Here is a 44,005-nt window from a genome sequence, read left to right on the forward strand (position 1 = left end):
CGACGCGCGGATCACGCTGGCCTTCGTCGGGCTGCGCCGGCCCGGCGCCGCCGCGGTGCTGGCCGACATGCGCCAACACGGCGGCGTGTCGGGCCACTTCGGGGTCGAGCTGCGGGCGCACTACGGGCTGGGGCTGACCAGGCTGCTGGCCGGTGACCCGGCCGGGGCGGTGGCCGAGTTCGTGGCCGGCGAGGAGCGGGCCGAGCGGACCGGGACCACCTGGAGCGAGTACGGCCTACGGCTGCGGACGGCCCGCGCGGTCGCGCTCTTCCGGGCCGGCGACTGGGCCGGGGCCGGGGCGGCGCTACGGCCGGACCATACCCCTCCATCGGATCTGATTATCCGTCAACTTCATGTGACGGAAACGGTGTTGGTGGCCGCACGCGGCGAGGAGGTCGATGGGTGCGGCCGGGATCCGGTCCCCCCGCACCTCGCACTGCTCGCCGCGCAGGCGCTCGCCGAGGCGGCGCTGTGGCGGGGCCGGCCGGAGGAGGCCGCCGACCTGGTCCGGCGGGCGCTCGACCGGGACCGCGGCGAGGACTCGGCGGCCCGGCGGGCGGAGGAGCTGCCGCTGTGCGCGCTCGGCGCGACCGCGTACGGCCGGCTCGGCGATGCCGGGGCGGTGGCCGCGCTCGCGGCCCGGGCCCGCGCGCGGGCCGAGGACGCGCCGTCCCGGGGCTGGTCGGCCTGGATCGAGGCCGAGCACCGGACCGCGCTCGGCGAGACCACCGCCGAGCAGTGGGCCGCAGTCGCCGAGGCCTTCGCGGCCGGCGACGGCGGCGGTGGAGGCCGTGGAGGCGGCGACCCGTACCGTCGGGCGCAGGCGCTCTGGCGGCGCGCCGAGGTGCTGGTGCGCACCCGCTCGGCGGGCGCCGGCCGCCGAGCCGGCCACGCGACGAGGGCACAGGCGGGCGCAGACCTGGAGCAGGCGGCCCGGATCGCTCGCCGACTCGGCGCGGCGCCGTTGCTGGCGGCCGTCGAGGACCTGGCCGGACGGATCGGGGTCCGGTCGGCGGGGGCGGCGGGTCGGGTCGCGGAAGCCGGGAACGGACCGCTCACCGAGCGGGAACGCTCGGTGCTCGCCCTGGTGGCCCAGGGCCTCACCAACCGGGAGGTGGGCGAGCGGTTGTTCATCAGCGAGAAGACCGTCAGCGTCCACCTGACCCGGGTGATGGCCAAGCTCGGTGCGGGAAGCCGGACCGAGGCGGTGGACGCCGCCCACCGACAGCGCCTGCTCGGGCCGCCGTCGCAGTCGTGAACTGCCACAGCCCTGAACTGCCGCAGTCCTGAACTGCCGCTGCCCCGAACCGTCGCAGCCCTGAGCTGCCGCAGCCCTGAACCGTCGCGCCCGCGAAGGGCCTTCGAGCGGCCCGAACCGTCGCGGCGGGGGCGTGCCCTTACCCGGCCCTTACCCCCACCCGGCGGACACCCGCCGACACGACGTGATCTCCCGATGTGCCGCCCCGCCGTCCGGCCGAGACTGGTCCGCGCCCGCGCATGAGCCCCGCGCGGCCACGCGACTCTCCACAGGGGGAAGGACCCATGAAGGAACTGCTCGCCGACGTCACACCGCTGCGGCGGTCCCCAGGCTTCCGGAGACTGTTCGTCGGCCAGTGCCTGACCATGGTGGGCAGCCAGGTGACCCAGGTCGCGGTGCCCTGGCAGGTGTACTCGGTCTCGCACTCCTCCGTCGCCCTCGGCATGGTCGGCCTTGCCGCGCTGCTGCCGATCGTCGTCTTCGGCATCTACGGCGGGGCGATCGCCGACTCGATGGACCGCCGCCGGCTGATCCTGATCACCTCCTCCGGTTCGGCCGCGGTGAGCGTCGCCCTGGTGGTGCAGGCGGTCGCGCACGCCGACAGCCTCTGGCTCCTCTACACCTGCGTCACCGTCCAGGCCGCGTTCTTCGCGATCGACCTGCCGACCCGGCGGGCGCTGCTGCCCCGGCTGGTCGAGCCGGAGGACCTGCCCGCCGCCAACGCCCTGCTGCTGCTGGTCTTCACCGTCGGCATCGTCGGGGGGCCGCTGGCGGCCGGCGCGACGGTCTCCCTCGGCGGGTACGGTGCCGCGTACGCGGTGGACGTGGCCTGCTTCGTGCTCGCCATCACGTTCATCGCCGGACTGCCGGCCGTCCTGCCCGAGGGCGGCGGGCGGCGCGCCGACCTGTCCTCGGTGCTGGAGGGCATCCGGTACCTCAAGTCCCGTCCGGTGCTGTGGATGTGCTACGTCCTGGACCTCAACTCGACGGTCTTCGCGATGCCCACCGCGCTCTTCCCGATCCTCGCCGTGGAGCGCTTCCACGGCGGCCCGGAGCTGGCCGGCTACCTGTCGGCGGCGCTGGCGAGCGGGGCGTTCCTGGGGTCGATGTTCGGCGGCTGGATGCCGAAGGTCCGTCGGCTCGGACGGGCCGCGCTGCTGGCCGTGCTCGCCTGGGGCATCTCGCTGGGGGCGCTCGGGCTGGCGGGCTCGCTGTGGCTCGCCATGCTGCTGCTCGCGGTCGCCGGGTACGCCGACACGGTCAGCGCGGTCGAGCGGTCGTCGATCCTGCAGCACGAGACCCCGGACGAACTGCGCGGGCGGACCTCCGGGGTGCTCACGGTGGTCGGCGCCGGCGGGCCGCGGCTCGGTGATGTCCGGGCAGGCCTGGTGGCGGCGGCCTGCGGGCCCGCGGTCGCGGCGGTGGCGGGCGGGGTGGCCTGCGTGGTCGGGGCGCTGGCGCTGGCGAAGGCGGTGCCGGAGTTCACCCGCTACCGGATGGCGGAGGAGGCCGCCGGGGCCGGGGAGGCCGCTGCGGGGACGGTGCCCGCGGATCCGGCGGCGCGGACGGCCCCAGCGGATCCGGCGGCGGGGACGGTGCCCGCGACGCCGCCGTCCGCGGCCGCGCAGCCCGGCGGGACGAAGAGGAGTGAACCGGACGGATCGGGGCAGACGACCGCCGCACGGTCGTCGGCCACGCCGTAACCGGAATGCGCCGACGACCGGGCGACCGTCAGACCTCCGGGGCTCCGGCCCCGGGGTGCTGGGCCGGGCTGTCGGCGGACAGTCCGGCCCAGCGGGGCTCCCGCCCCTCCGCGAAGGCGCGGGGGCCCTCGACGGCGTCCCGGCTGCGGCGACGCCGCTCCTCCCAGGTGAAGCGGGTGCCGAAGGCTTCGGCGAGCGGCAGGTCGAGCGAGGCCAGGGCGGCCTCCTTGATCGCGTAGAGGGACAGCGGCGCGCAGCGCAGCACGTCCCGCACCCAGGCCTCGGTGCGGGCGTCGAGCTCCTCGGCCGGCACGACCTCGTTCACCAGGCCGAACCGCAGCGCCGCGGCGGCGTCCATCCGCCGGCCGGTCAGCAGGTGGCCCATCGCGGTCTTCAGCGGCAGCTGGCGGACCAGCCGGAACACGCCGCCCGCGCCCGGCATCAGCCCGAGGCCCGCCTCCGGCAGCGCGAACACCGCGCGGTCGGAGGCGATCACCAGGTCGCAGGCGAGGGCGAGTTCGAAGCCGCCGCCGAGCGCGTAGCCGTCCACCCGGGCGATCACCGGCTTGACCAGGCCGAAGCGCTCGGTCAGCCGGGGGTGGCCGGGCAGGCCGCGACTGCCGAAGGAGGTACGCGGTCCGCCCTCGGCGTCGAGCCGGGCGCGTTCGTGCAGGTCCTGGCCGACCGAGAAGGCCCGGTCGCCCGCGCCGGTGAGCACGGCCAGCCGGATCCGGTCGTCGGCCTGGACGTCGTCCCACACCTCGGCCAGTTCGGCGTGGGTGCGCAGGTCCATCGCGTTGAGGACCTCCGGGCGGTCGATGGTGACCCGGGCGACGTGGCCGTCCTTGACGTAGCGCACGCGCGGACGCCCGTTCGCCGCGGGGCCCTCGACCGCTGAACCGTTCGCCGCATCCCCGCTCACGGTGTCGCCGTCCCCGCGCCCGGCCGCGCCGAGAAGCGCCCGGCCTTCGCGAGGACGTCCGGGTCGAACAGCCGCAGCGCCTGCTGGAGGGCGAACTCGGCCATGTACCGGCGGAACGCGTCCTCCGGCTCCTCCGCGAGGTTGAGCATCCGCCGGTTGGCCAGTACGCCCGGGCCGCGCAGCGACCGCAAGGCCCGTTCGACGGCTGCGTCCACCTCCTCGGGTTCGACCACCTCGTCGGCCAGCAGCCGGGCGTCGGGCTCGGCGGCGCGGATGCGGCGGCCGCCGAGCACCAGGGAGCGGGACCGCCGGGCGCCCATCGCCCGGCCGAGGCGGAAGTTGGCCGCGCCGGGCACGATGCCCTCCTTGGCGGCGGGCAGGCTGAAGAACGCGTCCGCGACGGCGATCACGTGGTCGAACACCAGCAGCAGCTGGGCGCCGCCGCCGATGGCGAAGGTGTCGACGGCCGCGACCCACGGTTTCTCCACCGTCCGGCGGTCCCAGCGCGGACGCTCGTCGGGGTGGGCGGCGGTGCCGCGGCCGGGACCGGCGCCGCCGGCCGCACCGGCGCCGGGTCCGTCGACGGGGAGCACCCCGCGGATCAGCTTGTGGATGTAGCCCAGTTCGCGCCGCAGCAGGAAGTCGACCAGGGGGATGCAGCCGCCGTGCAGGCTCCTGAGGTTGATGCCCGCGCTGAACACCCGCCGGCCGGCGTACCGGGGGTGGCTCATGACGCCACCGCGGAGCAGGCCGACCTCGGTGCCCGGGTCGAGCAGGGCGAGGTCGACGGCGGTCTCCATGTCGTCGACCTGGCGCGGGTCCTCGGCGTTGAGGCAGTCCTCCCGGACCATGGTGAGCCGCGCGGCGCCGTCCGTGCGCTCGATCCGGACCGAGCCGAGGTCGGCGCGGCCGGTGGCGGTGAACTCCGGCAGCAGGGCCAGGGCGCGGCCGGTGGGGCGCAGCATGGCGTCCAGCAGGTGGGGGCCGGCGGTGGGCGAGGCGAGGACGTGCCGGAAGAACAGGCCCTGGTCGATCTCCCGGCCCTCCTTCTCGGCCTGCGGCAGGGCGTGTTCGGCCGCCAGCGCCTCGGCGCCGGGCACCAGTCCGGGGAAGGCGAGGGCGGCGTCGGCGGCGAGTTCGGCGATGCGCGGGTGCCGGGTGCGGCCGGCGGTGAGCTCGTCGTGGACGGCGTCGACGTGGGCCGTCAGGAACAGGTGGCGCAGGCCGCGGGCCTCGTCGTGCGCCCGGGCCGCGGTGGCGCGTTCGGCGGGGGTGCGGTGGCCGGGCGGGGGGAGCGCGGCGAGTCGGCCCTCGCAGCGTTCGGCAGCGAGGGCCAGGGCCTTGCGGGCGGAGGGGAGTCCGCCCCGGACGTCGTGGCGGGCGCTCATGCCGTCCCGCCGGCCGCCGTCGTGCCGTCCGCCGTTGTGCCGTCCGCCGTTGTGCCGTCCGCCGTCGTGCTGTCCGCCGTGCGCCGCAGCACCCGGTCGCAGGCTGCCAGGTGCACGCCGAGGGCCTCCTCGAAGGAGGTGGTGCCCGCGTCGAACATCAGCTGGCGCCGGATGGCCAGTTCGGCTCCGGACAGGGCCGTGGGCCGTGCTCCGGGCAGGGCCCCGGACAGCGTTCCGAGCAGTTCCGCGGCGGTCGCCAGCGCGCCGGTCACGTCGTCGGAGACCTCGTCGACCAGGTGGACCGACCGGGCCCGGAAGGCGTCGACCGGCTCGCCGAACAGCAGGGCCCGGCGGACGGTGGCGATGCCCGCGCCCTGGCGCGCGAGCCGGTAGAGCGCCATCCCCGGCCAGGTGCCGCTCGCGCCGCCGCCGGTCACCGGCACGACCAGCCGGGCGGTGGTGGTGGCGATCCGGTAGTCGGCGGCGAGCAGGACGTCCAGGGCGGTGCCGCCGCAGTCGCCGTCCGCCACGGCCAGGGTGAGAGCGGGCAGCCGCTCCAGCAGGCGCAGTCCGCGCTCCCACTTGCTCACCAGGCCGACCGTCAGCCCGTCGGTCCAGCCCGGCCCGGGCGCGCCCGCGACGCGCAGCACCAGCCGGGCGCCCGGGCCGTGTTGGACCCGGTCGCAGGCCTGGGCGACGGCGGCCACGGAGGCCGCCGACAGCGGTCGGGTGCCGTCGATCGCGAGGGTCACCACGTCGGTCCCGTCCATGTCCGCCCCTGTCCCCGTCCCTGTCGGCGTGCCTGTCGGCGTGCCGGCCCGCGTTCCTGTCCCTGTCCCGTTCGTCACCACTGCACCAGCGCCGTCTCGATCGTCGAACCCGGGCCCATCGTCATCAGCACGCCGTACTCGCCGGGGCGCACGACCCGTTCGCGCAGCAGGCGTTCGTAGGAGAAAAGGAAGGAGCCGCTGGACAGGTTGCCGTAGTCGCGCAGGACGCCGGTGGTGTGGCGGACGTCGTGGCGGGTGAGCCCGAGGTTGAGCCGGACCGCGTCGATGACCTTCTTGCCGCCGGAGTGCACCAGCCACTGGGCGATGTCGCCGCGCCGCAGGCCCGCTCCGGACAGCAGGCCGTCGACGACCCGTTCGGCGTTGGCGCCCACCACGTACGGGATCTCCGGGTCGAGGAAGAAGCTGAACCGAACCTGCTCGTCGTCCCAGTCGTAGCGCATCGCGCCCAAGGCGTCGGTGATGATGCGGCTGGCGAAGGAGAGGATCCGCGGGCCGCGCGGGGCGGCCTCCCCGTCCGGGCCCGCCGCCGGTGCGGCCTCCTCACCCGCGACCACCGCGATCGCGGCCGCGCCGTCGCCGAACAGGCTGTTCACGACGGCTGTGCGCAGGGTGTCGTCGAAGGCGTACGCGGCCGAGCAGGCCTCGGCGCAGACCATCACGGCCACCTGCCCGGGGTGGGCGGCGGCCCACGCGGCGACTGCGTTGAGGGCGTTGAGTCCGGCGTTGCAGCCCATCCCGACGACGTCGACCCGGTGGCAGTCCGGTGCGATTCCGAGCTCGCGGATCAGCAGGGCGGTCAGGCCGGGGGTGAGGTAGCCGGTGGTGGTGACGCAGCACAGGTAGTCGATGTCGCAGAGGCCGAGCCCGGCGTCGGCGAGGCAGTCGAGCAGGGCCCGCGCGCCCATGTCGACGGCCAGCCGGCGGTGCTTGGCGAGCAGTTCGCCCTGGGACTCGGGCAGGCAGCGGCCGCGCTCGTCCCGGGGCGGGAGGGTCAGGTGGCGGCGTTCGATGGCGCTGTTCAGGAAGACCGAGCGGACCTTGGGGTCCTCGATCCCGAAGATGCCGAGCAGTTCGTGCTGGGTGTACGACTCGGGCGTCACCGCGGTGCCGACGCCGGTGATGCGCGGCGCGGTCAGGGCGCGGGCCGGGCCGGGGACGGCGGCGGGGGCGGGTACGGGGCCCGGGCCCGCGTCGGGGCCGGGGGCGCGGGACCAGGTGAGGGAGGAGGGGCGGCTCTGGCGGCGGACGGGGTCGGCGGGCGCCGCCGTGTCGACGGGGGCCCCGACGGTGTCGACGGTGCCCGGGGCGCTGACGGTGCTGAGGGTCATCGGTAGGTCCATCCCCACCGGCGGCGGGTGCCGCGCGGTGTCCGGGGGCTGCGGGTACGGTCCGGGCGTGGTGCGCGGTCACGGTCCGGGCGGGACGTGAGGGAACCGTCCGGGCGGGTCGTGCCGGTGCGGGTCGTGGGGGTCAACGGAGCGGCCTCCCTCCACCGGACGCCTCCGCCTCGACGAAGCGCGCCAGGCGCGCGATCCCCTCGGCGATGTCGTGCTCGGTGAGGTAACTGGTGGACAGGCGGATGCCGTGGGTCCCGCCGCCGTGCGGGTGGAAGTACGACAGCGGCGTCCAGATCACGCCGTACTGCCGGGCCGAGCGGGCCAGCGCCGCGCTGTCGGCGGCGAACGGTACGTCCAGGGCCAGGAAGAACCCGCCCTCGGGGTGGGTCCAGCGCACCCCGAGGGCCTCCCGGCGCGCGGGCGGGAAGCACTCCGCCAGGCGGCGCAGGGTGGCCCGCATGGTGTCGCCGTAGTAGGCGGAGCTCTCGGCGTTGAGCCGGCCGGTGTGCCCGTCGGCGGCGAGCAGCATCCCCGCCACCACGGCCTGGCCGAGCGGGGAGGTGTTCACCGTGACCATGCTCTTGATCTTGGTGAGTTCGGCGGCGAGCAGCCCGGTGCGTCCCGCCCGGTCGGTCACCGGCTGGTCGGCGACGACGTAGCCGACCCGGGCGCCGGGGAACAGCGTCTTGGCGTACGAGCCGAGGTGGACCACCCGGGGGCCGCGGTGACCGGCCCGTCGGAGGTCGAGGGCTTTGAGAGTGGGCAGCTGCGCCCCGGGACTGACCATCCGGTACGGGCTGTCCTCCAGCAGGAGCAGGTCCAACTCGTCGGCCAGGTCGAGGAGTCGGTGCCGGGTCGCGAGCGGCACGGTGGTGCCGCGCGGATTGGCGTGGTCCGGGATCAGGTAGCAGGCCCGCGGCCGGCGGCCCCGGGCGCGCTCGGCGAGCACCGCCTCCCGCAGTGCGGCGCAGTCGAAGCCGCCGTCGCGGTCGTGGACCGGCGCGGTCTCGACGTCGAGCACCCGGGCCGCCCCGGCGATGCCGACGTAGCACGGGCTGGCCACCAGCAGCACGTCCTCCGGCCGGGCGTGCAGCGCGCGCACCGCGAGCAGCATCGCCTCCTGGCAGCCGACCGTCACCACCACGGCCTCCGGGGGGACGTCGATCCCCTCGTCCTTGCGCAGCGAGTCGGCGACCAGCTCCCGGATCCGCCCGGCAGTCGGGCCGTACTGGAACAACGCGTCGCGGACCTGCCCGGGGGAGGCGCCGGTCTCCGCCAAGTGGTCGAGGTAGCGGCGCAGATGGGCGAAGACCTGCTCGACGTCGAAGAAGCCGTCGTACGGCCGGCCGGGGGCGAAGGAGATCGCCTCCGGGTAGCGCGTGGTGATCTCGTTGAGGAAGTTCATCGTGTCCAGCAGCGGGTCCGACACGCTGGCGTGCAGGTCGTCGGTGGTCAACACGTCAGTCGCCTCCCGGAGTTGCCCGGAAGCACGGCGGCGATCCGCTCCAGTACGGCGGCGTCCCCGGCGTACGGGTGGTGCGGCCGGGGCCAGTTGACCACCAGGTCGGTGAACCCGAGGTCGGCGAGGAGGCCCGTCGCGTCCTCGAAGGCGGCCGGGGAGTCGAGGACGCCGCCGACCGTCGCGCCGGTGTGCAGCAGCCGGCGCAGCGTCCCCGGGTCCCGCCCGGCCTCCGCGCAGGCCTCGTCCAGCGCGGTCCGCTGCCGGGCGAGCAGCGGCAGCGCCTCGCGGTACGGCAGGGCGTCGAACCGGCCGGGCGTGCCGTTGGTGATCCAGATGTCGGCGTACCCGGCGGCCAGCCGCATCGCCCGCGGGCCCCCGGCGGCCACCGCGAGGGGGACCCGGGGCCGCCGGACGCAGCCGGGACGCATCCGGGCGCCGTGCGCGCCGTAGTAACGGCCGCTGTGGTCGGTGACCGGCCGGCGCAGCAGCAGGTCGGTGAGGTGGACGAACTCGGAGAAGCGGTCGGCCCGTTCGGCCGCGGGGCGGCCCCGGCCGGTCAGCACGGTGCCGTCGTGGCCGCCCGCGCCCGCGCCGAGCCCGCAGACCATCCGGCCGCCGGAGATGTCGTCGATCGTCATGACCTCCTTGGCGAAGGGGACGGGGTGGCGGAACTCGGGTGTGGCGACCAGCGTGCCCAGCTCGATCCGCGAGGTGACGGCGGCTGCGGCGGCCAGGGTCGGCAGGCAGCCGAACCAGGGTTCGTCGCGCAGCCACCGCCAGCTCAGGTGGTCGTGCGTCCAAGCGTGGTCGAAGCCCAACTCCTCGGCCCGGAGCCATCGTTCGCGGGCCTCGGGCCAGCGGTGCTCGGGGAGGATCACGATGCCGACGCGCATGACCGCCCCTCCCGCGGGCGCACGGTGGCCGCGGACCCGGCCGCGCCGGCGGCCGGGTCGGCGGTCGGACGCACGACCGGACGCACGACCGGGCTCACGGTCGGACGCACGACCGGGCTCACGGCCGGACGCCGGTGACGAGCCCGTGCTCGTACGGGAGGTCCGGGACGGTTCCGACGTCCACGAACCCGGCCCGGCCGAGCCAGCGTTCGTAGTCGTCCGCCGGGTAGGCCATCCCCTGGCCGGTGGCCAGCACGTTGAGGTAGAGCGAGAGCCGTGCGCCGTAGAGGCCGCGCTGCTCGTCGTCGGCCGCGTGGTAGCCGTACACCGCGACCCTCCCGCCGGGCGGCAGGGCGTCGAAGGCCTTGGTCAGCAGGGCCAGGATCTGGTCGCCGTCGAAGACCTCCAGGCAGTGGCTGAAGAGCACGCACTGCGCGTCGCGCGGGAACGGGTCGAGGAAGATGTCGCCGGGGTGCAGCGCGACCCGGTCGGCGAGCGGCTCGGCCATCCGGCGGCTGCCGATCTCGGCGACGCCCGGCACGTCGAAGACGGTGAACCGCACGCCGGGGTGGGCGGCGGCCAGCGCCTTGGCGGTGGTGCCGTCGCCGCCGCCGACGTCCAGGACGTGCTCGACGCCGGCCAGGTCCAGGTGGTCGACGATCCCGCTCATCGACCGCAGGGTGAACGCGGTCATCGAGCGGTGCAGCACCTCCTGCAGCTCGGGGCGGTGCTCCAGCCGCTGGTAGAGGGTGGGTTCGGAGCCGGGGTACGCGGCGAGCGCGGTGTTCTCGCCGCTGCGCAGGGCCTCGGTGAGGTGTGCGAACGCCGGGTAGTAGATCCGCTGCCAGCCGGCCAGGATGTCCCCCCAGTCGTCCTCGCCGCCGGACGCGAAGAAGTCCTCGGCGACCGGGGTGTTCCGGTACGCGCCGCCGTCGCGCCGGATCAGCTCGGTGGTGCACAGCGCGAACAGCAGCACCCGCAGCTGGTGCGCGGGCAGGCCGAGGGCGGCCCGGACCTCGTCGAAGGAGGACTTCGGGTGCCGCGACAGGTGCGTGAAGACGCCCAGCTCCGCGCCGGCGACGACGGCGTTGAACAGTGCGGGGCCGTTGGCGATCAGGTGGAAGCGCTCCAGCACCCGGTCCCGGTCGTGGGTGCCGTGCGCAGCGCAGGTGTCCCGGGCGTCCCCGGTGCCGTGGGGGTCGTGGGGGTCGCGGGTGCCGGTCATCCGAGGTAGTCCTCCGGCCCGCCGTCGCGCACGGTGTCGAGGGTGAAGCAGTGGAACCCGCCGCCGAACAGCCGGCGGTGGCGGTGCACCACCGGGACGACGGTGAAGCGGGCTCGTTCCAGGGTGCGGATCAGCTCCGGGCAGGCGGCGTTGACCAGGACGGTCTCCTCGTCCACCGAGAGCACGTTGAGGTCGATGTACTTGCTGGTGAGGATCAGGTCGTCGTCCTCGTACTGCGGGAAGTTGTTCACCTCCGGCACCGGCGGGACGATCAGGTCCCAGGTGCGCAGCGGCTCGGGCAGCAGCTCGGCGACCTGCTCGTTGCGCACCAGCAGCGTGCCGGGCCGCAGCGCGAGCACCATGCTGTCGATGTGGCTGTCGCTGAGCCGGTGGACGCGGTGGAAGCGGAACCGGCCCTCGAAGTGGCGCTCCAGCCAGTCGACGGCGAGGGCGTGGTTGGCGGTGGAGACGTTGACGACCACGTCGCGGCCGAGCCGCAGGCACTGCGCACCGTCGAACATCATCTCGAAGCCGACGTCGTACGGGGAGGACCGCGGGTTCCGGACCGGCTCGGTCGGGCCGCCGGCCGAGCTGTCGGCGTAGGACGGGTCGAAGGAGGCGTCCGTCATCAGCGGGCGCGGCATGACCGTCCAGCGGGCGCCCGAGGCGAAGTACTCGGCGAACACCGGGGTGAGCAGCTGGGTCTCGAAGTAGCGGGAGCGGATCATCGGCGGCGTCTCGACGATCTCGTCGCCGAGCACCAGGGTGTTGTCCCGCAGGTTGAGCGGCGGTACGACGGCGGCCGACCACGCCGGGGTGCGCACCTCGACGGTGGCCTTGTCCAGCGGCAGCGGGCGCAGCACCTTCACGCCGAGGGAGCGCAGGGTGGCGGCGATGCCCTCGATGTCCTCGGTGAGCTCGTCGACGTAGCGCTGCTTGATCGGCGACTGGCTGGTGCGGCCGCCGGCCCCACCGGCCCCAACGGCCCCATCGGCGCCGTCACCGGCGGGCCGGTCGTCGGATCCCGGGGCGGTGAGCCGGGGGTAGTACCACTCGGAACGGACCAGGTTGTCGTGGTGGAAGAGGTCGAAGGAGAGCTCGCGCTCGTGCGAGGTGTAGTTCTCGGCCGAGCCGACGACCACCTCGCGCAGCCTCGACCACTCGTCGTAGCTGTTCAGCGATGCCATGGTTGATCCTCCGTCGGTGCGGCGTCAGGCCGCGGTGGGCAGGAACAGGGACTCGACCCGCTCGCGGACGGCCTCGGCGGCCTCGAAGTCCTCGGCGATCGCACAGAACCGCACGGTGCCGTCGGCGTGGCTGAACGCCTTCACCAGGACGACGCCGGTGCGCGTGGTCCGGTCGTAGGCGAGGCCGGCCTCGGCGAGCTTGTCGGCGGCGGCCCGGAACGAGGGCACCGGCCACCTGCAGTACTCCACGAGCACCCGGCTGTCGGCGTAGTCCGGGCCGACCAGCTGCCGGCCGATGACGGTGTAGATGTGCGTGGAGCCGGTGATCCGCCCGTTGTACTCGGTGAACATCACCTCGCCGTCGGCGGTCACGATGGCGTCGGCGCAGAACTGGCCGCGGAAGCCCATCATCCGCAGCGTCTCGCACAACCGGCCGCCGGCGGCGACCAGTTCGGGCAGCGCGCGGGGCGGCAGCGCGGGGGAGGGGATGACCTGCGCGTTGGCGACCGGCGCGGAGAGCATCTCGCCGTGCTCGGAGAAGACCGGGCCGTCGTCGGTGATGACGAACTCCACGAAGATGCCGCGGCTGTCGGGGACGTAGCGCTCGACCACGGCCGGGTAGCGGCTGCCGTTGGTGGCCCAGTCCCAGCGCTCGTCCAGGTAGGCGCGGATCGCGGCGCGGTCGGGGAGGACGAGGACCCGCTCGGCACCGACCGGGCGGTAGCCGTCGACGGGGCTGACGATCTCGTTGCCCAGGCCGCCGCAGGAGTAGTCGCGCTTGACCATCGCCGGGTGGCCCTTGGCGAACAGGCCGGCGATGACCTCCTCCGCGTCGACCCTGTTGGTGCAGACCCCGCCCTCCGGCAGCGGCACGCCGGACCCGGCCGCGACGGCGCGGAAGACCGCCTTGCTGTTGAGGAGCATCCCGCCGCCCTGGCCGACGAAGGCGTGGCCCGGGACGGCCTCCAGGAAGCCGAGCGCGCGGCCCAGTTCGACCACCGAGGCCTCCGGCGTCAGCGGGACGACGGCCGCCACCGGCCGGTCGGCGATGGCCTTGGCGAGGTCCTCGCGGAACCCGGGGTTCGCGAGTCGGTCGGCGGTGAGCAGGTCGGTCCCGGCGGCGCCGGGGGGCGGCACCAGCACCTGGAAGGCGGAGCGCGGGGTGCCGGTCAGGGCGGTGATGTAGTCGACCAGCTCCTCCTCCGGATCCTGCGGCAGGACGACGATGTCGTCCGGCTGCGCGAACCAGATGAGCAGTTGGGCGGAGGCGGCGGCCGTCTTCAGGTGCGCCTGCGGCAGCAGCACCGGGTCGCCGGCGAGTTCGTCGGTGAAGCAGTTGCCGATCAGCAGCCGGGGCATGGCGGTCTTCCTTCCGGGGAGGTACGTGCGGGACGTGTGCGGGCGGGAGAGAGACGCGGGCGGGACGCGGGCGGGAGGAGCGGTGCGGGGCGCTGTGCTTCCGGAAGAGACGGGCCGTGGGCCCGGGGGACTACGGCCGGACGTAGACGCCCTGCTCCTCGTACGCCCGGATCCGGGCGCGGTCGCGGTCGACCGTGGCGAGCGACGGCGCGGCGAGGTAGACGTAGCCGGGGACGGTGGCCAGGTCGACGGTCTGCGGTACGGGCTGCCCGGCGGCGAGCGGCGCGCTGAGTTCCACGAAGGACTCCAGTGCGCGGTAGTGCTCCTGCCAGGCGTCCGAACCGGCCACTCCGGCCCGGTGGTTGGACAGGTAGACCTGGCGCAGCTCGTGCGACCAGCGCAGGTCCTCGTCCGGGAAGGCCGCGAAGGCCGCCGGGTCGGTCAGGGCGAGGGCGTACAAGTGGACGTGGGACGTGCCGAGGTACTTCTCGTGCACCCAGGGGTGGATGGAGCCCATCAGCCGGGCGCCGGTCTCGATCAGCACCGGTCCGGCCGGGGTGAGCATCACCTCGCTGTGCGCGGCGCCGTGGGCGATGCCGAGCGCGGTGACGGCCTCCTTGGTGTACGCCACCACCTCCTCGCCCCGCGGGTCGGAGCGCGGGACCGGCTCGTGGTAGTCGTACACCGGCGAGCCGTGCGGGCCCTTGTCCTTGGCACACCTGAGGATCTCGGCGACCTTGTGCACGCCGTCCCGGGAGACGGTGTTGACGATGTACTCGTCGCCCTCCAGGTAGTCCTGGACGAGCACCGCCCGGTTGGGCGCGCCGATGAAGTTCGGCCGGCCGAGGACGTCCCCGGCGGCCTCGCGGACCTCCGTCGCGGTGCCGCAGATCCGCACGCCGTCGGTCGCGGCGCTGGCGAGCGGCTTGACCACGACGGTCGTGCCGCCGTTGGCCGTGAACCAGGCCGCCGCACCGTCGGCGGTGGTGGCGAGCGTGCCGGAGGGGGCGGCCAGCCCGGCCGCGCGCAGCAGTTCCGCCATCCGCGCCTTGTCCCGCCTGGCGGGCGCGGTGCGGACGTCGTTGCCGGGCAGGCCGAGCCGGTGGCCCAGGGTGTCGGCGAGGACCACCCCGGACTCGCCGCCCGCGATCACCCGGTCCACCGCCAGCCGGCGCAGCGCCGCCACCGCCTCGTCCTCCGGCAGGTGGCCGAGGTCGACGGCGTAGGCGCCGGGGTCGAAGCCGCGGGTGTAGGAGTCCCGGAACGCCGGCTGGGTGCGCAGGTGGACGCAGTCCACGGCGTGCTCGGCGAGCTGCCGCACCAGGATCCGGGAGGTGGAGAAGCCGTCCACTACGGCGACGCGCATGCGGGCTCCTCCTACGCGGGCGGTGCGGGGCGGTCCGCCGTCACCGGGCGGATGTTCTGGTTGTGGTGCAGCACGTTGTGCGGGTCGTACGTCTCCTTCACGGCGGCCAGCCGCCGGTAGCGGGCGTCCCCGTAGACCTCCCGCACCTTGTCGGCGGGCTCGTCCACCAGGTAGTTGACGTAGCCGCCGGTGTGGCTCCACGGGTCGAGCCGTTCCACGGAGCGCCTGGTCCACGCGATGTTCCCGGCGTCCTCCTGCGGCCCGGTCCACTGCGCGGAGACGGTGTGGATGAACGGCGCGTCCCGGTTGGGGAAGGCGCTGTCCTCGTCGGGGACGTCGGCGATCGCGCCGCGCAGGTACTCGAAGTTGATCGAGGACAGCGGGGAGGGCATCGCGGCCAGCGAGTCGGCCATTTCGACGTTGGCCTGCGGCGGGATGTCGGTGAGGTAGCGGGTCTTGGTGAAGTAGCGGTTGCCGTCCGGCCGTTCGTGGTCGCCGCCGCTCTGCAGCCGCCGGTGGGAGAGCTCTCCGCCGGTCGAGGCGGCGGGGCGCAGCGCGGCGAACAGCGGCTCGGAGGCGGCCTCGGCGCGCCCGGGCGCGCCGAACCACACCGCCGTCAGGTAGAGGGCGGGCCGGCCGCGCAGCTCATCGGGCAGCCAGGTCTCGTGACCTCCGTACTGGCCCGCGACCTTGAGCGCGCCGGCCACGTGCAGGTCCGCCGAGAGCTCGCCCGAGAACGCCCGATAGTGGGCCAACGCCGTTTCGGCGTCCGCGAGTTCGTACACCGCGGTGCGGCGGTGCACCGGGACGGCCGGCCGCAGCCGCAGCGTGAACCGGGTGACGATGCCGAAGTTCCCGCCGCCGCCGCGCAGTGCCCACAGCAGCTCGTGGTGGTCCCGCTCGGTCGCCTCGACCACCGAGCCGTCGGCCAGCACGACCTGGGCGGCCAGCAGGTGGTCGCAGGTCAGGCCCCAGCGGCGGCTGAGCCAGCCGTACCCGCCGCCGAGCGTGAGCCCGGCCAGGCCGGTGCGCGAGATGATGCCGGTGGGGCAGACCAGCCCGTGCGGCTCGGTCGCCACGTCGAGGTCGCCGAGCAGGCAGCCGCCCTGCGCCCGGGCGATCCGGGCGGCCGGGTCGACCTCGACGCCGCGCATCGGGGACAGGTCGATCAGCATGGCGTCGTCGGCCACCGCCGTCCCGGCCACGTTGTGCCCGCCGCCGCGCACCGTCACCGGGAGGCCCGCCTCGGCGGCGAAGCGCAGGCCCCGGCGGACGTCGGCGACCGAGCGGCAGCGGACGATGTGCGCCGGACGGCGGTCGTGCATGCCGTTCCAGACCCGTCGGGCCTGCTCGTAGCCGGGGTTGCCGGGGCGCAGCCAGGTGCCGTCCAGGGCGGGCACGCTGCGGCGCGGGCGCGTGGCGCGTCCGGTGTGCGCGGTCATCGCAGGGTCACCCCGCCCCAGTCGAAGTCGATCTCGTCCAGCGCGCCCAGATCGGTGCAGAGGCGGTGCAGCGCGCTGTAGTCCTGGACGAGCATGGTGCGTCCCTGGTCCTGTTCGACGTCGCGCATCATCTGCTCGCCGCCCGCCACGCCGACCAGCCGGACCACCCGGCGCCAGGTGGTGAAGTCGTTGGCGCCGAACGCGCGCATGCCGTCGCCCACGGCGTCCATGAAGTAGGCCCGGCGTTCGGCGTCCAGTCCTGCGCACACCTCCTTGGCGACCTCCGCGGAGATCGAGGAGTGGCAGTACTCGTCGCGGTTGTGCAGGGTCGCGGTGACCCGGTTCACCGGCTGCACGCGGGGGTCGTCGGCGATGAGGCCGAGGTAGGCGTTGATGGACAGCTCCGACACGGTGGCGAAGGCCAGCGTGGTCAGTTCCCGCTGCCAGCGGTGCCCGGCGCCGGTCAGCCGTTCGGCGTGCCGGCGCGCCTTGCGCGCCAACGGCAGTTCGGCCTCCGGGAGGTGCCAGCCGCGCCGGCGCCTGGTCACCGCACTGGCGTTGAGGTGCATGAGGGTGTGGTACTGCTCGTCCACCATGGCCTGGGTCGCGGCCAGGACGGAGGTCTCGGACAGCCCGGTGCCGAAGGCGTCCCGGGCGATCAGCTCGAAGCCCGGGTTCACCACCCGCTGCTCGTTGTCCATCACGTTCTTGTTGAACGCCACCCAGGCCCAGGCGAGCAGCCGGGCCCGCTGCTCCTCGTCGAGCGCGAGGTAGGCGGGGTGGTCGTGGAAGGGCAGCAGGTGTTCGGGGTAGTCCGGCCGCGCGGGCTCGAACAGCTCGTCCAGGTCGGGCTCGTCGCGCTTGACGGTGGCCCGCCGGGCCCAGTTGCCGGCCAGCCGGGCGATGACGGCGTTCTCGACGGGGTCGGCCGGGTCGTGCTCCGGCAGGTGCGGGGCCGGGCCCGGGTGCGGGTGCCGTGGCGGGTGCGCGTACGGCTGTGGCTGTCGGTGGCCGGGGTCGGCGGCCGGAAGGTGGGCCATGGCGTGCGTCCTCTCGGGGAGCCTCCTGGGGGACCGCTGGCGTACCGCGAACCCGTCACCAGGTGCCGGCGAGTACGGCCTTCTCGTACGCCTCGCCGTAACGCCGGTCGGGCCAGGCGTTGTAGGCGAGCAGGAAGAGGTCCCGGTGCCCCTCCTGGCCGCGCGGCGCGGCGATGTCGGTGGCGTAGTGCCGCATCCTCCGGTCGTCGAGGACGACGGCCTCCCCGGGCTGCAGTACCGTCCGCGCGAAGGGCTCGTCGTCGTCCATCGGCATCAACTGGGTCTCGCCGCCGGTGATGTTGGCCCGGCCGATCACGGCGATCACGCTGAAGGTGTGTCCGTCCTGATGCGGTCCTTCCGGCACCGAGACGCCGCGGGTGCTGTCGTCCGAGACGATGCGCCACTGGTGCACGTCGACCTGCCAGGCGGTGGCGGTGTCCAGCGGCACCTCCTCCGCGCCGGCCCGCACCAGGGGGGCGGGGTCGATCCGCAGCGGTTCGAAGTCGCGCAGCTGTCCGCCGGTGACGCCGTTGAACCGGGTCGCCTGGCAGAACGGGCGGTGCGGCAGCAGCTCCAGCTGCCAGCCGCCGCCGCTGTCGTGGGCGATCCGGTACTGGGAGAACCGGCGGTGGCGGAACTTGCCGTCGCAGTAACGGTCGAGAGGGAGGGTCGGGAACTCCCGGAGGACGGAGGCGTCCAGGTCCGGGACGGAGAAGAACTGGTAGTGCCGATCGTTGAGCGCCATGCGAAAGCCAGCCATTCTGTGGGGTGTCAGTCGACGCAATGGAGGCCACGAGGGGAGACGCAGGCACACCGGACCCCGAACCGGGCACCGGCCCGGTCGGACGGATCGCTCCTGCGATGACCATCGTCATTCGCGGTGACCGCGGCGTTCAAGCGATCCGGGCTTCCGGATCCGGCATGACGTGATCCGGACACGCCGGGTACGAAGAAGTGGGTGCCCGGCCCGGGGCGACCCGGGGCGGGGCGGGGCGCCGCCCGATGGGGACGTCCCGGAGGGGGCCGACGTCGGACCGGCCCGCATCCCGCGCCTGCATTCCGCCTGCATTCCGCCTGCATTCCGCCTGCATTCCGCGCCCGCATTCCGCGCCCGCATTCCGCGCCTGCGTGAAACGACGTCAGCGGCGCCCACGGGACATCCGGGAGCACCGGAAGGGGCTTGCGGCCCCTGCCCGCGGGCGGTTGACTGGAGGGAGACACATCATCTGCTGTCCACACCCGATGCCTCCCGGGAAATCGCCGGTCGAGGTGAACGCGCAAGCCCTCATCCGAACGCGATGTCACGTGCGGTGAGCGGAATCCCGACGAGATGTGCTCTCGGTCATGATGCGGGGTCCGCGTTCGGCGGTCCGGCACCCGCGAGGCGGCGGCTGATGAGGGAGGTCATGTCATGGCTTGGCAATTTCCGCCGCCCGGAGCGACCCGATGGTTCCTCGCCCACGGGCAGGCGGCGCAGTTCGGGTACTCCTTCGGCGGTACCTACCAGGGGCCCCAGTACGTCGAGGCGAAGCTCGACAGCAGTAGCGGCGCTGCGGATCCGCGCGACCTCGTCGTCCAGTGGCACGGCATCGAGAACCGCGCCGTGTTCGGCGGAGCCCAGGACAACTACATCCTCGGAATCTGGAACCCGTCGACCACCGACATCTGGTTTCACCTGGACGGAGGCGGCGTGACATGACGCACCACGAGAGCGGCGGTCCGGCCAGGCTGCTCGTGCTGGCGGACGAGCAGGGGAACATCATCGCGGCGAGCGCCGCACCCGAGGCCGGAGCGGTGGGCGCGGACGCGCCGTCGACGGGCGGCGTGCGCGTCTCGGAGGGCAGGGTGCTGCACGAGGTCGCGCTGCCCGAGGGGCGGCTGCGCGCCGAAGCGGCGGAATCCCTCGGCGACTTCTACGTGGCCGTGGACGGTGGTGAGCCGAGGCTGGTGAAGCGGTCCCAGGGCAGCGCGGGGGCCTGACGTCCGCGGCGTCGCCCGCAGGACGGGCGGCGGCCCCGTCGAACCGGGCGGGTGCCCGTGCCTCGGCGCCCGCCCGCTGCGCGCTGCCCGCCCGCTCCTCGGCGATGTGCTCCTCGACGACGTCCGCTCCTCGACGACGTCCGCTCCTCGACGACGTCCGCTCCTCGACGACGTCCGCTCCTCGACGACGTCCGCTCCTCGGCGACGTTGCTACTCGGCCACGTCCGGTGCGTCGCTGAGCCCCAGGCGCAGGTGCTCGATGTGGTAGACGGCCTGGTCGAGCAGCGCGGCGACGTGGTTGTCGTAGAGCGCGTAGACGACCGAGCGGCCATGGCGGTGCCCGACCACCAGGCCGAGGTTGCGGAGCAGGCGCAGCTGGTGGGAGCAGGCGGACTGCTCCATGCCGACCTCGGTGGCGAGTTCGGTGGCGGCGCAGGGGCCTTCGCGCAGGCGGGAGAGGATCAGCAGGCGGGAGGGGGTGGCCAGGGCCTGGAGGGTGGTGGCCACCCGGGCAGCGCTGACGGCGTCCAGGCGCGTGTGCGGGACGGCGGTGGTGGGGGCGGCTCCATGACCCATGGCGCCAATACTACAACTCGTACATGAAGGAGCGTTCATATGTTCATGTATGGTGGATGGGTCGTTGGCCGCGCCCTGCCCTGAAGGTCCTCTCCGCCATGTCCTCCACCACCCTGACCGAACGCCCCGCGCTCCCGGCCGCCCCGCGTCCGGACACCGCGCCCCGGCGGCGCACCCGAGTGCTCTCGCTGCCCGAGGCCCGCTGGGCCGCCGCCGCGACGGTGCTGTTCCTGATCGCCCTGCCGCTCCAACTGGCCGGTGCCCCCGCCTGGGCCTGGGGCCCGCTGTACGCGTCGGCGTACGCGACCGGCGGCTGGGAGCCCGCCTGGGCGGGCCTTCGGGCGTTGCGTGAGAAGACCCTCGACGTCGACCTGCTGATGATCGTCGCCGCGCTCGGCGCCGCCGCCGTCGGGCAGGTCATGGACGGCGCGCTGCTGATCGTCATCTTCGCCACCTCCGGCGCCCTGGAGGCCGTGGCCACCGCCCGGACCGCCGACTCGGTGCGCGGGCTGCTCGACCTCGCCCCCACCACGGCGACCCGGCTGCTGGATGGGGGCACCTCCCGGCCGGAGGCTGGGGGAGGAACCGAGGAGACCGTGCCGACCGGGCAACTGGCCGTCGGCGACACCGTCCTCGTGCGGCCGGGCGAGCGGATCGGTGCCGACGGACGGGTCCTGGACGGGGCGAGCGACGTCGACCAGGCCACCATCACCGGAGAGCCCCTCCCGGTCGCCAAGGCGGCCGGCGACGAGGTGTTCGCCGGCACCCTCAACGGCACCGGCGTGCTGCGAGTGAAGGTCGAACGCGACGCCTCCGACTTCGTGATCGCGCGGATCGTGACGATGGTCGAGGAGGCCTCCGAGACCAAGGCGCCCACCCAGCTGTTCATCGAGAAGGTCGAACAGCGCTACTCGATCGGCATGGTGGCCGCGACCCTCGCCGTCTTCGCCGTGCCGCTCGCCCTCGGCGCCGCGTTCACCGGCTCGCTGCTGCGGGCGATGACCTTCATGATCGTCGCCTCCCCGTGCGCCGTCGTCCTGGCCACCATGCCGCCGCTGCTCTCCGCGATCGCCAACGCCGGACGGCACGGCGTGCTGGTCAAGTCCGCCGTCGTGATGGAGCGCCTCGGGCAGACCGACGCCGTCGCCCTCGACAAGACCGGCACCCTGACCGAGGGCACACCCCGGGTCAGCGAGATCCACGCGCTGAGCGGCTCGGGCCTCTCCGGTGACGGGCTGCTCGCGCTCGCGGCCGCCGCCGAGCACGCCAGTGAGCACCCGCTCGCCCGCGCCGTCGTGGACGCTGCCCGCAGCCGGGCCCTCACCCCGGCCCCCGCCGAGGACTTCGCCTCCGTTCCCGGGGCCGGTGTCACCGCCACCGTCGGCGGCCGGGTCGTCGCCGTCGGCGCGCCCGTGCGGCTGATCAACGGCCGGACGGACGCCGCCTCGGCCGAAGCGGCCGGGCTGGCTGCCGCCCTGGAGGAGGCCGGACGCACCGCCGCCCTGGTCGAGGTGGACGGCGTGCCGGTCGGCGTGCTCGGCCTCGCCGACCGGCTGCGCCCGGACGCCGCCGCCACCGTCGCCGCCCTGACCCGGCTCACCGGCCGCGCGCCGGTGCTGCTCACCGGCGACAACCCGGGTGCCGCCGCCCGGGTGGCCGCCGAGGTCGGCATCGCCGAGGTGCGTGCCGGACTGCTGCCGAGGGAGAAGGTCGCCGCCGTCCGGGAGCAGGAGACGGCCGGACGAAAGGTGCTGGTGGTCGGCGACGGCGTCAACGACGCGCCCGCGCTGGCCGCCGCGCACACCGGCGTCGCGATGGGGAGGGCCGGCTCCGACCTGGCCCTGGAGACCGCCGACGCGGTCGTGGTGCGCGACGAACTCGCCACCGTCCCGGCCGTGGTGGCGCTCTCCCGGCGGGCGCGCTCCCTCGTCGTGCAGAACCTGGTGATCGCCTCGGTGTTCATCTCGGTCCTCGTCGTCTGGGACCTGGCGGCCGCTCTGCCGCTGCCGCTCGGCGTGCTCGGCCATGAGGGCTCGACCGTCCTCGTCGGCCTCAACGGGCTGCGGCTGCTGCGCGAGGCGGCGTGGACCGACGCCCGTGCGGCGGGCGGGAGCTGAGCGGCCGGCTCATGGAGGAGTCGCCTCCCCCCCCGACGAGGGTTACTCGTTCTCGGCGGAGGCGGAGGCGGACGCGGAGGCCGAGCCGGTGCCCGCGGCGGAGGAGGGCGCGGCAGCTGTGGCCTCCGGGGCGCCGGTGGCCGGTTCCTGGGCCTGGTCCGGGTCCTGGGCCTGGTCCTGGGCCGGGGACTCCATCGCGGTCATCCGCGGGAGCAGGAACAGCACGGCGACGAGGAGGACGAGCAGCAGGGTACCGCCGACGACGAGCGGGGTCCGGATGTTGGTGACGGAGGCGATCCAGCCGCTGAGGGCGGCGCCGGTCATGATGCCGAGTCGGCTCAGCAGCATGTAACAGCTGTTGACCCGGCCGAGCAGGTCCTTCGGGACGGCCTGCTGGCGCAGCGAGACCGCCTGGATGTTCCAGGTGACGATGCCGAAGCCGATGACGCCGTACAGCGCGGCGACCTCGAACACCGAGGTGCTGAACGCCATCAGGATCAGCGAGACGCCCATCAGCAGGAAGGAGAGGGCGATCCGGGTGCCGCGGCTGAGCAGCCGGCTGAGCCGGCCGGCCAGGGTGCTCGCGGCGGTGCCGCCGATCGCACCGGCGGCGAGGACGATGCCGTAGGAGGCGGCGGGGGCCTTCACGACCTTGGTGACCATCAGGACCATCATGGTGGTGCCCATGAAGCAGGTCAGCGCGCCGAGGGTGGAGAGGACGGCGAGCATCCGCACCTCGCGGTGGCGGAACAGCCAGTTGACGCCCTCGCGGATCTCGGTGAGCACCGGGCGGCCGGCCCGGGTGCGGGCGGCGGTGGAGCGGCCGGTCGCGGCGACCAGGACGGCGGCGAGCGCGAAGGAGACGCCGTCGACGGTGAACGGGAACCCGGCGGCCACGGCGAACAGGGCCGATCCGAGCAGCGGGCCGATGAGGTTCCCGCCGACGAGCATGTTGGCCTGCATTCGGCCGTTGGCCGCGTCGAGCTGGTCGGGGCGGACCAGCTCGGGGACGGCCGAGGTGGCGGCGTTGGAGAAGACCGTCTCGCCGCAGCCGAGCAGGAAGGCCAGGGCGGCGAGCGCGAGCAGTGGCGGGTCGGCGAAGAAGACCCAGCAGGCGAAGCCCAGGACGACGACGGCACGAAGGGCGTCGATGGTCCACATCAGCCGTCGCCGGTCGGACCGGTCGGCGAGCACGCCGCCGTAGAGCGACATCACCAGGAATGGCAGCGAGGCGGCGACCGAGACCACCGAGACCGCGCTCGGCGACTCCGAGACCGCCACCGCGAGCAGCGGCAGGGCCGAGTCCCGCATGCCGTCGCCGACCGAGGAGATCGCCGAGGCGGACCACAACAAGGTGAACTTCCGGCCCAGTTGCGGACGGCTCTTGGGTGGCTTCTCGGCCAGGTCTGCTGCGGTCACCGACGCAGTATGTCATGTCCGCGGAGGAACGTTCGGGCGGAATCCGAACTGCCCTGGCTGTCCCGAACTGGGCGTGTCGGCAAGGAAGTCGGGGTCGTCCCGAGCTGTCCGGACTGTCCTGCGGGTTTGCGAACTCTTGACGGTTTCCCGGCCGGCCGAGCCCGGAGGCGCCCTTGACCGGCGTGGTCGGACCGCCCGCCGGAACAAGGCCGGGGAACCACCGGCCGGGCCCGCTCCTCGGGCACCCGTCCGGCGAGCAGCCGGCCGGCCACCGCGCCGCCCGCGAGCGCGCGCCCACCGGGCACCGGGTGGACGCGCCCGGCAGCGCTCTCAGGGCGCGGCCGGTCCGGGCCTCGGGACGGCGGCGACGGACTCGGGGAGCGGGTAGGCGGCGGGGTCGACCGGCCCCGGGAGGTCGGTGGCGGGGCGGGCGGGGGCGTTCGGGTCGGGCAGCGACGGCTGGGCGGGCGGGGCCGGGACCTGGCTGAAGGGGACACCGGGCGGTGCCTGGACCGCGGTGGTGCGGCCGGCGGGCACCGGGCCGCGGGCCTGGATCCCGCAGCCGGCGGCGGCCTCCAGGTTCTCCGGGCTCTGCACGGTGGGCTGGTTGCCGCTGAAGCAGTTGTTCGGGTCGACGGAGGCCATGGCGAGGTCGGTGCCGTTGCCGGTGACGCGGTTGCCCTCGACGCGGTTGCCGCTCGCCGGATGGCCGGGCGGGTCGGTGATGACGATGCCGACGGCGCGGTTGCCCTGCACGAGGTTGCGCTGCACCTGGTTCGCCGTGCCGCCGCCGATGCCGATGCCGATGCCGAAACCGCCGTCGGCCTGTTCGGGGGTGTCGGCGGCGTTGTTGTCGGTGACGGCGTTGCCCGCGATGACGGCGCCGTGCTGCGGGGCGAGGGCCTCCAGGTCGTTGGAGTTGACGGTGACGCCGACCCGGTTGCCGGTGACGCGGTTGCCGACGATCGTCAACCCGTCGGAGGCGTTGGTGAGTTCGATGCCGACGGCGTTGCGCTCGACGGTGTTGCCGCGCACCAGGGTGTCGCAGGGCTTGCACTGGCCGACGTAGATGCCGGAGTCGGCCTGCCCGGAGGCGTACGAGTCCTCGATGACGCCGCCGCGCGCGTCGAAGGCGTAGATGCCGTACAGGCCGTTGTCGTAGGCGGTGACACTGCTCGCGCGGAAGCCCTGGACGACGGGGAAACGGGCGGTGTCCAGCGGGTCGTAGGCGGAGCCGCCGGCGCCGTGCTGCTGCAGCTTCTCGTCGGTGACGCCGGTGAACAGCACGCCGTTGGCCAGGTAGCCGTGGACGGTGAGGTTCTCGACCACCGAGCCGGGGCCGGTGACGGTGATGCCGTTGACGAGGCGCACGCCGCCGTCGAGGACGACGGTGTTGCGGTCGGTGCCGCGCAGCACGATCCGGGCCTTGGTGACCCGGACGCTCTCCCGGTAGATGCCCGGGGCGACCAGCACCGTGTCGCCCTCGCGGGCCACATCCACGGCCTGCTGGACGGTCGGGAAGTCCTGGGGGACTCGAACGACCGTGCCGTCCGGGTGTTTCGCGTCGGACGAGGTCGAACCGGTGGACGAACAGCCGGAGACGACGAGCGCGGCGGCGGTGAGCAGGGCGGGGACGAAGTCCCGGAACGCCTTTCCCGGTGACGGTGGTGTGGCGGTGTCGAATTGACGTGTCATCAAAAGTTGCATAAGGCGTGTTCTATCGTCTCCAATGTCGCCCATGCATGCCGAAACCGCAAAGGCGCAGGACCGGCCACGAACTGTCGCGAGCGGTCCGGACCGGAGGGCCCTGCTCGCGGGCGGCGCGGTGCTGGCCGCCGGCGTCGGCGCCGGGATCACCGCGCTGGCCCGCGGCGGTGACGGCCGCCGGGCCGCGGCGCCGCCGCCCGAGCCGTCGGTCCCCTTCCGCGGCGAACGGCAGGCCGGGGTGACGGCCCCGCAGCAGCCGGCCACCCAGCTCGTCGCCCTCGACCTGGCGCCGGCCGTCATCTCCGACGGCCGGACCACACTGCGCGGCCTGCTCGGGGAGTTGACCCGGGTGCTCGCCGCCGCGGCCGGCGGCACGTCGGCGGACGGGCGGCTGCAGGGTGGCGAACCGGCCCGGCTCACCGGCCTGGTGGGGGTCGGTCCGGGGCTCGCGGGCCGGCTGGGGCTGGACGTTCCGGCGCCGGTCCTGGCGGAGCTGCCGGCCTTCCCGGGGGACCGGCTCGACCCGGCGCGCGGCGGCGGCGACCTGCTGGTGCAGCTGTGCGCGGCGGACCGCTGGCCGCTGTCCGTCGTCGCCGAACAGGTCGGTGCGGCGGCCGTCGCCGCGGGCGCGTCGGTGCGGTGGACGCAGTCCGGCTTCCTGCCCCGGACGGCCGCGGGCGTCACCCCGAGGAACCTGTTCGGCTTCAAGGACGGTACGGCGAACCCGGACGAGGAGGCCGCCCGGCAGTGGGTCTGGGGCCCGCCAGGACCGCACGAGCACGGCACGGTCCTGGTCTACCGGCGGATCCGGATGGACACCGGCGCCTTCACCGCCCTCCCCGCCGACCGCAGAAACCTTGCCATGGGGCGTCGGGAGGGCGACGGCGCCCCGCTCACCGGCACGGCGGAGCACGACGAACCGGACATCTATGCGAAGAACCACGACGGCTCGTACGTCATCCCGGCCACCGCCCACGTCCGGCTCTCCAGCCCCCGGTTGGACGGCGGTGCCCGGATGCTGCGCCGCGGCTACAGCTACGACGACGGGCCGGGGGACCGGGGCCTGCTGTTCTGCGCCTTCATGCGGGACCCGGCGCTGTTCACCCGGGTGCAGAACCGGCTGGCCGCGCGGGACGCGCTGAACCCGTTCCTGGAACACACGGCGTCGGCGGTGGTGTACGTCCTGCCGGGGGTGGGGGAGGGCGGGGTGCTGGGGGAGGGCTTGTTCGGGTGACGGCACGGCACGCCGTCGGGGCGTGCCGGTGTCCGGGCGAAACCGCTCTCCGGGGCGTGTCGGTGTCCGGGGCGTGTCGGTGTCCGGGGCGTGCCGGGGCGTGCCGGTTCGGGCCGTGCCGCCGCGGCGGGTGCGGCGGCGGTACGGCCCGGCGGTCACCAGTCGACGGGGATGCGGGCCGGGCTGCGGGTGGTGCCGCCGAGCTGCCAGGCGACGTCCGCGACCGGGGTGGTGAGGCGGAGGCCGGGCAGGGCGGTGGCGAGGCGGTGCAGGGACTCGCGCATCTCCAGCCGGACGCGCCAGGCACCGATGCAGTAGTGCGGGCCGGCGCTGAAGGCGAGGGTGGGGGCGGCGAGGGGGAGGCCGAGGTCGGCGTCGAGGCCCTCGGGGTAGACCTCGGGGTCGCGGTTGGCGCTGCCCAGGCTGACGGCGACGACGGAACCGGCCGGGATGGTGGCGCCGCCGAGCTCGATCGGCGCGGTGGCGCGGCGGATGGTGGCCTCGTCGTCGCCGAGCGGGATGAAGTGGAGCAGGCGTTCGGCGGTGCGTTCGGCGGTGTCGGGGTCGGCGAGCCGCGGCCAGTGCTCGGCGCGTTCGCCGAGCAGGTAGACGAGGGCGTTGCCGAGGGCGCCGGCGACGCTCTCGTTGCCGCTGGCGGTGAGTCCGGCGACGAGGTAGACGAGCGATTCCTCGGGGATGCCGCCGTCGTGGTCGGCGGCCCGGACGAGCCGGCTGACCAGGTCGTCGCCGGGCTCGCGGCGGCGGCGCTCGATCAACTCCGCGGTGAACGCACCGTATTCGGCGAGGGCGTCGGCGTGGTCGGTGGCGGTGGTGCCTGCGGTGGTGCTCGCGGTGGTGGAGGCGTCGGTGCTCGCGGTCCCGCTGCCGGTCGGGTTCCCGGGGGCGGGGGTGCCGTCGGCGGGCTCGTCGCCCTGGGCGAGCAGCGCGAGGGTCCAGCGCTGCAGCCGCTCCTCGTCCAGGCTGTCCGGCCCGTTCCCGTCGAGCCCCATCAGCCGGGTGGTGACGGCGAAGGGCACCGGCCGGGCGAATGCGGTGACCAGGTCGGCGGGTGGTCCGGCGGCGACCAGCGCGTCGACGGACTGCTGGACGGCGGCCGCCACCCAGGGCTGCCAGCCGGCGATGGCGCGTGGGGTGAAGGCCCGTTGGGCGGTGCCGCGCAGTCGCCGGTGGGCGGGGCCGTCCTGGTTGAACAGGGAGGCCGGGTTGGCGGCCACATCGGCGGTGGCGCCGGCGGTTCCGACGTCGTGCAGGTCGGCGCGGGTGATCCGGGGGTCGCCGAGGACCTGCCGGACGTCCTGGTAGCGGGTGACCAGCCAGGCGGGGGTGCCGTCGGGGAGGGTGGTCGGGTGGGGCGGAAGGGCGGGGGCGACGGGGAGCCGGTGGAGCGGGGGCAGGGCGGTCCGGGTGTCGGCGGCGGAGTCCATGGGTCCCTTCGAGGGTCGGCGGGGCGGCGCGGTGGGCGGGCCGGCTGGTCGACGGGAGGGAGTCCGAGAGTCAAACTGTCATATTTTCATAGGGAATTGGACGCTTGTGACGCTTCTCCCGTTGTGCCCGATGGTATGCCCCGCGCCGGACCGTCGGGCACGAACGGTGCGCCCCGCGCCGGATCGACGGGCACGAACGGTCGGAGTGCGCCCAGGACCGCGCCGATGCAGGCGTCGCGCAGCTCGTCGCGGGTGCAGCTCTCCTCGGTCAGCCAGTCGATGACCAGCACCCGGACGAACACCAGCCAGCTGCGCAGGACCTGCGAGACGGCCCGCCGTGCGGCCTCGTCCGCGAGCGGGAGCACGCCCAGCAGGCGGCCCCGGAGGGCGTCGAGCTCCTCCGAGATGATCGTCTGGATCACCTGGTCCCCGGCCAGGACGCGGTTGGCGGTGAGGACGGCGTGCCGGTTGGCGATGAAGTAGTCCAGGTGGGCGTCCATGCCCTCGACCAACTGCTCGACCAGGGTGTCGGCGGGATCGAACCGGGACTTGGCGAGCAGCTCGTCGGCCGCCTGCCGGTAGACCTCGGCGAACAGGTCGTGCTTGCTCGGGAAGTGACGGTAGAGCAGGGCGCGCGAGACCCCGGCCCGCTCGGCGACCTCCTCCATCAGCACCTCCTCGTACGGGCGGGCGGCGAAGAGCCGGGCGCCGACGGAGAGCAGCTGGGCGCGTCGCTCGGCGGGGGAGAGGCGGCGGCGTCGTTCCTGGACTGGCATGCGCGCCAGGTTACTTGACACGTGTCTACCGGTGGCCGCTAGCTTGGTAGACGCGTGTCAACCAAGGCGTGCGCCATGCGGGCGTACGTGGTGCGGGCGTGCGCTGTGAGCGTGCGCGCGGGTGAGCGTGCGGGTGAACGCGCGCTGCTGAGGGCGTGCTGCTGAGGGCGTGCGTCACACCGACGCGCTCCGACGGGACCGACGACGGGTGGGTAGGGCATGGCCAGGACGCTGCGGGTGCTCGCGTGGACGATGGGGGTCGCCTGCGTGGCGATCGGGTTCCTCCACCTTCTGCTGGGGAACGCCGCGATGCCCGGGGCGGCGGACGCCGGTCCGACGGTCGGTAGCTTCGGCCGCTTCATGGGCGCGGTCTTCGCCGGGTACGGCGTGGCCTGGATCCGGGCCGCCCGGCAGGCGCCGGTGCCCGCCCGGGAGGTGCGGTGGCTGGCGGCGGTGTTCCTGCTGGGCGGCCTCGCGCGGGTGCTGGGCATCGCGGTGGACGGGTGGCCGCACGGCTTCCAGGTGGTGCTGATGGGGATCGAACTCGGGCTGGCGCCGGTCTTCCTGTGGCTCGCCGACGCGGACGAGCGGGCCCGGCCGGACGGGCGGGACGGGCGGGCCCGGCCGGCCGCGTCGGCTCAGGCCACCGGGGCGTAGCCCCCGGGGCGCCCGGCGCCGGCGCCCGGGCCGGTGCCGGTGCCGCTGTCGGGGTGGGTGCCGGTGCCGGTGCCGGTGCCGGGGTGAGTGACGGTGCCCGGGTCGGCGGTGGCGCCGGTGAGCGCGACGTAGCCGTCCGGCCGGACCAGGACGACGGCGTCGCCGCGCAGCCCGTACGCCCGGGCGATGTGACCGTCGGGGTCGAGCACGGCGGCCCGGCGCAGGCCGGTGACGGCGGTCAGGCCCGCCGCCGTGAGCGGGCCGGTGGCGGGCGGGCCCGGGACGGCCCGCGCGCCGGCCTCGGTGGGCAGCCCGGTCAGTGCCGGGTGCTCCCCGATGGTCAGCAGGGTGGAGTGCGGGCCGCGCAGGAGGTCGAACAGCCGGGTCGGCGTGCCGTCGGCGAGGGTGCAGGGCGCGTCGGGGGCGCGGTCGCCGGCCCGGATGCCGGTGGTGTCGTCGAGGTCGCGGCCGAGCGGCCCGCCCCGGTAGCCGACGGAGAGTCCGGTGAAGTCGGAGCCGGTGGCGGCCGGGTTGACGAACTGGGCGGTCAGCGCGCGGGCGCCGTCGGCGCTGAAGAGCGCCTTGTGCTGGGCGGAGGTGGCGGCGAGGACGGCGCGGGCGACGGGCAGCCGTTCGTCCTGGTAGCTGTCGAGCAGGATCCCGGGTGCTCCGCGCAGGACGGCGGCCAGCTTCCAGCTCAGGTTGTGCGCGTCCTGGATACCCGTGTTCATGCCCTGGCCGCCCGCCGCGGAGTGGCAGTGTGCGGCGTCCCCGGCGAGCAGCACCCGGCCGTCACGGTAGCGCTCGACCATGCGGACCGTCGGCCGCCAGACGGTGGACCAGGTCGGCTCGTGCAGCGTGACCCCCGGCAGTCCGGCGCGTTCGGCGAACAGCCGGCGGAAGGTCTCGGCGGTCGGGGCGGGGATCTCGCCGTGCTCGTCCTGGCCGACGGAGGCGTGCACCGCCCAGGTGGCGTCGGCGGCCATGGGGATCATCGCCAGGGCGCCGACGCCGAGCAGGGGGTCGTTCCAGAGGTGCATGGCACCTGTGTCCAGGCCGTCGACCTCCATCGAGGCCATGAGGAACCGCTCCTCCTCCCAGGTCTCGCCGAGGAAGGGGATGCCCGCGAGCTTGCGGACGGCGCTGCGCCCGCCGTCGCAGCCGACCAGGTAGCGGGCGCCGAGCTGCTCGGTCCGGCCGTCGCGCCGGACGGTGGCGAGTACGCCGTCGGCGTCCTGGGTGTGGTCGACGAGTTCGGTGCCGGTCTCGACGGTGACGCCGAAGTCGGCGAGCCGTGCGCGCAGCACCTCCTCGGTGTGGTGCTGGCCGAGCAGCAGCATGCCGGCGTACGGGCGGTCGGGCGTCGGGCGGTTGCCGGGTGCCGCATCGACCTCGCCGAGGAGCCGACTGCCGTCGTACGTACGGACCTTGAGGTCGAGCGTGCCGCGGTCGAGGATCGCGTCCACGACGCCGAGGTCGTCGAATACCTCCAGGGTGCGCGGGTTGACGCCCTTGCCGCGGACTCCGCGGTCGCGGAACCGCGGCTCCCGCTCGATGACGCGGCAGGCCACTCCGGCGCGGGCCAGCCCGATGGCGAGTGCGAGGCCCACCGGGCCGGCGCCGACCACCAGGACCTCGGTCGCGTGGGCGGTTCGGTGGGCGGCGGCCGGGTTGGCGGTCGGCTCGGTAGCGGTTGGGTTGCCGGCGGTTGGGTTGCCGGCGGTTGGGTTGGTGCGGGCGGAGGTGCTGTGAACGGTGCGCATGACGGATCTCCCCCTGGCCATCCGGCCATAAGATACGGTGCGTTTCTTCTCTTCGACTGTAGACTGCCACCAATAAGAAACGCAACGTATCTATGGAGCTGGGTGCGGGACGTGCGGGACTCGATGCAGGGCGCAGCAGGCGGCATGGCGGAGGACGTGGCGGAGGACGCCGCAGTGGGCGGCAAGCCGGTGCGGCGGCGCGGCGGTGAACTGGAGCGGGCGATCCTGGACGCCGTCTGGGCCGAACTCGCCGATCACGGCTACGACCGGCTCACCATGGAGGGCGTCGCCGCCCGCGCCCGGACCAGCAAGCCGGTGCTCTACCGCCGCTGGCCGAACCGTGCCGCGCTCGTCATCGCCGCCCTCGGCCGCAATGCCCCCGACTACCAGGAGCCTCCGGACACCGGCGAGTTGCGTGCCGACCTGGCGCTCTTCCTGGGCAGCCTGCTGCACCGCTTCGACGACCTGCCGACGGATGCCGTCCACGGCGTCCTGGTCGACCTGCTGCGCGATCCCGAGTTGCGCGCCGGCTTCACCGTTGGACTGACCGCCGTGGGTCCGGTGAGCAGCCTCGGCCTGATGATGCGCCGCGCCGCCGACCGGGGAGAGATCAACCCCGCCCGGATCACCCCGCGGACCGTCTCGCTGCCGCTCGACCTCCTGCGGGACGCGTTCCTGGTGGGCGGGGCCGTGCCGTCCGACCGGGTGGTGGCGGAGGTCCTGGACGAGGTCGTGCTGCCGCTGCTGCGGGCACCGTCGGGGAACTGACGGTTCACCGGTTTCGCTCCGCCCGTTCCCGTGTGCCGGCCTCAGGAGTCGGTCTTGATCTTCTTCATGGTCAGGTGGGACTCGACCCGCAGGATGCCCTGACTCCGCCGGCCCCAGGCGCGGCACCCCGGGCGCGTCGGCTCCGAGCCCCGGCGCCCGGGGCCGGCTCCCGTCGGCCCGGCGTCCGGTGTGCGAGGCCTATGCTCGACGCTGATCGAACGTACGTCCGCGAGGAGGGTCCGACACATGACGAGCGGCACCGTGGTGGCGGTCAGCAGCAACGCCGAGTACTCGTTCACCAAGCCGAACCGGGCCGGCATCACGCTGCTCGCCGGGCTCGGCGTGGAGGGCGACGTGCACGCCGGGGTGACGGTCAGGCACCGCTCGCGGATGGCCCAGGACCCGACCGTGCCCAACCTGCGCCAGGTCCACCTGATCCACCGTGAACTCCTCGCCGAGCTCGGCGAGTCCGGCTTCGACGTGCCGCCGGGCGCGCTCGGCGAGAACATCACCACCGAGGGCGTGGACCTGCTCGGCCTGCCGGTCGGCGCGGTGCTGCGGATCGGCGCCGAGGCGGAGGTGGAGGTCACCGGCCTGCGCAATCCGTGCGCGCAGATCGACGACTACCGGCCGGGTCTGCTCAAGCAGGTCGTCGGCCGGGCGGAGGACGGCACGATCGTGCGCCGCGCCGGGATCATGGGCGTCGTCCGCACCGGCGGTGCGATCCGCCCCGGCGACGCGATCGTGGTCGAGCTGCCGGAAGGTCCGCACCGGGCGCTCGACCGGGTCTGATGCAGTCGGGACCGGCCGGGCCCGGTCCGGGCCGTGGCGCCCGTCGGCCCGTTTCGCGTCGGCCCGTTCCGCCGTCGTGCCGTGTCCTCCGGATCAGGAGCGGACGAGGCGGGCGATGGCCTGATTGGCCTCGCGGATCTTGGTGCCCGCTTCCTGGCCGCCTTCGGCGATGGCGTCGCGGACGCAGCATTCGATGTGCTCGTCCAGGAGCTGGAGGGCGAAGGACTGGAGTGCGCGACTGGCGGCGGAGACCTGGGTGAGGACGTCGATGCAGTAGGTGTCCTGCTCGACCATGCGCTGCAGTCCGCGGATCTGGCCCTCGATGCGGCGCAGCCGCTTGAGGAAGTCGTCCTTGTGGGTGCTGTAGCTGGCCATGGCCGTCTCCGGGTCCTGTGCGGTGAGGAGGGCCCTCACTCTACCGGGGCGCGGTGGGAGGGGAGTCGGCCCGGACGGGTGGGGGCGCTGTCCGGGCCGACGTCGGGGGGTCAGCCGTCGAGGCGGCCGACGAGGTCGTAGCCGGCCTCGTCGACGGCGGCGGCCACGTCGGCGTCGACGAGCGGGCGGGTGCTGCCGACGGTGACCGTGCCGGAGGCGAGGTCCACGGCGACGTCGGTGACGCCGTCGAGCTTCTTCAGCTCGGCGGTGACCGAGGTGACGCAGTGGCCGCAGGTCATGCCCTCGACCCGGAAGGCCGAGGTCAGCGCCGACCCGGCGGCGGGGGCCGCGCCGGCGCCGGTGCCGCACGAGCCGCAGCAGGAGGAGGCCTCGGCGGTGGCCGACTCGACGGTGACGGTGCTCTCGCTCATGGGTGTGCTCCTGTCGTCAGTGCCCGGCGCCTCCCGGAGTGGCCCGGGCGGCTGCTTCTTTCGCTTCTGAACATACCATACCCCCCTAGGGTACCTGGAAGGTCGCGGCGACGACTTTCCCCGGCTCGCGCGATGGTCGACGCCGGCCTGTGACGGCCCTGTTGCGGGTGCCCGGGCAGGGTGGGGGGACGCGCGTCCCCGTACCCGGTGGACGACCGACCCCGCCATTCGAGGTGAACCCATGGACCAGACCACCCGCCGCGGCCCGCGCGGTCTGCGTGAGACCCTCGCCGCCGGCGAACGGACGTACTCCTTCGAGTTCTTCCCCGCCAAGGACGACTCCGGCGAGCGAGCCCTGTGGGCCGCGATCCGACGCGTCGAGGCGACCGCGCCGACCTTCGTCTCGGTCACCTACGGCGCCGGCGGCTCCTCGCGCGACCGCACCATCGAGACCACCGAGAGGATCGCCGCGCAGACCACACTGCGCCCGGTGGCCCACCTGACCGCCGTCGGCCACTCCACCGCCGAACTCCAGGCCGTACTGCGGCGGTACGCGGACGTCGGGATCCGCGACGTGCTCGCCCTGCGCGGCGATCCGCCCGGCAACCCCAACGGGGCCTGGGAGCCGCACCCGCAGGGCCTGCGGCACGCCGCCGACCTGGTGCGGCTGGTCAAGGAGTGCGGCGCGTTCACCGTCGGCGTGGCGGCCTTCCCCGAGCGCCACCCGCGCTCCGCGGACTGGGACGACGACATCCGACACTTCGTCGCCAAGTGCCGCGCGGGCGCGGACTACGCCGTCACCCAGATGTTCTTCGAGGTCGAGCACTACCTGCGGCTGCGGGACCGGCTGGCCGCGGCGGGCTGTGACACCCCGGTCATCCCGGAGATCATGCCCGCCACCGACGTCCGCCAGATCGGCCGGTTCGCCGAACTCAGCGGGGCGTCCTTCCCGGCAGGACTCGCGCTGCGCCTGGAAGCGGCCCGCGGCGACCGCGCGGCCGCGCACCGCATCGGCGTCGACCACGCCACCCGGATGGCCGAGCGCCTGCTCCGCGAGGGGGCGCCCGGCCTGCACTACATCACCCTGAACCGCTCCACCGCCGCACTGGAGATCCACCGCAACCTCGGACTCGACCGGCCGGCGGGGGAACCGGTGATCCTGCCCCTGATCGGCGGTCACGTCTGACGGAGGGGGAGCCGCGGTCGGGCCGGGACGGCCGGAGCGGAGCGGGACGGGGGAGTGGTGTCGGCGCGGCGCGAGCTCGTGGTGCCGACCGCGGAGTTCCCGCCGGGCGGGCTGACCGGGCCCGACGGCCCGGTCCGGATCCGGGAGTTCGTCGACCGGGTCGCCGCCGTGATGGGCGCGGACGGCGGGAGCCTCGACGTCCGCCACTTCCGGAGTGCCGCCCCGGAGGGCGTCCGCCGGAGCGGCCGCCGGACGGTCGGCCGTTACCACCGGACCGGCGGACGGGACGTCATCGAGCTCGACCTCGACAGCGCCGACCGGCCCGAGGAGTTCGCCGCGATCATCGCCCACGAACTCGGCCATCTGATCCTGCGTCGCCACCACGGCGACCCGGACCACGAGCAGCTGACCGACCTGGTGACCGTCTTCCTCGGCATGGGCGTCTTCACCGCCAACGCCGCGAACACCTTCACCGCCGCACGGCGCGGCTTCTCCGTCCTGCCGAGCGGCGACCTGACCAGCCGGATGCTCAACGGCGCCGCGCACGGCGACGGCAGCCACCACCTCGGCTACCTCACCCCGGACCAGTTCGGCCACGCCCTGGTCCTCTGCGCCCGGCTCCGCGGTGAGCGCGACCCGTCCTGGGCGCGCCGTCTGGAGCCGGGGATCCGCGCCACCGTCAAGCGCGGACTGGCCGGGGCCGAGCCCGGGCGGTGACCGCGGGGACGCAGCGGGGCCGACTCCGTCGGTGGGATACCCGGATACCCCTCCCTCGTATCCAGGGTCCTCGTGGGCCCCGCCCCGTGCCCCGCCCCCGGTGCCGCTCGTCGGCGCGCCTCGACTCCTGAATACCCCGTATGGGTATAGGGTGGCCGGCGCCCATCGGAGTCCCGCGGCACCACGGGAGGCGGACCGCCATGCACGCGATCCTGCACGCACTGTCCATCGCCGGATCGATGACCTGGGAGATCACCTGGGCCCTGATCCTCGGCTTCCTGCTCTCCGCCGTCGTCCAGGCCGTCGTCCACAAGGCCACCGTGGTCCGGCTGCTCGGCGACGACCGCCCCCGCACCCTCGCCGTCGCCGCCGGCCTCGGGATGGCCTCGTCCTCCTGCTCGTACGCGGCCGTCGCCCTGGCCAGGTCCCTGTTCCGCAAGGGCGCGAACTTCACCTCGGCGATGGCCTTCGAGATCGCCTCGACCAACCTGGTGATCGAACTCGGCATCATCCTGGCGTTGTTGCTCGGCTGGCAGTTCACCGCGGCCGAGTTCGTCGGCGGACCGGTGATGATCCTGCTGCTCGCCCTGCTGTTCCGGCTGTTCCTGCGCGAGCGGCTCGTCCGGGAGGCCCGCGAACAGGCGTCGTACGGGCGGGCGGGCTCGATGGAGGGCCACGCGGCGATGGACATGTCGGTGACGGGGTCGGGTTCCTTTGCCGGACGACTGCTCTCGCCGCGCGGGTTCACCTCGGTCTCGCACGTGTTCGTGATGGAGTGGGCCGCCATTCTGAAGGACCTGGTGATCGGCCTGCTCATCGCCGGGGCCATCGCCGCCTGGGTCCCCGATTCGTTCTGGCAGGCGTTCTTCTTCGTCGACCACCCCCTGGCCGCCAAGCTGTGGGGCCCGCTGGTCGGCCCGCTGGTGGCGATCGCGTCCTTCGTCTGCTCGATCGGCAACGTGCCGCTGGCCGTGGTCCTGTGGAACGGCGGCATCAGCTTCGGCGGCGTGGTCGCGTTCATCTTCGCCGACCTGCTGATCCTGCCGATCCTGAACATCTACCGGAAGTACTACGGCCGCCGGATGGCCCTCTTCCTGCTCGCCACCTTCTACCCCGCGATGGTGCTGGCGGGGTACGCGGTGGAGTTGCTGTTCGGCGCCCTCGGCCTGATCCCGGAGCGGACGGAGTCGGAGATCCCGATGTCGGGCGTGGAGTGGAACTACACCACCTGGCTCAACATCCTGTTCCTGCTGCTGGCGCTGGGACTGGTCACCCGCTTCTTCCGCACCGGCGGCGCCGCGATGCTCCGCATGATGGGCGGCGCCCCGGACGCCGACGGGCACGCGGCCCACGACCACCACTGACTCTCCCGAGGTTGGCGAGAAGTCGGCCCAGTCGACTTCTCGCGTAACCATGCTCAGGCGTTCGGGAGTTCGCCGGTCTTGATGGCGGTGACGAACGCCGTCCACGCGTCGGTGGGGAAGACGAGGGCCGGGCCGCCGGGGTCCTTGGAGTCGCGAACCGGGACGATGCCGGCGAAGCAGTCAGCAACCTCGATGCAGTTGCCCTGGTCGCCGCTGAAGCTGCTCTTTCGCCAAGCGGCCTGGCTCAGGTCCAGGTCGCCCCGATCGGTGTCCATCACTCAAGTTCCTTTGCAATCTGTGCGACAAGTCGCCGCGATGGTCCGGCGTCGAGTGCGGCTGCCCGGAGTCGATCAAACGCCTGATCATGGGCTGTAACGTCGTCATCCCGTTCGAGGTAGAGGCTACTCGTCATGGCCTCGGTGTACACCACGTCGAGATCATTCCGGACTGGGAACTCCAGGATCACGAACGAGCCGAGCACACCGGCATGGGCGCCGGCCTCGAACGGCACGACCTGCAGGGTCACGTTCGGCTCCTTGGATGCGGCGACAAGCTGTTGCAGCTGTTTCGCCATCACGGTCTTGCTGCCGACGACCCGCCGAAGGGCCGCCTCGTCGACGATCGCCCAGAGTTTCAGCGGGTCTTCTCGTCGAAGGGCCGCGTTCTGCCGCGCCAGACGCACATCGACCAGGGCATTGATCACCTCGGAAGTGGCCTCTGGCCGGAGCCCGCGAATCACTGCCCGCGCGTAGTCGGCGGTCTGGAGCAGCCCTGGGACAAGCGATGACTCGAAGTTCCGAATCGAAACGGCCTCTGCCTCGAAGCTGATGAACGAGGCGTACCGCTGAGAGATCACATCCGAGTATGGCTGCCACCACACCCTGCGCTTGCCTTCGCGCGCCAGTGTTGCGAGCGCCTCCCGGGTCTGCGGGTCCGTGACTTCGTAGACGTCGAGCAGTATCCCGACCTCGTTCGCCTTCACGCCGTGGCGGCCGTTCTCCAGTCGGCTGACCTTGGACTGGTGCCAGCCGAGCCGGGCTGCCACGTCATCCACTCGGAGGTTGAGCCCCTCCCTGATCCTTCGAAGTTCCGCACCCAGCATTCGGCGGCGCACCGTCGGCGTTGCGGCCACGCTCCGACCTCCCCTCGTCGCGCTCTGTTGTCGGTCGACAGTCTGGCGCGACGGAAGTGGTTTCGTCACGTCACATCTCAAAGAACATATGTACTTTGCTGGATCTCGTTGCACAAAGCCATCAACGGGCGGCACACTTACGGAGTGTGGTGCACATGGCCACACAGCGTGATCCTGGCGGATCGTCGCTCGGGCATTCCCATGCCTCTCGCCGCCCTTCGGATCGCGATCTTTCCCGTCACCCCCGGAGGAGGCCCCGCCGTGCCCGAAATGCTGGAGAAGCCGCCTGCCCCTGCGAGTGAGTACTCGTCGTGGTTGCCCAGGCACCACAAGTCCGCCGGCTACGCCCGCCGGTTGCTCCGAACCTTCCTCGCCGAACAGCCCGATGGTGAACGGTTCCTCGATGCCGGGGAGTTGGTGCTCGGCGAGCTCGTCGCCAACGCGGTCGTCCACGCCGAGACCCCGCCGGGGCGGCTCATCTTCATCCGGTTCGACCTGCACCCCGACTCGCTCCGCGTCGAGGTGCACGACGCCGACGCCAAGCCGCCCTCGAACCCGCACGCCGCCGCCGAGCACCACGAGAGCGGGCGCGGGCTCTGGCTCGTCTCCCAGCTCTCCGCCGGCTGGGGCTGTCGCCCTCGTACCGGTGGCATCGGCAAGATGGTGTGGGCGCTGATCGACGGGGGTGCGCAGTGAGCGTCGAACTCCCCTTCCCGGTCACCGTCGAGATCAAGGGCATCACGAACGTCGCCACCTTCGCCAGGCTCTCCGACGCCCTCGACGCCATCCGCGCGAGCCTCGCCCGGCTCCCGCTGGATGACGACCAGGCCGGCTACCTCACCGACTACTTCTCCCCGGCCTCCACGGGGCGGATCGCCCACCAGCTGGTGGAGTCCGGCGAGGTGCGCGCGATCGCCTTCATCGGCGTCGAGTCCGCCCATCCGATCCACCTCTGCGCGGCGGCGCCCGAGTGATCCGTCGAGTCACCTGGGCCCGCATCGAGATGTGGTGGTGCCTCGGCGCCCAGTTCTCCCGTCCGGTTCGCTCTGTCAGCCCCCGCCGTCGGGCCGCCCACACCGAGATGCAGCTCTGGGCGGCCACCCCGGGCAACACGGAAGCCCTCCTCCTCGCAGTGTTGCGCCAAGCCGCCCGACACCCGTCCGGGTGAACAGGCGAACAGAGGTGCCGGGCGATCCCGCACGGATCGCCCGGCACCTTCCGTGCGGGCCTGCTCCGCGCTGGTGGTCGCCGGTCGGCTGGGCGGGGGCGACAGCCCTGGCGGTCGGCGGGCGCGGCAATCCGCACGCGGACCACGGCCATGACGGCCACCATCGCCGAGACTCACCCGATTCGCGAACTGCTCCACCACCCGGCCGCGACCACGCGCCGGCTCGATGCCGTCCGTGCACTCCGACTCCGGAGACGCGACGCGGGGGACCTGGTCTTGATGCGCATCGACCGGATGGAGAGCGACGCGGCCGTCGTGGACTTCACCTCCCGCCTGCTCGCGGGGCTGATGCGGGCCGACAACATCGACGCCCTGCGCGAGGCCCTGCCGGAAGCCCTGCCGTGGGTCACCTTCCTGCCCGACGAGGACATCGGCCGTCTTCGAGGGCGTCGGCGAAGGTCAGTATCTCGATGACGTGGAACTCCTTGTGCTGCCATTCCAGTTCGCGCTCGGGAGTGGGTCCGTGCCCGTCGCCCCAGAGGCAGCGGGCGAGGTCGGCTAGGCTGCTGTGCATAGCTGGAGAATGCGTTCGCCAGGTGACGGCCGAGATCGAACGAGGGGGTGCACCCATGCCGTACGAGATCGGCGCGAGGGTGAGGCTGGCCAGGGATGTGCAGGTCACCGCAGACGGCACCGCCGCCAGGGGCGGCCTTCCCGGTCCGCTGTTCCTGGCCGAGGGGTTGCAGGGGATCGTCATGGGTTCGGCGACGGAGGCCGGCGGCGTGGCCCAGGACCACCTCGCGAGTTTCGACCGGCAAGTCCGTGGCCGACAGTTCGATCCCTTCGCGGCCGGCCTGATCGAGAACCTCCGTCAGCAGGTCGTCCAGCACTCGGCGTACGGCGGCGGAGCCGGTGCTCGGACCACGTACCGGGTGCGCTTCGAGAACGGGTTCGTTCTCGACGGTCTTGACGAAGACCGGCTGGCCGGAGCCTGAACCGCCGTCACCGTGCCCCCGCAGGACTGCGGGGGCGCGGTGGTCCGGCCGGAACCCTGCGATCAGCTCGGGTATGTGATCGAGCCCAGCGGCGGGCAGGGGATGAGCATCGTGCCGACGCCGGGGCGTTCGACGAAGGCCCGGGCCGCGGCGGCCTGCTGGCGGCGGGTTTCCAGGTCGTCGGCGTACCAGGCGTCGTGCCTGGCGCGGGTGTAGTCCCAGGTGTCGTCGATGAGACTGAGGCTGGTGTTGCCGGAGCTGCGCTGGAACTCCGCCTTGATGGCGGCCTGCTGGAGTGCGGCCTGGGTCGCGGCGAGGTCGATGCGGGTGATCATGACGCCGAGGGTGTTCGGTTCGCGAGTCGGCAGGGGGGCCTGCGGAAGCAGCGACACTCCGGTGTCTAGGCGGCCGATGTTGTCGACGGTCGCTTGCCGGGCCTCCCTCACCGAGATCTGCATTTCCTGGTGCAGCCAGAAGAACTCGTCGAGGTCGGCGGGGGTGATGCGCATCCGCCGGTACAGGGCCTGGAAGCGGGGATCGTGGTGCAGCGGGCGTGCGGGCGCGATGTGGAGGGCCACGCAGTCGTTGTATCCGCCTGCCACCGCTGCTTCGAGGTGGAGGATCGCCTGGTCCGCCTGCCCGTGGGCGATCGCCGCGTCGGCAAGGCTCGCGTGGCCCGCGGCGGCGAGCCACGTGCCGTCGGGGCCGAGTGCCGTGGCACGCGCGATGACGTCGTGGACGCCCCGGGTACCCGCTCCGGCTGGTCCCTTGGTCAGGAGCTCCACCAGTACTTCGTGAAGACGGGTGGCGAGTGAGTTGACGGTGTCGACCATGGATCTCCTCGGAGCTCGATGCTGGAGAGCGAAAGGGCCGTCGGGTCTGTGCAGCCCCCGTGGAGATGACGTGGGGGCGGGGTGGGCGGTTCCTGCTCGCGCCCGGCCGTGATCACGAGAACTGCCACCTCGGCCAACGGGTTTCAGGGATGGCGGCGGGCCGGGCGATCCGCGGTGGGATGGCCCGGCCCGTGCTGGGTGCTGCTCAGTGCTGGTGGTCGGCCACCGGCTCCTCGGTGGTGGGGGCGGCGGTGCCGTCGGCCGTCACGGTGAAGGCCGCCGTGCGGACGGTGTCCTGGTGCTTGAAGTCCAGGAAGAGGCGGTAACTGCCGGTGCTCGGGGCGGTGGTGGTGAAGCCGATCTCCGGGCCCGGGGTGGTGGTGTCCGGGTGGACGTGCAGGTAGGCGAGGTCGCCGGCGCGCAGGGCGACCAGGTGGCCGTACGCGCCGAGGTAGGGCTGGAGGTCGGTGACCGGCCGGCCGTCCTTGCTGACGCTCAGGGTGAGCCGGCCGCTGCGTCCGGGGGTGAGGTCGCCGCCGAGGGTGACGGTGTAGCCGTCGACGGTGACGGTCCGTCCGGTCTCCGGGAGCGGGACCGGGCGCAGGTCGCCGGCGGCGTGCAGGTCGGCGCCGAGGGTGAGGCCCTCGGTGGCGCCGGCCGGGGTGAAGTCGGCGAGGACCCGGTACTCCCCGGCGGCGGGGACGGCGGTGGGGGCGCTCCAGGTGCCGTCGGCGGCGAGCGTCGGGTGCAGGTGCTGGAAGGTGGACAGGTCGCGCGGGGCGACGATCAGGTGGAGTTCCTTCTCGTGCTGCTGCTGGTAGGCGGTGACCGGCTTGCCGTCGGCGCCGAGGATGCGGAAATGCAGGTCGGTGGGGGAGCCGGCGGTGACGAAGGGCTGCTCGACGTTGAGTGTGTAGCCGCGTTCGGAGATCTGCAGTCCGCCGGGCAGGTGCTCGGCGGCGGTGCCACCCTCGGCGTCCTCGGCGTGTCCGGCGTGCCCGTCGGCCTGCTGTCCCGGGGTCCCGGCGCCGTGGCTCCCGTGTCCGGCGGCGGGACCGGGGGAGGGGGCGCTGCCGGTGGCGTTGCCGACGCCGAGGGCGAGGCCGAAGGCGGCGGCGAGGCCGGCGGTGAAGGCGGTGATGCGCAGCGCGGTGTTCATGGCGGGGTTCTCCTCGGGGCGGGTGGCGTACGGGCGGGTGGGCGCCGTATGGGCGGTGACGTTCGGCGGGTGGTGTGCGGGCGGGGCGGGCCTGCGGCGGGCTCAGGCGCGCATGAGCCGGGCGATGGCCTGGGAGGCCTCGGCGACCTTGGCGTCGGCTTCGGCGCCGCCGCCCGCGATGGCGTCATGGACGCAGTGGGTGAGGTGGGCGTCGAGCAGGTTCAGTGCGACGGACTGGAGGGCCTTGGTGGCGGCCGACACCTGGGTCAGCGTGTCGATGCAGTAGGTGTCGGTGTCGACCATGCGCTGGAGGCCCCGGATCTGGCCCTCGACGCGGCGCAGTCTGCGCAGGAGCTGGTCCTTCTCGGTGCTGTAGCCGGCCATGCGGGCCTCCTCGGAATTCCGGCGCGAGTGCGGGTGTGCGTGAGTGCGGGAGTGCGGGTGTGCGGCGGCACGGGAGTGCGGGGGCGCGGACGTGCGGGACGTGTTCGGGCGCGCCCGTGACGCTTCGGTCCGACGCCTCCGAGTGAATACCCCGAGGGGGTATCGCGTCAAGCGGATCGGCGCCGGGAAAGATACCGGCCTGGGGTATCGGGGAAGGCTTGCCGTCGATACCCCTTGGGGGTATAAATGAACCCGGCACCGCCCGATACCCCACCTGGGTATGAAGGCCCGGCCGTCGAACGCAGCACCACGGCACCACGACAACGCACCACAGGACCGCACCGCAGAGCACGACCGCAGGACGACCGGCAAGACGACTGTCACGAGGAGCGACGATGAGTACGCAGGCACCCGCCTCCGCGGAGGTGGAACTCTCGATCGGCGGCATGACGTGCGCGTCGTGCGCCGCCCGAATCGAGAAGAAGCTCAACCGGATGGACGGGGTCACCGCCAGCGTCAACTACGCCACCGAGAAGGCGAAGGTCTCCTTCGACGGCGGCGTCGAGGTCGCCGACCTGATCGCCACCGTCGAGGCCACCGGTTACACCGCGGCGCTGCCCGAGCCCCCGACCGCCGAGGGCCCGACCGGCGGGCAGGCCGGGCCCTCGGACGGGCTGGCCCCGCTGCGCGCCCGGCTGTTCACCGCGCTGGCGCTCGCCGTGCCCGTGATCGCCATGGCGATGGTGCCGGCCCTGCAGTTCGACAACTGGCAGTGGCTGTCCCTGGCCCTGACCGCGCCGGTCGTCACCTACGCCGCCTGGCCGTTCCACCGGGCCGCCTGGACCAACCTCAAGCACGGCGCCGCGACGATGGACACCCTGGTCTCGCTCGGCACCGGCGCCGCGTTCCTGTGGTCGCTGTGGGCGCTGTTCTTCGGCGACGCCGGGATGCCGGGCATGCGGCACGGCTTCGAGTTCACCATCGCCCGCAGCGACGGCGCGTCCGACATCTACCTGGAGGCGGCGGCCGGCGTCACCGCCTTCATCCTGGCCGGCCGTTACTTCGAGGCCCGCTCCAAGCGGACCGCCGGAGCCGCGCTGAAGGCACTGCTGGAACTGGGCGCCAAGGACGTGACGGTGCTGCGCGGCGGAGCCGAGGTGCGAATCCCGATCGCCGACCTCGCCGTGGGGGACCGCTTCGTGGTCCGGCCGGGCGAGAAGATCGCGACCGACGGTGTGGTGGTCGAGGGTGCCTCGGCGGTGGACGCCTCGATGCTGACCGGCGAATCCGTCCCGGTCGAGGTCGGGGTCGGTGCCACCGTCACCGGCGCCACCGTCAACGCCGGGGGCCGGCTGGTGGTCGAGGCGACCCGGGTCGGTGCGGACACCCAGCTGTCCCGGATGGCCAGGCTGGTCGAGGACGCGCAGAACGGCAAGGCCGCCGCGCAGCGGCTCGCGGACCGGATCTCCGCGGTCTTCGTGCCGATCGTGATCACCCTCGCGGTGGCCACCCTCGGCTACTGGCTGGGCACCGGCGAGGGCTGGACCGCCGCCTTCACCGCGGCTGTCGCCGTGCTGATCATCGCCTGCCCGTGCGCCCTGGGCCTGGCCACTCCGACCGCGCTGCTGGTCGGCACCGGCCGCGGCGCCCAGCT

At 73.6% G+C, this 44,005-nt stretch carries 43 protein-coding genes (1 of these 43 running past the window's edge); 17 read left to right on the plus strand and 26 right to left on the minus strand.

From position 1 onward, the window contains the following. Together AB0D10_RS29405 and AB0D10_RS29410 are read left to right on the plus strand one after the other, a co-directional pair. Nucleotides 1-1,258 carry the 3' end of an AAA family ATPase gene (locus tag AB0D10_RS29405; protein ID WP_360261975.1) on the plus strand. Its footprint begins 1,877 nt before the window's first position, so only the last 1,258 of its 3,135 coding nucleotides appear in the window; its start codon lies beyond the left edge, outside the window; its stop codon occupies nt 1,256-1,258. A 284-nt stretch (nt 1,259-1,542) separates the two neighbouring features. Next, the gene (locus AB0D10_RS29410; RefSeq protein WP_360261976.1) at nt 1,543-2,961 is read left to right on the plus strand and encodes an MFS transporter; all 1,419 of its coding nucleotides are present in this window, start codon (nt 1,543-1,545) and stop codon (nt 2,959-2,961) included. Between the two features lie 28 nt (nt 2,962-2,989). Here AB0D10_RS29410 and dpgD read toward each other — a convergent pair whose 3' ends face one another. The 13 genes from dpgD to AB0D10_RS29475 all read right to left on the minus strand — a co-directional run bounded on the left by dpgD (nt 2,990) and on the right by AB0D10_RS29475 (nt 18,118). Continuing rightward, a complete protein-coding gene (dpgD, locus tag AB0D10_RS29415; RefSeq protein ID WP_360261977.1) occupies nt 2,990-3,820 on the minus strand; it encodes an enoyl-CoA-hydratase DpgD in 831 nt (276 codons plus the stop codon). 59 nt (nt 3,821-3,879) lie between these two features. Beyond that, entirely contained in the window at nt 3,880-5,271 is a 1,392-nt protein-coding gene (locus AB0D10_RS29420; RefSeq protein ID WP_360261978.1) for an enoyl-CoA hydratase/isomerase family protein, read from the minus strand. Next, entirely contained in the window at nt 5,268-6,041 is a 774-nt protein-coding gene (gene dpgB / locus AB0D10_RS29425) for an enoyl-CoA-hydratase DpgB (protein WP_360261979.1), read from the minus strand. Before dpgB ends, AB0D10_RS29420 begins: the two co-directional genes overlap by 4 nt. 74 nt (nt 6,042-6,115) lie before the next feature. After that, complete coding sequence (gene dpgA / locus AB0D10_RS29430; RefSeq protein WP_360261980.1) at nt 6,116-7,390, minus strand: 3,5-dihydroxyphenylacetyl-CoA synthase DpgA; 1,275 nt, start codon at nt 7,388-7,390, stop codon at nt 6,116-6,118. Between the two features lie 142 nt (nt 7,391-7,532). Continuing rightward, entirely contained in the window at nt 7,533-8,858 is a 1,326-nt protein-coding gene (locus tag AB0D10_RS29435) for a PLP-dependent aminotransferase family protein (RefSeq protein WP_360261981.1), read from the minus strand. After that, nucleotides 8,852-9,754 carry an LLM class flavin-dependent oxidoreductase gene (locus tag AB0D10_RS29440; RefSeq protein WP_360261982.1) on the minus strand — a complete coding sequence of 301 codons (903 nt, stop codon included), beginning with the start codon at nt 9,752-9,754 and terminating at the stop codon, nt 8,852-8,854. Before AB0D10_RS29440 ends, AB0D10_RS29435 begins: the two co-directional genes overlap by 7 nt. A 118-nt stretch (nt 9,755-9,872) precedes the next feature. Continuing rightward, the gene (locus tag AB0D10_RS29445; RefSeq protein ID WP_360261983.1) at nt 9,873-10,979 is read right to left on the minus strand and encodes a methyltransferase; all 1,107 of its coding nucleotides are present in this window, start codon (nt 10,977-10,979) and stop codon (nt 9,873-9,875) included. Further along, nucleotides 10,976-12,166, minus strand: a complete 1,191-nt coding sequence (locus AB0D10_RS29450) for a glycine amidinotransferase (RefSeq protein ID WP_360261984.1) — start codon at nt 12,164-12,166, stop codon at nt 10,976-10,978. The genes AB0D10_RS29445 and AB0D10_RS29450 overlap by 4 nt, the downstream gene beginning before the upstream one ends. A 24-nt stretch (nt 12,167-12,190) precedes the next feature. Beyond that, on the minus strand, nt 12,191-13,525 hold the full coding sequence (locus tag AB0D10_RS29455) for a peptide ligase PGM1-related protein (RefSeq protein ID WP_360261985.1): 1,335 nt from the start codon (nt 13,523-13,525) through the stop codon (nt 12,191-12,193). Nucleotides 13,526-13,655: 130 nt separating this feature from the next. Continuing rightward, the gene (locus AB0D10_RS29460) at nt 13,656-14,891 is read right to left on the minus strand and encodes an ATP-grasp domain-containing protein (RefSeq protein WP_360261986.1); all 1,236 of its coding nucleotides are present in this window, start codon (nt 14,889-14,891) and stop codon (nt 13,656-13,658) included. An 11-nt stretch (nt 14,892-14,902) separates the two neighbouring features. Continuing rightward, nucleotides 14,903-16,333 carry an FAD-binding oxidoreductase gene (locus tag AB0D10_RS29465; protein WP_360261987.1) on the minus strand — a complete coding sequence of 477 codons (1,431 nt, stop codon included), beginning with the start codon at nt 16,331-16,333 and terminating at the stop codon, nt 14,903-14,905. Next, the gene (locus AB0D10_RS29470) at nt 16,330-17,373 is read right to left on the minus strand and encodes a diiron oxygenase (protein WP_360261988.1); all 1,044 of its coding nucleotides are present in this window, start codon (nt 17,371-17,373) and stop codon (nt 16,330-16,332) included. Before AB0D10_RS29470 ends, AB0D10_RS29465 begins: the two co-directional genes overlap by 4 nt. 55 nt (nt 17,374-17,428) lie before the next feature. After that, the gene (locus AB0D10_RS29475; protein WP_360261989.1) at nt 17,429-18,118 is read right to left on the minus strand and encodes a 2OG-Fe dioxygenase family protein; all 690 of its coding nucleotides are present in this window, start codon (nt 18,116-18,118) and stop codon (nt 17,429-17,431) included. Between the two features lie 666 nt (nt 18,119-18,784). Between AB0D10_RS29475 and AB0D10_RS29480 the strand changes: the two genes are divergently transcribed. Together AB0D10_RS29480 and AB0D10_RS29485 are read left to right on the plus strand one after the other, a co-directional pair. Further along, the gene (locus AB0D10_RS29480) at nt 18,785-19,072 is read left to right on the plus strand and encodes a hypothetical protein (RefSeq protein WP_360261990.1); all 288 of its coding nucleotides are present in this window, start codon (nt 18,785-18,787) and stop codon (nt 19,070-19,072) included. After that, entirely contained in the window at nt 19,069-19,353 is a 285-nt protein-coding gene (locus tag AB0D10_RS29485) for a hypothetical protein (protein WP_360261991.1), read from the plus strand. Before AB0D10_RS29480 ends, AB0D10_RS29485 begins: the two co-directional genes overlap by 4 nt. A gap of 210 nt (nt 19,354-19,563) precedes the next feature. Here the strand turns inward: AB0D10_RS29485 and AB0D10_RS29490 are convergent, their stop codons facing one another. Then, nucleotides 19,564-19,929 (minus strand): metalloregulator ArsR/SmtB family transcription factor, encoded by a 366-nt coding sequence (locus tag AB0D10_RS29490; protein WP_360261992.1) that lies wholly within the window; start codon nt 19,927-19,929, stop codon nt 19,564-19,566. A 98-nt stretch (nt 19,930-20,027) separates the two neighbouring features. Here AB0D10_RS29490 and AB0D10_RS29495 point away from each other — a divergent pair, with 98 nt between their 5' ends. After that, entirely contained in the window at nt 20,028-22,046 is a 2,019-nt protein-coding gene (locus tag AB0D10_RS29495) for a heavy metal translocating P-type ATPase (protein ID WP_360261993.1), read from the plus strand. A gap of 42 nt (nt 22,047-22,088) precedes the next feature. Here AB0D10_RS29495 and AB0D10_RS29500 read toward each other — a convergent pair whose 3' ends face one another. Both AB0D10_RS29500 and AB0D10_RS29505 read right to left on the minus strand, forming a co-directional pair. Further along, the gene (locus tag AB0D10_RS29500; protein ID WP_360261994.1) at nt 22,089-23,465 is read right to left on the minus strand and encodes an MFS transporter; all 1,377 of its coding nucleotides are present in this window, start codon (nt 23,463-23,465) and stop codon (nt 22,089-22,091) included. A gap of 330 nt (nt 23,466-23,795) precedes the next feature. After that, entirely contained in the window at nt 23,796-25,160 is a 1,365-nt protein-coding gene (locus tag AB0D10_RS29505; RefSeq protein ID WP_360261995.1) for a right-handed parallel beta-helix repeat-containing protein, read from the minus strand. A gap of 43 nt (nt 25,161-25,203) precedes the next feature. Between AB0D10_RS29505 and AB0D10_RS29510 the strand changes: the two genes are divergently transcribed. Beyond that, a complete protein-coding gene (locus tag AB0D10_RS29510; RefSeq protein ID WP_360261996.1) occupies nt 25,204-26,406 on the plus strand; it encodes a Dyp-type peroxidase in 1,203 nt (400 codons plus the stop codon). Nucleotides 26,407-26,561: 155 nt separating this feature from the next. On the opposite strand, the gene AB0D10_RS29515 is transcribed toward AB0D10_RS29510, so the two are convergent. Both AB0D10_RS29515 and AB0D10_RS29520 read right to left on the minus strand, forming a co-directional pair. Continuing rightward, nucleotides 26,562-27,851 (minus strand): cytochrome P450, encoded by a 1,290-nt coding sequence (locus AB0D10_RS29515; protein WP_360261997.1) that lies wholly within the window; start codon nt 27,849-27,851, stop codon nt 26,562-26,564. A gap of 86 nt (nt 27,852-27,937) precedes the next feature. After that, nucleotides 27,938-28,627 carry a TetR/AcrR family transcriptional regulator gene (locus AB0D10_RS29520; protein WP_360261998.1) on the minus strand — a complete coding sequence of 230 codons (690 nt, stop codon included), beginning with the start codon at nt 28,625-28,627 and terminating at the stop codon, nt 27,938-27,940. 219 nt (nt 28,628-28,846) lie between these two features. Between AB0D10_RS29520 and AB0D10_RS29525 the strand changes: the two genes are divergently transcribed. Then, nucleotides 28,847-29,284 carry a DUF4345 domain-containing protein gene (locus tag AB0D10_RS29525; protein ID WP_360261999.1) on the plus strand — a complete coding sequence of 146 codons (438 nt, stop codon included), beginning with the start codon at nt 28,847-28,849 and terminating at the stop codon, nt 29,282-29,284. Here AB0D10_RS29525 and AB0D10_RS29530 read toward each other — a convergent pair. Continuing rightward, on the minus strand, nt 29,266-31,047 hold the full coding sequence (locus tag AB0D10_RS29530) for an FAD-dependent monooxygenase (protein ID WP_360262000.1): 1,782 nt from the start codon (nt 31,045-31,047) through the stop codon (nt 29,266-29,268). The two genes, AB0D10_RS29525 and AB0D10_RS29530, sit on opposite strands and share 19 nt — an antisense overlap. A gap of 102 nt (nt 31,048-31,149) precedes the next feature. Here AB0D10_RS29530 and AB0D10_RS29535 point away from each other — a divergent pair, with 102 nt between their 5' ends. Together AB0D10_RS29535 and AB0D10_RS29540 are read left to right on the plus strand one after the other, a co-directional pair. After that, nucleotides 31,150-31,815, plus strand: coding sequence for a TetR/AcrR family transcriptional regulator (locus tag AB0D10_RS29535; RefSeq protein WP_360262001.1), 666 nt, complete (start codon nt 31,150-31,152; stop codon nt 31,813-31,815). A 246-nt stretch (nt 31,816-32,061) separates the two neighbouring features. Beyond that, nucleotides 32,062-32,607: an MOSC domain-containing protein gene (locus AB0D10_RS29540; protein WP_360262002.1), complete on the plus strand. Its 546-nt coding sequence runs from the start codon at nt 32,062-32,064 to the stop codon at nt 32,605-32,607. Between the two features lie 93 nt (nt 32,608-32,700). On the opposite strand, the gene AB0D10_RS29545 is transcribed toward AB0D10_RS29540, so the two are convergent. Both AB0D10_RS29545 and AB0D10_RS29550 read right to left on the minus strand, forming a co-directional pair. After that, on the minus strand, nt 32,701-32,982 hold the full coding sequence (locus AB0D10_RS29545; protein WP_360262003.1) for a metal-sensitive transcriptional regulator: 282 nt from the start codon (nt 32,980-32,982) through the stop codon (nt 32,701-32,703). A gap of 110 nt (nt 32,983-33,092) precedes the next feature. Beyond that, nucleotides 33,093-33,413, minus strand: coding sequence for a cation transporter (locus tag AB0D10_RS29550; RefSeq protein ID WP_360262004.1), 321 nt, complete (start codon nt 33,411-33,413; stop codon nt 33,093-33,095). A 241-nt stretch (nt 33,414-33,654) separates the two neighbouring features. On the opposite strand from AB0D10_RS29550, the gene metF reads away from it, so the two are divergent. The 3 genes from metF (at nt 33,655) to AB0D10_RS29565 (ending at nt 36,680) form a co-directional block, all read left to right on the plus strand. Then, entirely contained in the window at nt 33,655-34,599 is a 945-nt protein-coding gene (metF, locus tag AB0D10_RS29555) for a methylenetetrahydrofolate reductase [NAD(P)H] (RefSeq protein ID WP_360262005.1), read from the plus strand. 57 nt (nt 34,600-34,656) lie between these two features. Next, nucleotides 34,657-35,316, plus strand: a complete 660-nt coding sequence (locus tag AB0D10_RS29560; RefSeq protein WP_360262006.1) for a hypothetical protein — start codon at nt 34,657-34,659, stop codon at nt 35,314-35,316. Between the two features lie 200 nt (nt 35,317-35,516). Further along, on the plus strand, nt 35,517-36,680 hold the full coding sequence (locus tag AB0D10_RS29565; RefSeq protein WP_360262007.1) for a permease: 1,164 nt from the start codon (nt 35,517-35,519) through the stop codon (nt 36,678-36,680). 53 nt (nt 36,681-36,733) lie between these two features. Here the strand turns inward: AB0D10_RS29565 and AB0D10_RS29570 are convergent, their stop codons facing one another. Both AB0D10_RS29570 and AB0D10_RS29575 read right to left on the minus strand, forming a co-directional pair. Further along, nucleotides 36,734-36,955 (minus strand): DUF397 domain-containing protein, encoded by a 222-nt coding sequence (locus tag AB0D10_RS29570; protein ID WP_360262008.1) that lies wholly within the window; start codon nt 36,953-36,955, stop codon nt 36,734-36,736. Then, nucleotides 36,955-37,812: a helix-turn-helix transcriptional regulator gene (locus AB0D10_RS29575; RefSeq protein ID WP_360262009.1), complete on the minus strand. Its 858-nt coding sequence runs from the start codon at nt 37,810-37,812 to the stop codon at nt 36,955-36,957. Before AB0D10_RS29575 ends, AB0D10_RS29570 begins: the two co-directional genes overlap by 1 nt. Nucleotides 37,813-38,082: 270 nt before the next feature. Between AB0D10_RS29575 and AB0D10_RS29580 the strand changes: the two genes are divergently transcribed. The 4 genes from AB0D10_RS29580 (at nt 38,083) to AB0D10_RS29595 (ending at nt 39,975) form a co-directional block, all read left to right on the plus strand. Then, nucleotides 38,083-38,508, plus strand: a complete 426-nt coding sequence (locus AB0D10_RS29580; RefSeq protein WP_360262019.1) for an ATP-binding protein — start codon at nt 38,083-38,085, stop codon at nt 38,506-38,508. Then, a complete protein-coding gene (locus AB0D10_RS29585) occupies nt 38,505-38,786 on the plus strand; it encodes a hypothetical protein (protein ID WP_360262010.1) in 282 nt (93 codons plus the stop codon). Before AB0D10_RS29580 ends, AB0D10_RS29585 begins: the two co-directional genes overlap by 4 nt. 344 nt (nt 38,787-39,130) lie before the next feature. Next, nucleotides 39,131-39,454 carry a hypothetical protein gene (locus AB0D10_RS29590; RefSeq protein WP_360262011.1) on the plus strand — a complete coding sequence of 108 codons (324 nt, stop codon included), beginning with the start codon at nt 39,131-39,133 and terminating at the stop codon, nt 39,452-39,454. A gap of 155 nt (nt 39,455-39,609) precedes the next feature. After that, entirely contained in the window at nt 39,610-39,975 is a 366-nt protein-coding gene (locus tag AB0D10_RS29595) for a hypothetical protein (protein WP_360262012.1), read from the plus strand. A gap of 62 nt (nt 39,976-40,037) precedes the next feature. On the opposite strand, the gene AB0D10_RS29600 is transcribed toward AB0D10_RS29595, so the two are convergent. From AB0D10_RS29600 to AB0D10_RS29610, 3 genes are all read right to left on the minus strand, one after another. Then, nucleotides 40,038-40,808 carry a hypothetical protein gene (locus AB0D10_RS29600; protein ID WP_360262013.1) on the minus strand — a complete coding sequence of 257 codons (771 nt, stop codon included), beginning with the start codon at nt 40,806-40,808 and terminating at the stop codon, nt 40,038-40,040. 205 nt (nt 40,809-41,013) lie between these two features. Then, on the minus strand, nt 41,014-41,967 hold the full coding sequence (locus AB0D10_RS29605) for a hypothetical protein (protein WP_360262014.1): 954 nt from the start codon (nt 41,965-41,967) through the stop codon (nt 41,014-41,016). Between the two features lie 102 nt (nt 41,968-42,069). Continuing rightward, the gene (locus AB0D10_RS29610) at nt 42,070-42,351 is read right to left on the minus strand and encodes a metal-sensitive transcriptional regulator (RefSeq protein WP_360262015.1); all 282 of its coding nucleotides are present in this window, start codon (nt 42,349-42,351) and stop codon (nt 42,070-42,072) included. A 395-nt stretch (nt 42,352-42,746) separates the two neighbouring features. On the opposite strand from AB0D10_RS29610, the gene AB0D10_RS29615 reads away from it, so the two are divergent. Beyond that, a partial coding sequence (locus AB0D10_RS29615) for a heavy metal translocating P-type ATPase (protein ID WP_360262016.1) occupies nt 42,747-44,005 on the plus strand: 1,259 nt, incomplete at its 3' end.

This window comes from Kitasatospora sp. NPDC048545, assembly GCF_040651155.1.
Classification (GTDB): Bacteria; Actinomycetota; Actinomycetes; order Streptomycetales; family Streptomycetaceae; genus Kitasatospora.

What these genes read in the sequence shown, in the direction of transcription:
- AB0D10_RS29410 (WP_360261976.1), top strand. Translation starts at nt 1,543, where the DNA reads ATGAAGGAACTGCTCGCCGACGTCACACCGCTGCGGCGGTCCCCAGGC.
- AB0D10_RS29420 (WP_360261978.1), bottom strand. Translation starts at nt 5,271, where the DNA reads ATGAGCGCCCGCCACGACGTCCGGGGCGGACTCCCCTCCGCCCGCAAG.
- dpgB (WP_360261979.1), bottom strand. Translation starts at nt 6,041, where the DNA reads ATGGACGGGACCGACGTGGTGACCCTCGCGATCGACGGCACCCGACCG.
- dpgA (WP_360261980.1), bottom strand. Translation starts at nt 7,390, where the DNA reads ATGACCCTCAGCACCGTCAGCGCCCCGGGCACCGTCGACACCGTCGGG.
- AB0D10_RS29440 (WP_360261982.1), bottom strand. Translation starts at nt 9,754, where the DNA reads ATGCGCGTCGGCATCGTGATCCTCCCCGAGCACCGCTGGCCCGAGGCC.
- AB0D10_RS29445 (WP_360261983.1), bottom strand. Translation starts at nt 10,979, where the DNA reads ATGACCGGCACCCGCGACCCCCACGACCCCCACGGCACCGGGGACGCC.
- AB0D10_RS29450 (WP_360261984.1), bottom strand. Translation starts at nt 12,166, where the DNA reads ATGGCATCGCTGAACAGCTACGACGAGTGGTCGAGGCTGCGCGAGGTG.
- AB0D10_RS29455 (WP_360261985.1), bottom strand. Translation starts at nt 13,525, where the DNA reads ATGCCCCGGCTGCTGATCGGCAACTGCTTCACCGACGAACTCGCCGGC.
- AB0D10_RS29460 (WP_360261986.1), bottom strand. Translation starts at nt 14,891, where the DNA reads ATGCGCGTCGCCGTAGTGGACGGCTTCTCCACCTCCCGGATCCTGGTG.
- AB0D10_RS29465 (WP_360261987.1), bottom strand. Translation starts at nt 16,333, where the DNA reads ATGACCGCGCACACCGGACGCGCCACGCGCCCGCGCCGCAGCGTGCCC.
- AB0D10_RS29470 (WP_360261988.1), bottom strand. Translation starts at nt 17,373, where the DNA reads ATGGCCCACCTTCCGGCCGCCGACCCCGGCCACCGACAGCCACAGCCG.
- AB0D10_RS29475 (WP_360261989.1), bottom strand. Translation starts at nt 18,118, where the DNA reads ATGGCGCTCAACGATCGGCACTACCAGTTCTTCTCCGTCCCGGACCTG.
- AB0D10_RS29480 (WP_360261990.1), top strand. Translation starts at nt 18,785, where the DNA reads ATGGCTTGGCAATTTCCGCCGCCCGGAGCGACCCGATGGTTCCTCGCC.
- AB0D10_RS29485 (WP_360261991.1), top strand. Translation starts at nt 19,069, where the DNA reads ATGACGCACCACGAGAGCGGCGGTCCGGCCAGGCTGCTCGTGCTGGCG.
- AB0D10_RS29490 (WP_360261992.1), bottom strand. Translation starts at nt 19,929, where the DNA reads ATGGGTCATGGAGCCGCCCCCACCACCGCCGTCCCGCACACGCGCCTG.
- AB0D10_RS29495 (WP_360261993.1), top strand. Translation starts at nt 20,028, where the DNA reads ATGTCCTCCACCACCCTGACCGAACGCCCCGCGCTCCCGGCCGCCCCG.
- AB0D10_RS29505 (WP_360261995.1), bottom strand. Translation starts at nt 25,160, where the DNA reads ATGACACGTCAATTCGACACCGCCACACCACCGTCACCGGGAAAGGCG.
- AB0D10_RS29510 (WP_360261996.1), top strand. Translation starts at nt 25,204, where the DNA reads ATGCATGCCGAAACCGCAAAGGCGCAGGACCGGCCACGAACTGTCGCG.
- AB0D10_RS29515 (WP_360261997.1), bottom strand. Translation starts at nt 27,851, where the DNA reads ATGGACTCCGCCGCCGACACCCGGACCGCCCTGCCCCCGCTCCACCGG.
- AB0D10_RS29520 (WP_360261998.1), bottom strand. Translation starts at nt 28,627, where the DNA reads ATGCCAGTCCAGGAACGACGCCGCCGCCTCTCCCCCGCCGAGCGACGC.
- AB0D10_RS29525 (WP_360261999.1), top strand. Translation starts at nt 28,847, where the DNA reads ATGGCCAGGACGCTGCGGGTGCTCGCGTGGACGATGGGGGTCGCCTGC.
- AB0D10_RS29530 (WP_360262000.1), bottom strand. Translation starts at nt 31,047, where the DNA reads ATGCGCACCGTTCACAGCACCTCCGCCCGCACCAACCCAACCGCCGGC.
- AB0D10_RS29540 (WP_360262002.1), top strand. Translation starts at nt 32,062, where the DNA reads ATGACGAGCGGCACCGTGGTGGCGGTCAGCAGCAACGCCGAGTACTCG.
- AB0D10_RS29545 (WP_360262003.1), bottom strand. Translation starts at nt 32,982, where the DNA reads ATGGCCAGCTACAGCACCCACAAGGACGACTTCCTCAAGCGGCTGCGC.
- AB0D10_RS29550 (WP_360262004.1), bottom strand. Translation starts at nt 33,413, where the DNA reads ATGAGCGAGAGCACCGTCACCGTCGAGTCGGCCACCGCCGAGGCCTCC.
- metF (WP_360262005.1), top strand. Translation starts at nt 33,655, where the DNA reads ATGGACCAGACCACCCGCCGCGGCCCGCGCGGTCTGCGTGAGACCCTC.
- AB0D10_RS29565 (WP_360262007.1), top strand. Translation starts at nt 35,517, where the DNA reads ATGCACGCGATCCTGCACGCACTGTCCATCGCCGGATCGATGACCTGG.
- AB0D10_RS29570 (WP_360262008.1), bottom strand. Translation starts at nt 36,955, where the DNA reads ATGGACACCGATCGGGGCGACCTGGACCTGAGCCAGGCCGCTTGGCGA.
- AB0D10_RS29580 (WP_360262019.1), top strand. Translation starts at nt 38,083, where the DNA reads ATGCTGGAGAAGCCGCCTGCCCCTGCGAGTGAGTACTCGTCGTGGTTG.
- AB0D10_RS29590 (WP_360262011.1), top strand. Translation starts at nt 39,131, where the DNA reads ATGACGGCCACCATCGCCGAGACTCACCCGATTCGCGAACTGCTCCAC.
- AB0D10_RS29595 (WP_360262012.1), top strand. Translation starts at nt 39,610, where the DNA reads ATGCCGTACGAGATCGGCGCGAGGGTGAGGCTGGCCAGGGATGTGCAG.
- AB0D10_RS29600 (WP_360262013.1), bottom strand. Translation starts at nt 40,808, where the DNA reads ATGGTCGACACCGTCAACTCACTCGCCACCCGTCTTCACGAAGTACTG.
- AB0D10_RS29605 (WP_360262014.1), bottom strand. Translation starts at nt 41,967, where the DNA reads ATGAACACCGCGCTGCGCATCACCGCCTTCACCGCCGGCCTCGCCGCC.
- AB0D10_RS29610 (WP_360262015.1), bottom strand. Translation starts at nt 42,351, where the DNA reads ATGGCCGGCTACAGCACCGAGAAGGACCAGCTCCTGCGCAGACTGCGC.